This window comes from Roseomonas sp. BN140053 (assembly GCF_047690175.1).
Lineage (GTDB): Bacteria > Pseudomonadota > Alphaproteobacteria > Acetobacterales > Acetobacteraceae > Roseomonas.
In genome coordinates this window covers 221,704-278,982 of sequence record NZ_JBLLEB010000001.1, presented here as the reverse complement: position 1 = coordinate 278,982, position 57,279 = coordinate 221,704, and the positions used below count along the sequence as shown (strand labels likewise).

General features: G+C 71.6%; 42 protein-coding genes and 2 tRNA genes (2 of these 44 cut by a window edge). 20 read left to right on the top strand and 24 right to left on the bottom strand.

Going from position 1 to position 57,279, the window contains the following annotated elements:
* Together argS and ACLIBK_RS01310 are read right to left on the bottom strand one after the other, a co-directional pair.
* Positions 1-1,508 carry the 5' portion of an arginine--tRNA ligase gene (argS, locus tag ACLIBK_RS01315; protein ID WP_415385398.1) on the bottom strand. Its footprint begins 262 nt before the window's first position, so 1,508 of the gene's 1,770 nt are visible here — the first part of the coding sequence; it begins with the start codon at positions 1,506-1,508; its stop codon lies off the left edge, out of view.
* A gap of 8 nt (positions 1,509-1,516) precedes the next feature.
* A complete protein-coding gene (locus tag ACLIBK_RS01310; RefSeq protein WP_415385397.1) occupies positions 1,517-2,713 on the bottom strand; it encodes a deoxyguanosinetriphosphate triphosphohydrolase in 1,197 nt (398 codons plus the stop codon).
* Positions 2,714-2,850: 137 nt separating this feature from the next.
* Between ACLIBK_RS01310 and ACLIBK_RS01305 the strand changes: the two genes are divergently transcribed.
* Together ACLIBK_RS01305 and ACLIBK_RS01300 are read left to right on the top strand one after the other, a co-directional pair.
* Complete coding sequence (locus ACLIBK_RS01305; RefSeq protein ID WP_415385396.1) at positions 2,851-3,204, top strand: HesB/IscA family protein; 354 nt, start codon at positions 2,851-2,853, stop codon at positions 3,202-3,204.
* A gap of 15 nt (positions 3,205-3,219) precedes the next feature.
* Complete coding sequence (locus tag ACLIBK_RS01300) at positions 3,220-3,990, top strand: exodeoxyribonuclease III (RefSeq protein ID WP_415385395.1); 771 nt, start codon at positions 3,220-3,222, stop codon at positions 3,988-3,990.
* Between the two features lie 42 nt (positions 3,991-4,032).
* Here ACLIBK_RS01300 and ACLIBK_RS01295 read toward each other — a convergent pair whose 3' ends face one another.
* From ACLIBK_RS01295 to ACLIBK_RS01280, 4 genes are all read right to left on the bottom strand, one after another.
* Positions 4,033-6,744 (bottom strand): valine--tRNA ligase, encoded by a 2,712-nt coding sequence (locus tag ACLIBK_RS01295; protein ID WP_415385394.1) that lies wholly within the window; start codon positions 6,742-6,744, stop codon positions 4,033-4,035.
* 73 nt (positions 6,745-6,817) lie between these two features.
* Positions 6,818-7,339: a DUF2497 domain-containing protein gene (locus ACLIBK_RS01290; RefSeq protein WP_415385393.1), complete on the bottom strand. Its 522-nt coding sequence runs from the start codon at positions 7,337-7,339 to the stop codon at positions 6,818-6,820.
* Positions 7,340-7,341: 2 nt separating this feature from the next.
* Positions 7,342-8,760: a TolC family outer membrane protein gene (locus ACLIBK_RS01285; RefSeq protein WP_415385392.1), complete on the bottom strand. Its 1,419-nt coding sequence runs from the start codon at positions 8,758-8,760 to the stop codon at positions 7,342-7,344.
* A 136-nt stretch (positions 8,761-8,896) separates the two neighbouring features.
* On the bottom strand, positions 8,897-9,544 hold the full coding sequence (locus ACLIBK_RS01280) for a protein-L-isoaspartate O-methyltransferase family protein (protein ID WP_415385391.1): 648 nt from the start codon (positions 9,542-9,544) through the stop codon (positions 8,897-8,899).
* Between the two features lie 103 nt (positions 9,545-9,647).
* On the opposite strand from ACLIBK_RS01280, the gene ACLIBK_RS01275 reads away from it, so the two are divergent.
* From ACLIBK_RS01275 to ACLIBK_RS01255, 5 genes are all read left to right on the top strand, one after another.
* Positions 9,648-9,721: transfer RNA gene (locus ACLIBK_RS01275), tRNA-Cys, on the top strand.
* Positions 9,722-9,800: 79 nt separating this feature from the next.
* Positions 9,801-9,876, top strand: a tRNA-Asn gene (locus tag ACLIBK_RS01270).
* A gap of 73 nt (positions 9,877-9,949) precedes the next feature.
* Positions 9,950-11,101, top strand: a complete 1,152-nt coding sequence (locus ACLIBK_RS01265; protein ID WP_415385390.1) for an alpha-D-ribose 1-methylphosphonate 5-triphosphate diphosphatase — start codon at positions 9,950-9,952, stop codon at positions 11,099-11,101.
* Positions 11,098-11,781 carry a DUF1045 domain-containing protein gene (locus ACLIBK_RS01260; protein ID WP_415385389.1) on the top strand — a complete coding sequence of 228 codons (684 nt, stop codon included), beginning with the start codon at positions 11,098-11,100 and terminating at the stop codon, positions 11,779-11,781. Before ACLIBK_RS01265 ends, ACLIBK_RS01260 begins: the two co-directional genes overlap by 4 nt.
* Before the next feature lie 32 nt (positions 11,782-11,813).
* Positions 11,814-13,601: a gamma-glutamyltransferase family protein gene (locus ACLIBK_RS01255; protein ID WP_415385388.1), complete on the top strand. Its 1,788-nt coding sequence runs from the start codon at positions 11,814-11,816 to the stop codon at positions 13,599-13,601.
* 81 nt (positions 13,602-13,682) lie between these two features.
* Here the strand turns inward: ACLIBK_RS01255 and ACLIBK_RS01250 are convergent, their stop codons facing one another.
* Entirely contained in the window at positions 13,683-14,843 is a 1,161-nt protein-coding gene (locus ACLIBK_RS01250) for an amidohydrolase (RefSeq protein ID WP_415385387.1), read from the bottom strand.
* Between the two features lie 21 nt (positions 14,844-14,864).
* Between ACLIBK_RS01250 and ACLIBK_RS01245 the strand changes: the two genes are divergently transcribed.
* From ACLIBK_RS01245 to ACLIBK_RS01235, 3 genes are all read left to right on the top strand, one after another.
* Positions 14,865-16,781, top strand: coding sequence for an autotransporter assembly complex protein TamA (locus tag ACLIBK_RS01245; protein WP_415385386.1), 1,917 nt, complete (start codon positions 14,865-14,867; stop codon positions 16,779-16,781).
* Between the two features lie 2 nt (positions 16,782-16,783).
* Entirely contained in the window at positions 16,784-20,809 is a 4,026-nt protein-coding gene (locus tag ACLIBK_RS01240) for a translocation/assembly module TamB domain-containing protein (RefSeq protein WP_415385385.1), read from the top strand.
* A gap of 89 nt (positions 20,810-20,898) precedes the next feature.
* Positions 20,899-21,096, top strand: a complete 198-nt coding sequence (locus tag ACLIBK_RS01235) for a hypothetical protein (protein ID WP_415385384.1) — start codon at positions 20,899-20,901, stop codon at positions 21,094-21,096.
* A gap of 53 nt (positions 21,097-21,149) precedes the next feature.
* On the opposite strand, the gene ACLIBK_RS01230 is transcribed toward ACLIBK_RS01235, so the two are convergent.
* Both ACLIBK_RS01230 and ACLIBK_RS01225 read right to left on the bottom strand, forming a co-directional pair.
* The gene (locus ACLIBK_RS01230; RefSeq protein WP_415385383.1) at positions 21,150-22,541 is read right to left on the bottom strand and encodes a dipeptidase; all 1,392 of its coding nucleotides are present in this window, start codon (positions 22,539-22,541) and stop codon (positions 21,150-21,152) included.
* A gap of 138 nt (positions 22,542-22,679) precedes the next feature.
* Positions 22,680-23,138 (bottom strand): GlcG/HbpS family heme-binding protein, encoded by a 459-nt coding sequence (locus ACLIBK_RS01225; protein WP_415385382.1) that lies wholly within the window; start codon positions 23,136-23,138, stop codon positions 22,680-22,682.
* A gap of 392 nt (positions 23,139-23,530) precedes the next feature.
* On the opposite strand from ACLIBK_RS01225, the gene urtA reads away from it, so the two are divergent.
* The 5 genes from urtA (at position 23,531) to urtE (ending at position 29,207) form a co-directional block, all read left to right on the top strand.
* Positions 23,531-24,874 carry an urea ABC transporter substrate-binding protein gene (urtA, locus tag ACLIBK_RS01220; protein WP_415385381.1) on the top strand — a complete coding sequence of 448 codons (1,344 nt, stop codon included), beginning with the start codon at positions 23,531-23,533 and terminating at the stop codon, positions 24,872-24,874.
* A gap of 116 nt (positions 24,875-24,990) precedes the next feature.
* Positions 24,991-26,568 carry an urea ABC transporter permease subunit UrtB gene (gene urtB / locus ACLIBK_RS01215; protein ID WP_415385380.1) on the top strand — a complete coding sequence of 526 codons (1,578 nt, stop codon included), beginning with the start codon at positions 24,991-24,993 and terminating at the stop codon, positions 26,566-26,568.
* Positions 26,565-27,692, top strand: coding sequence for an urea ABC transporter permease subunit UrtC (gene urtC / locus ACLIBK_RS01210; protein ID WP_415385379.1), 1,128 nt, complete (start codon positions 26,565-26,567; stop codon positions 27,690-27,692). The genes urtB and urtC overlap by 4 nt, the downstream gene beginning before the upstream one ends.
* A complete protein-coding gene (gene urtD, locus ACLIBK_RS01205) occupies positions 27,689-28,438 on the top strand; it encodes an urea ABC transporter ATP-binding protein UrtD (protein ID WP_415385378.1) in 750 nt (249 codons plus the stop codon). Before urtC ends, urtD begins: the two co-directional genes overlap by 4 nt.
* 76 nt (positions 28,439-28,514) lie before the next feature.
* Positions 28,515-29,207, top strand: coding sequence for an urea ABC transporter ATP-binding subunit UrtE (gene urtE / locus ACLIBK_RS01200; RefSeq protein WP_415385560.1), 693 nt, complete (start codon positions 28,515-28,517; stop codon positions 29,205-29,207).
* Positions 29,208-29,350: 143 nt separating this feature from the next.
* Here the strand turns inward: urtE and atzF are convergent, their stop codons facing one another.
* The 3 genes from atzF to ACLIBK_RS01185 form a co-directional block, all read right to left on the bottom strand.
* Complete coding sequence (gene atzF / locus ACLIBK_RS01195) at positions 29,351-31,177, bottom strand: allophanate hydrolase (RefSeq protein ID WP_415385377.1); 1,827 nt, start codon at positions 31,175-31,177, stop codon at positions 29,351-29,353.
* Complete coding sequence (gene uca, locus ACLIBK_RS01190; RefSeq protein ID WP_415385376.1) at positions 31,177-34,773, bottom strand: urea carboxylase; 3,597 nt, start codon at positions 34,771-34,773, stop codon at positions 31,177-31,179. The genes atzF and uca overlap by 1 nt, the downstream gene beginning before the upstream one ends.
* A gap of 391 nt (positions 34,774-35,164) precedes the next feature.
* Positions 35,165-36,955, bottom strand: coding sequence for a glucan ABC transporter ATP-binding protein/ permease (locus ACLIBK_RS01185; protein WP_415385375.1), 1,791 nt, complete (start codon positions 36,953-36,955; stop codon positions 35,165-35,167).
* A gap of 125 nt (positions 36,956-37,080) precedes the next feature.
* Between ACLIBK_RS01185 and ACLIBK_RS01180 the strand changes: the two genes are divergently transcribed.
* Positions 37,081-38,088 (top strand): Bug family tripartite tricarboxylate transporter substrate binding protein, encoded by a 1,008-nt coding sequence (locus ACLIBK_RS01180; protein ID WP_415385374.1) that lies wholly within the window; start codon positions 37,081-37,083, stop codon positions 38,086-38,088.
* Positions 38,089-38,099: 11 nt separating this feature from the next.
* Here ACLIBK_RS01180 and ACLIBK_RS01175 read toward each other — a convergent pair whose 3' ends face one another.
* The 3 genes from ACLIBK_RS01175 to ACLIBK_RS01165 form a co-directional block, all read right to left on the bottom strand.
* Complete coding sequence (locus ACLIBK_RS01175; RefSeq protein ID WP_415385373.1) at positions 38,100-39,881, bottom strand: hypothetical protein; 1,782 nt, start codon at positions 39,879-39,881, stop codon at positions 38,100-38,102.
* A 179-nt stretch (positions 39,882-40,060) separates the two neighbouring features.
* Positions 40,061-40,324 carry a hypothetical protein gene (locus ACLIBK_RS01170; RefSeq protein ID WP_415385372.1) on the bottom strand — a complete coding sequence of 88 codons (264 nt, stop codon included), beginning with the start codon at positions 40,322-40,324 and terminating at the stop codon, positions 40,061-40,063.
* Between the two features lie 625 nt (positions 40,325-40,949).
* Positions 40,950-41,180: a hypothetical protein gene (locus ACLIBK_RS01165; protein ID WP_415385371.1), complete on the bottom strand. Its 231-nt coding sequence runs from the start codon at positions 41,178-41,180 to the stop codon at positions 40,950-40,952.
* A 232-nt stretch (positions 41,181-41,412) separates the two neighbouring features.
* On the opposite strand from ACLIBK_RS01165, the gene ACLIBK_RS01160 reads away from it, so the two are divergent.
* Together ACLIBK_RS01160 and ACLIBK_RS01155 are read left to right on the top strand one after the other, a co-directional pair.
* Positions 41,413-41,670, top strand: coding sequence for a hypothetical protein (locus ACLIBK_RS01160; RefSeq protein ID WP_415385370.1), 258 nt, complete (start codon positions 41,413-41,415; stop codon positions 41,668-41,670).
* Between the two features lie 71 nt (positions 41,671-41,741).
* Positions 41,742-42,557, top strand: a complete 816-nt coding sequence (locus ACLIBK_RS01155) for a DUF6065 family protein (protein WP_415385369.1) — start codon at positions 41,742-41,744, stop codon at positions 42,555-42,557.
* On the opposite strand, the gene infC is transcribed toward ACLIBK_RS01155, so the two are convergent.
* The 4 genes from infC to ACLIBK_RS01135 all read right to left on the bottom strand — a co-directional run bounded on the left by infC (position 42,535) and on the right by ACLIBK_RS01135 (position 47,201).
* Entirely contained in the window at positions 42,535-43,059 is a 525-nt protein-coding gene (gene infC, locus ACLIBK_RS01150; protein WP_415385559.1) for a translation initiation factor IF-3, read from the bottom strand. The genes ACLIBK_RS01155 and infC overlap by 23 nt on opposite strands.
* A gap of 65 nt (positions 43,060-43,124) precedes the next feature.
* A complete protein-coding gene (thrS, locus tag ACLIBK_RS01145) occupies positions 43,125-45,080 on the bottom strand; it encodes a threonine--tRNA ligase (RefSeq protein ID WP_415385368.1) in 1,956 nt (651 codons plus the stop codon).
* Between the two features lie 64 nt (positions 45,081-45,144).
* On the bottom strand, positions 45,145-46,086 hold the full coding sequence (locus ACLIBK_RS01140; RefSeq protein WP_415385367.1) for a glycosyltransferase family 9 protein: 942 nt from the start codon (positions 46,084-46,086) through the stop codon (positions 45,145-45,147).
* On the bottom strand, positions 46,083-47,201 hold the full coding sequence (locus tag ACLIBK_RS01135; RefSeq protein WP_415385366.1) for a glycosyltransferase family 4 protein: 1,119 nt from the start codon (positions 47,199-47,201) through the stop codon (positions 46,083-46,085). Before ACLIBK_RS01135 ends, ACLIBK_RS01140 begins: the two co-directional genes overlap by 4 nt.
* Positions 47,202-47,489: 288 nt before the next feature.
* On the opposite strand from ACLIBK_RS01135, the gene ACLIBK_RS01130 reads away from it, so the two are divergent.
* Positions 47,490-48,251, top strand: coding sequence for an alpha/beta hydrolase (locus ACLIBK_RS01130; RefSeq protein WP_415385365.1), 762 nt, complete (start codon positions 47,490-47,492; stop codon positions 48,249-48,251).
* Here the strand turns inward: ACLIBK_RS01130 and ACLIBK_RS01125 are convergent.
* A complete protein-coding gene (locus ACLIBK_RS01125) occupies positions 48,183-49,073 on the bottom strand; it encodes an SDR family NAD(P)-dependent oxidoreductase (RefSeq protein WP_415385364.1) in 891 nt (296 codons plus the stop codon). The genes ACLIBK_RS01130 and ACLIBK_RS01125 overlap by 69 nt on opposite strands.
* A 49-nt stretch (positions 49,074-49,122) precedes the next feature.
* On the opposite strand from ACLIBK_RS01125, the gene ACLIBK_RS01120 reads away from it, so the two are divergent.
* Positions 49,123-49,968, top strand: coding sequence for a hypothetical protein (locus ACLIBK_RS01120; RefSeq protein WP_415385363.1), 846 nt, complete (start codon positions 49,123-49,125; stop codon positions 49,966-49,968).
* 231 nt (positions 49,969-50,199) lie between these two features.
* Here ACLIBK_RS01120 and ACLIBK_RS01115 read toward each other — a convergent pair whose 3' ends face one another.
* The 4 genes from ACLIBK_RS01115 to ACLIBK_RS01100 form a co-directional block, all read right to left on the bottom strand.
* Entirely contained in the window at positions 50,200-50,868 is a 669-nt protein-coding gene (locus ACLIBK_RS01115) for a glutathione S-transferase family protein (RefSeq protein ID WP_415385362.1), read from the bottom strand.
* A gap of 142 nt (positions 50,869-51,010) precedes the next feature.
* Positions 51,011-55,540: a glutamate synthase large subunit gene (gltB, locus tag ACLIBK_RS01110; RefSeq protein WP_415385361.1), complete on the bottom strand. Its 4,530-nt coding sequence runs from the start codon at positions 55,538-55,540 to the stop codon at positions 51,011-51,013.
* A gap of 14 nt (positions 55,541-55,554) precedes the next feature.
* Positions 55,555-56,019 (bottom strand): hypothetical protein, encoded by a 465-nt coding sequence (locus tag ACLIBK_RS01105; RefSeq protein ID WP_415385360.1) that lies wholly within the window; start codon positions 56,017-56,019, stop codon positions 55,555-55,557.
* Positions 56,019-57,279: the 3' portion of an NAD(P)-dependent oxidoreductase gene (locus tag ACLIBK_RS01100; RefSeq protein WP_415385359.1), read on the bottom strand. Its footprint extends 179 nt past the window's final position; 1,261 of the gene's 1,440 nt are visible here — the last part of the coding sequence; its start codon lies off the right edge, out of view; its stop codon occupies positions 56,019-56,021. Before ACLIBK_RS01100 ends, ACLIBK_RS01105 begins: the two co-directional genes overlap by 1 nt.

Here is a 57,279-nt window from a genome sequence, read left to right as displayed (position 1 = left end):
CGCAGCAGGGCCAGTTCCGCGGGGTCGGTCAGGGTGTCCAGCGGCGCCTCGGCCAAGCCGGCGCTGTCGGGGTCCCCTGCCCCGCGCAGCACGGAGCGGCAACGGGCATGGGCGTACTGGACATAGAAGACCGGGTTGTCGCGCGACTGCTCGACCACCTTGTCCAGGTCGAACTCCATCTGGGCGTCGGCCTTGCGGGTCAGCATGGTGAAGCGCACCGCGTCCCGCCCGACCTCCTCCAGCAGGTCGCGCAGCGTGACGTAGGTGCCGGCGCGCTTGCTCATGCGCACGGGCTCGCCGCCCTTCATCACCTTGACGATCTGGGTGAGCACCACGTCCAGCGGAACCGGCGCCTTCACCGACAGCGCCTTCACCGCCGCCTGCATGCGCCGGACATAGCCGCCATGGTCGGCGCCCCAGACCTGCACCAGCTCGGCGAAGCCGCGGGCGATCTTGTCGGCATGGTTGCCGATGTCGTTGGCGAAGTAGGTGTTGGTGCCGTCGCTCTTGCGTAGCGGGCGGTCCACGTCGTCGCCGAAGCGGGTGGAGGCAAAGAGGGTCTGCGGCCGCGGCTCCCAGTCGTCGGGCGTCTTGCCCTTGGGGGGCTCCAGCACGCCCTCGTAGACCAGCCCCTCCGCCGCGAGTTCGGCGATGGCGCGGTCGGCCACGCCGGCCTTCACCAGTTCGGCCTCGCTGATGAACACATCGTGCCGGACGCCCAGGGCGGCGAGGTCCTCGCGGATCTCGTCCATCATCATCCCCACCGTGCGTTCCCGCACCGTGTCGAACCAGAGCGCGGGATCGGCCGGCAGGGCACCGGGGGCGAGGGTGTCGCCGTATTGCCGGTTCAGCGCCTCGCCCACGGCGATCAGGTACTCGCCGCGGTACTGCAGCCCGCCCGGCACGTTGGCCGAGAACTCCTCCTCCGTGAGGGCGGTGCCGAGGGCCTGGAGGTAGCGCCAGTAGGCGGCCCAAGCGAGCGCCTGCACCTGCGCGCCGGCATCGTTGACGTAGTATTCCTTGGTCACCGACCAGCCCGCCTTTTCCAGCAGGTTGGCCAGGGCATCACCCACCACGGCGCCGCGGCAATGGCCGACATGCATCGGACCGGTCGGGTTGGCGGACACGTACTCGACATCCACGGCGCGCCCGCCGCCCAGGCTGCCGTTGCCGTAATCCTCCCCTTCGCGCAGGACGGTCGGCAACTGGTCCCGCAGCACGGCCTCGCGCAGGCGCAGGTTCACGAAGCCCGGACCGGCCGGCGCCGCTTCCGACACCATGCCGGACCCGGCGAGCCGTTCCGCCAGGGAGGCGGCCAGCTTGGCGGGCGGCAGCCGGGCCGGCTTGGCCACCACCAGCGCGGCGTTGGTGGCCATGTCGCCATGGGAGGAGTCACGCGGCGGTTCCACCAGCACGCGGGCGAAGGCGTCCTCGGGCAGGTCCGGCAGCAGCCCGCGGAGTTGCGCGACCACGGCGTCGCGCATGATCTGGAAAACGTCCTGGGACATGCTCTCTTCTAGCCGGGAATGTTCGGGTCCGTCAGGCGACGGTGTTCCTCGAGGGCGAAGCGGTCCGTCATGCCCGCGATCCAGTCGCATACCACGGCGGCGGCCTGGGCGCTGCCCGCCGCCCCGGCGCGCTGGCACCAATCGGTGGGCAGCATCTCCGGCCCGCCATGCAGCAGGCTGAACACCACCTGCAGCGCCCGCTTGGTTTTCTGCGCCGTGCGGTTGACCCGCCAGTGGCGGTACATGCGGTCATGGAGGAAGTCGCGGGTTTCCTGGTTCAGCGCCGTCATGCGGGTGCTGAACACCACCACCGGGGCGGAGGCGGCCCGGATGTCGTCCACGCTGCTCGGCTTGAGGATGGCGATGCGGCGCTCCGCCTCGGCCACCACGTCGTTGATCATCCGATTGATGACGCGCCGGATGGTTTCGCTGGCTAGGCGTTCCCGGGTGGCGCCGGGATTGGCGCCGCGGGCCGCTTCCAGCGCTTCGCCGAACAGCGGCAGGCTGGCCGCCTCGTCCAGGGTGAAGATGCCGGCGCGCAGGCCGTCGTCCAGGTCGTGGTTGTTGTAGGCGATGTCGTCGGCGATGGCCGCCGCCTGCGCCTCGGCCGAGGCGTGGGTGGTCAGGTCCAGCGGGTGGCGCTTATTGTATTCGGCGATATAGGGCGGTGGCCGGCGCAGCGGGCCGTTGTGCTTGGCCAGCCCTTCCAGGGTTTCCCAGGTCAGGTTCAAACCGTCGAAGCCGGCATAGCGGTGCTCCAGCAGCGTCACGGCCTTGAGGCTCTGGGCATTGTGGTCGAAGCCGCCGAAGGGCCGCATGGCGCCGTTCAACGCTTCCTCCCCGGCATGGCCGAAGGGCGGGTGGCCGAGGTCGTGCGCCAGGGCCAGGGCTTCCGCCAGGTCCTCGTCCAGCCGCAGCTGCCGGGCCAGGGAACGCGCGATCTGGGCGACCTCGATGGAATGGGTCAGCCGGGTCCGGAAGGCATCGCCCTCGTGGTAGATGAAGACCTGGGTCTTGTATTGCAGCCGCCGGAAGGCCGCGCTGTGGATGATGCGGTCGCGGTCGCGCTGGTAGGGCGAGCGGGCGTCGCCGCCCTCCGGCACCAGCCGGCCGCGCGAGGTTTCCGGCCGCACGGCCCAGGCCGCCAGCGGCGACACCGGCGTTGCGGTATCCGGCGCGCCCGGCGCCGGGGACTGCGCGGTCATGGGCGGGGCACGGGCTGCATGGGGCTTTCGGCCCTAGCACCGGGCGAGCGGCGACCGCAACCCCGCCTCATCGGACACCCCGATTGGAATCCCGGCCGGCGACACCCTATCTTCCCGGTGACGGAGTTTCACGCACCATGCCCGACGGTTCGCAGACGGCCCTTCCCGAGTTCCGCGCCACGGAGCGCGCCCAGCAGCAGGTGGTGGAAATCGCCGCCCGCGAGGGCCGCCCCGGCGCCGGGCTGCGCGTCGCGGTGGAGGCGGGCGGCTGTTCCGGCTTCCAGTACAGGTTCGAGCTGGCCGATGCGCCGGACGCCGAGGATTATGTCCAGGAGGGCATCGCCCGCGTTTTCGTGGACCCCGTGTCGCTGGACCTGCTGCGCGGCGCCGAGCTGGACTGGACGGATGAGCTGATCGGCGCCCATTTCGCCGTGCGCAACCCGCAGGCCGTGTCGGGCTGCGGCTGCGGCGTGTCCTTCTCGGTCGGCTGAGCGCGTCCCCTCCCCTTGCGCCTCTGCACCTTCAACGTGAACTCGGTGCGCAAGCGCGCGCCGCATCTGCGCCGGTTGCTGGAACGCCATCGGCCCGACCTCATGTTCCTTCAGGAACTGAAGTGCAGGACGGAGGAGTTCCCCGATCTCGGCCTGGATGAGCTCGGCTATCGCGCGGAAGCCTTCGGGCAGCCCGGCGGGCGCAACGGCGTGGCGGTGATCGGCCGCATCCCCTTCGAGGTGGTGGCGAATACCCTGCCCGGCGCCCCGGACGACACCCATGCCCGCTACGTCGAGGTGCGCGCGGCCGGGGCCCACCTGGCCGGCATTTACCTGCCCAACGGCAACTCCGGCGGTGAGGACGGCTTCGCCTACAAGATTCGCTGGATGGAACGGCTGCGGGCCGTGGCTGCTGCCCGGCTGGACAGGTTCCAGCCCCTGGCCATCCTGGGCGACTTCAACGTGTGCCCGACGGATGCGGACTTCCCGCCCGGCGGCATGCCTCCCACCGACGCGCTGGTGCGCCCGGAAAGCCGTGCCGCCTTCCGGGCGCTGCTCAACCTCGGGCTGACGGATGCGCTGCGGGCGCTGCACCCGGCCGATGCGCCCTATACCTATTGGGACTACGGCCCGGCCTTCGAGGCCAATCGTGGCCTGCGCATCGACCACGGGCTATTCTCGGCCGAGCTGGCCGAGCGGCTGTCCGGCGCGGTCGTCGATCTCGATGCCCGGTCGGAGGAAACACCCTCCGACCACGCCCCGGTTCTGTTCGACCTGGCGGACTGACGCGGCGCGGGGACGGGGCGGCCCGTTCCCGGCATCACACGGTCAGGCCGCGATGCGGCCCAGCGCGGCGGTCAGCCGCGCGACCTCCGCTTCCGCCGCGCTGAGGCGTTCGCGGTTTTCCTCCACCACCTCCGGCTTGGCGCGGGCCACGAACTCCGCGTTGTCCAGCTTTTGGGCGATCTTGCGTGCTTCACCCTCCGCCTTGCCACGCTCCTTGGTCAGCCGGGCACGCTCGGCGTCGAGGTCGATGATGCCGGCGAGCGGCAGCATGATGGTGACATCGCCCAGCACTGCCTGCGCGACGCCCTTGGGCGGCTCCCCGACCAGCGGCTGCAGCTCGCTCAGCTTGGCAATGCGGCGGATCGTGTCCATCCAGCGCGCGCCCCTCTCCAGGGTCGCCGCCGGCGCGTCCTGCAGCAGCAGCGGCACGGCGGTGCCGGGCGGGACATTCATTTCCGCCCGCACGCCACGCACGGTGGAGATCAGCGCCACCAGCCAGTCCAGCTCCTCGCGCGCTTCGGCAGCATCGCGCACCTCGGCGGCGGTGGGCCAGCTGGCGCGAATCAGGCTGCCCTCCTCGCCGTAGCCGAGCTGGTGCCAGAGCTCCTCCGTCATGAAGGGGGCGACGGGGTGCATCAGCCGCAGAAGCACGCCCAGCACGTGCTGGGCGGCACCACGCGCTTCCCGGGCCTCGGGCGTGTCGCCGGAGGCCAGGGCGGGCTTGGAGAACTCCAGGAACCAGTCGCAGAACCCGTCCCAGGCGAAGCGGCGCAGCGCGGCCGCGTATTCGTCGAAGCGGAAGTTCTCCAGCGCCGCGGTGCATTCGGCGACCGCCGAGTTGGCCGCATCCAGCACCCAGCGCGCCAGCGGCGTGGTGCAGGCCGCCGGGTCGAAGCCCCCGTCGGGCGCGATGCCGTTCATCTCGCAGTAGCGCGCGGCGTTCCACAGCTTGGTGATAAAGGAGCGCCCGTTCTCCACCCGCGAGCGGCCCAGCTTCACGTCGCGCCCCGGACCGGCCAGCGAGGCGATGGTGAAGCGCATGGCGTCGGCGCCGAAGCTGTCGATCAGCTCCAGGGGATCGATCACGTTCCCCTTGGACTTCGACATCTTCTGGCCCTTCTCGTCGCGGACCAGGCCGTGGATGTAGACGGTGCGGAAGGGCACGTCGCCCATGAGGTGCAGCCCCATCATCATCATCCGGGCCACCCAGAAGAAGATGATGTCGAAGCCCGTCACCAGCACGTCGGTGGGGTAGTACTTGTGCAGCTCCGCCGTCTTCTCCGGCCATCCCAGGGTGGAGAAGGGCCAGAGGGCGGAGCTGAACCAGGTGTCCAGCACGTCCTCGTCCTGGGTCAGCGCCTCGTCGCGGCCGTAATGCGCCCGTGCCGCCTCCTGCGCGGCGGCGGCGTCGCGGGCGACGAAGTTGTGCCCGTCCGGCCCGTACCAGACGGGGATGCGATGGCCCCACCAGAGCTGGCGCGAGATGCACCAGGGCTCGATGTTGCGCATCCAGGCGAAGAAGGTGTTCTCCCATTGCTTCGGCACGAAGCGGGTGCGGCCGCTCTCCACCGCCGCCACCGCCGGCTTCGCCAGAGTGGCGGCGTCGCAGTACCATTGCAGCGTCAGCCGCGGCTCGATCGGCACGCCGGAACGGTCGCCATGCGGCACGGCGTTGGTGTGCGGCTCCACCTTCTCCAGCAGGCCAAGCCGGTCCAGTTCGGCGACGATGCTCTCGCGCGCCGCGAAGCGGTCCTGCCCCGCCAGGGCGCGCACGAAGCCCGGTTCCGCCACGCCGTCGACGGCGGTGAGGTCGCCCTCGATCTCGTCCAGGGCGACGCGCGCCTCGGCATCCAGCACGTTGGGCATGGGCAGGCCGTGCCGGCGGCCGAGGGCGTTGTCGTTGAAGTCGTGCGCGGGGGTGATCTTCACCGCACCCGTCCCCTTCTCGGGGTCGGAATACTCGTCGGCGATGATGGGGATGCGGCGGCCCACCAGCGGCAGCACGGCGAAGCGGCCCACCAGATCGGCGAAGCGCGGGTCCGTGGGATGCACGGCCACGGCCACGTCGCCCAGCAGGGTTTCCGGCCGGGTGGTGGCCACGGTGATGAAGCGGTCCGGCTCCACCGCGCCGTCCGGCCCGGCCACGGGGTAGCGCAGGTACCAGAGGCTGCCGTTCACCTCGCGGCTCTCCACCTCCAGGTCGGAGATGGCGCTCTGGAACACCGGATCCCAGTTCACCAGACGCCGGTCGCGGTAGATCAGCCCCTGTTCGTGCAGGGTGACGAAGACTTCCCGCACGGCGGCAGACAGGCCCTCGTCCATGGTAAAGCGCTCGCGCGGCCAGTCCAGGCTGGCGCCAAGGCGGCGGAGCTGGCGGGTGATGGTGCCGCCCGACTGCGCCTTCCATTCCCAGACATGCTGCAGGAAGGCCTCGCGGCCGATCTCCCGCCGCTTGACGCCCTGGCCGGCCAGCAGGCGCTCCACCACCATCTGGGTGGCGATGCCGGCATGGTCGCTGCCGGGCTGCCACAGCGTGTCCCGGCCCTGCATCCGGCGCCAGCGGATCAGCAGGTCCTGCACCGTGAAGGTCAGGGCATGGCCGACATGCAGGCTGCCCGTGACGTTGGGCGGCGGGATCATGATGGTGAAGGGCTCGGCCGAGCTTTCCGGCCGCGCCGAAAAGGCGCCGCCGGCTTCCCAGCCTTCGTAGAGCCGCGCCTCGAAGGCGGCGGGCGTCAGGACCTTGTCGAGCATGGCGCATCCCTGTGCCGGGAGGCGCCCGGGCGTCAAGTGCGCCGGTGTCGCGGGCGCCCGAGGGTGCGGCGGCTCAGCTCAGGGCGCGGCCCACCACGCGCTCGATCTCGGCGCGCACCAGCCGCTCCACCAGCCCGGGCAGGTGGGCGTCCAGCCATTCCTTGAGCATCGGCCGCAGCTCCTCCCGCACCACATCCTCGATGGAGGGGCCGCCGCGGTGCACGGGGCTGCCACGTTCCGCCGCCACGGTGCGCGCCAGGTGGCCCAGCGCGGCAGCGGTGGCCGCGGCGGCGACGGAGCCGATCAGCCCCTCCTCGCCCACCACGGGTGGAGGCGGCGGCGGGGCGGGCGGCGGCTCGGGCGCCGGGACCATCATGGCTTCCGTCAGGTCCAGCGGCGGCTCCTCCGCCGGCTGTGCCGGGGGCGGGCCAGGGGGCGCTGCCGCGGCGGGTGCCGCGGGCGCGGCGCCTTCCGGGCCGACCGGCACCGCCTCGTCCTCGTTCAGGATACGGCGGATGGAGGCGAGGATGTCCTCCATGGTCGGGTCCTGGCCGGGCGGGCCGGCATTGTTGCCCGGAGGGGTGTTGCCCGACATGCTCAGGGCGTCGTCGCGGTGGCGGTCGGGGTGGAATAATCGCCCAGGCCCACCCAGCGGTTCCGCACCTCGCGGTAGTACTGGCCCATGTCGTAGAGCTGCACCGGCAGGGCGAGGTCGCGCGCCGTCAGCCGACCGACGGCGGCGGCCACCGCGTGGCTGGTGGTCACCACGTTGGCTAGGGCGCGCACCAGGGTGACGCGGGCGTTCAGCAGCTCCTGCTCGGCGTTCAGCACGTCCAGCGTGGTACGGCTGCCCACGACGGCCTCGCGCTGCACGCCGTCCAGGGCGACCTCGGCCGCGCGGATCTGCGAGCGGGTGGAGTCGACCTGCGCGCGGTTGCTCTGCGCCACCTCCCAGGCGGCCACGGCCTGCTGCACGGCGACGCGGCGCTGGTCGTCCACGATCTGCCGCAGGCGGTTGGCGTCCTGCCGCGCCTGGCGCACCTGCGAATGCTCGCCGCCGCCCTGGTAGAGCGGCACGGACAGCGTGGCGGTGATCGACTCGCCGGTGCCGCGGGTGCCGCGCACGGTGCTGTTGTCGCTGCGGAAGGCCTGGGCCTGCAGGCTGGCCTGCGGCAGCAGCGTGGACTGCTGCACGTCGATGAAGTCGCGCCCGGCGGCCTCGTCGAACAGGGCGGCCACCACGTTGGGATTGTTGATGGCGGCGAGCTGGGCCGCGTCCTGGGCCGAGCGCACCGGCAGGCGCAGCGGCTGCGGCGCCGTCAGCCGCTCCGGCGCGATGCCGGTGGTGCGCAGAAACGTCGCCCGTGCCTGCTGTAGCTGCCCTTCGGCATCGGCGCGGGTGGCGCGGGCGCCGGCGATGCGCGACTCCGCCTGCGCCACGTCCGTGCGGGTGATCTCACCGACCCGGAAGCGCTCGTTGGTGGCGTCGAGCTGGCGCTGCAGCACCTGCACGTTGTTGATATTGAGGCGGACTTCCTCCTGGTACCGGATCAGCCCGACATAGGCGTTCACCGTGTCCTGCAGCACCTGCTGCTCGGTGGCCAGCAGCCGCGCCCGCTGCGCCAGCACCTGGTTCTCCGCCCGGCGAGTGGAGGCCACGGTGCGCCCGCCGCGATAGAGCGGCTGCGTCACCGTGCCGGACAGGTTCAGGGTCTGCCGGTCCAGGTTACGGTAGGCCGAGATGCTCTCGCCTTCCGGGTTGATCGCCTGGGCGCGGGACCGGGCATCGGCGTAGCCGGGCGCCGCGGTCACCACGACGCTGGGTCGCCAGCCGGACAGCGCCTGGGGCACGTTCTCGTCCACCACGCGGAGCTGGGCCCGCGCGGTCTGCAGGGTCGGGTTGTTGGCGTAGGCCTGGGCGAGCGCTTCCTGAAGCGTCTGCGCCCGCGCCGCCGTCCCCCCGCCGAAGCCGGCAAGGGCGACGGACAGGAACAGGGCAGCACGTGGGGAGGTCATGGTCACGGTTATCCTCCGCGGCCATCTGGAACCGGCCGCGACTGCGGAAAAGGGTTGCTCCGACCCTAGCCCGGCCCGGCAGCGCAGCGCCAGGAGCAATCCCGGGGACCCGGCCGCCGCGGGCGGCCGGAACGCGTCAGGCGAAGACGAAGCCCGGCTCGGGCGCGAAGCCCGGCAGCAGCGCCGTCCGGCAGTCGAACACATCGGCCGTGGCGAAGGCGCCGCCGGTCCGGGTGCCCAGCACCGCGGCACCGGGGCGCACGGCATCCTGGAGCACCGTCACCAGGCGGCCACCCTCGGCCAGCTGCTCCGACAGGGCGGCGGGCACGGCGGGGATCGCCCCCTCGATCACGATCACCTCGTAAGGTGCGCCGGCCGGCCAGCCCGCCGCCAGCGGGCCACGCTCCTGCCGCACGCCGCGGGTGCGCGGCGCCGCGGCAGCCAGGGCCAGCAGGCGCTCATCCTCTTCCAGGGCCACCACCTGGGCACCCACCGTGGCCAGCACGGCGGCGCCGTAGCCGCTGCCGCTGCCCACCACCAGCGCCCGGTCGCCCGGCCGCACGGCGGCGAGCTGCAGCAGGCGGGCCAGCATCATCGGCTGCATCAGCACCCGGCCGCCGCCCAGCGGCAGGTCGCCATCCGCCATGGCGCGGGATGCCTGCGCCGCGGGAGCGTAGCTTTCGCGCGGCAAGTGCAGCATGGCATCCACCAGGCGCGGATCGGTGATGCGGTTGGGGCGGAGCTGTCCATCCACCATGTGCCGGCGTGCCTCGGCGAAATCCATGCCGTTTCGGGTCCCTGCGATGGCTGCGGCGCTTATAGGACCGGGGGGACGCAGGGCCAAGCGCACTGGACTTCCCGCCTCCCGATCCGTAAGGAGGCCCGGCGGCTCCGTGCCCGAGTGGTCAGGGAGCGGTCTGCAAAACCGTCTACGGCGGTTCGATTCCGCCCGGAGCCTCCAATCGCTTACCCGGATCGCACTTCATCCGGGACCAGGACTTGTCGGCGTCCCCGCCCTCCGCTATTGGGCCGCCGAGCGTTCCCCGATAGCTCAGCTGGTAGAGCATGCGACTGTTAATCGCCAGGTCGTTGGTTCGAGTCCAACTCGGGGAGCCATCCTTCTCATCATCCGCGGGATAGCACCGGCCGCCGTGCCGGCGCCCTCCCGCGCGTGCCGTGCCGGGACCCGATGATCCGCGAGACCATCCTCACCGACGCGACCCTGGTACTTCCCGACCGCGTCATGCCTGGCACCGTGGTGCTGCGAGACGGCCTGATCGCCGCCGTGGACACCGGGCGCAGCCATGCCCCGGGCGCGACCGAGCTCGGCGGCGACTACCTCCTCCCCGGCATCGTCGATCTGCACACGGACAATCTGGAACGGCAGGCGCAGCCGCGGATCAACGCTCGCTGGCCCTCGCGTTCCGCCATGCTGGTGCACGACGCCCAGACGGCGGCGGCCGGGGTCACCACGGTGCTGGATGCGCTCTGCGTCGGCGACATCAATTCCGGCGGCGGCCGCGACCGCACATTCCGCGAAGGCGTGGCCGACCTGGACGCGCTGGATGCGGTGGGCGCGCTGAAATGCGACCACTTCTTGCACCTGCGCTGCGAGCTGCCGGCGCCGGAGATGCTGGACCTCCTCGCAGGCGTGGCCGAGCACCCACGCCTGCGGCTGGTCAGCCTGATGGACCACTGCCCCGGTGTCGGGCAGTTCACCGACATGGCGCGCTACCGGGCCATGCTGGCGCGAGACGGCTTCTCCCCCGAGGCAGCCGAGCGCCGGATCGAGGAGCTGCTTTCCCTTCGGGAGCGCTTCGCAGCACCTAACCGCGCAGCCCTGCTGGCGCGCCTCTCCGGCCGCCACATCCCGCTGGCCGCGCATGATGACTGGTCGGCCGAGGCGGTGGCGCGCAACGCCGCCGACGGCGTGCGGATCAGCGAGTTCCCCGTGAATCCCGAAGCGGCCCGCGCCGCCCGGGTGCAGGAGATGAGCGTCATCGTGGGCGCGCCCAACCTCGTGCGTGGCGGCAGCCATTCCGGCAATGTTTCGGCCCTGGCGCTGTGGAGGGAGGGCCTCGCCGACGCCATCGCCAGCGACTACGTCCCCGCCGCGATGCTGGAAGCTGCCTGGCGCCTGGCGACCGAACCCGGCACGGATCTCACGGCGGCTGTGCGCAGCATCACCGACACCCCCGCCCGCATGGTGGGGCTGCAGGATCGCGGCCGCATCGCCGCGGGGCTGCGGGCCGACCTGCTGCGCGTCCGGCCGCTGCCCGACTCGGTGGGTGGCCTGCCGGTGGTGCGGGCCGTGTGGCGCGGCGGGGAGCGCATCGCGTGAACGGACCGGCCCGGGTAGCGCTGTACTGGGCACCGAGCCTGGACGACCCGCTGCACGCCCGAGGCTCCGCCTGGCTCGGGCGCGACGCGGAGAGTGGGGCCACCCTGCCCCAACCCGAAATTCCCGGCTTCGACCTGCCGGCTGCAACGGCGGAGGCCCGGGGCTACGGGCTGCACGCCACGCTGAAACCGCCCTTCCGCTTCACCGGCCCCTTTCCCCTGCTGCGGGACGCTACGGCGGCGCTGGCGGCTCGCACGATGCCCTTCGCGCTGCCGCCGCTGGAACTGCACGACCTCGACGGCTTCCTGGCCCTGCGCGAGAGCGAGCCCTGCCCGGCCCTGCAAGGCTGGGCCGACCGTTGCGTCGAGGCGCTGGACCCGTTCCGGGCCCCGCTTACCCCGGCAGAGGTCGCGCGGCGCCGGCCGGAGCGGCTGAGCGAGCGCGAGCGCGAGCACCTGTCGCGCTGGGGCTACCCCTACGTCTTCGACCATTGGCGCTTCCACGTGACCCTGTCGCGCCGTCTCACGCCCGCCGAGAAGGAGGTCGTGCTGCCCGTGCTGCGGGCGCATCTCGGCGATGTGCCGGCCCGGCCGCGCGAGGTGCGGGAGCTGTGCCTCTTCACCCAGCGCGAACCGGGGGCGCCGTTCCTGCTCGCGGAGCGCTTACCGCTCGGCGGCTGACGCCGCGGCCTCGGCGCCCTATGCTGGGCGCCATGTTCACCACGCGCCCCGAGATCGCCGGCACCTTCGGGTGCGTATCCAGCACCCATTGGATCGCCAGCCAGGTCGGCATGGCCGTGCTGGAGCGCGGCGGCAATGCCTTCGACGCCGCCGCCGCCGCGGGCTTCACCCTGCAGGTGGCTGAGCCGCACCTCAACGGCCCGCTGGGCGACTGCCCGATCATCGTGCACGACGCCGCCACCGGGGCGCAGCGGGTGATCTGCGGCCAGGGCGTGGCGCCAGCCGCGCTGACGGTGGAACACGTCCGCGGCTCCCTCGGCCTGGAGCTGATCCCCGGCACCGGGCTGCTGCCGGCGATGGTGCCCGGCGCCTTCGATGCCTGGGCCACGCTGCTGCGCGACGGCGGCACCTGGACGCTGGGCGAGGTGCTGGAATTCGCCATCGGCTACGCCGCCCGCGGCATACACTACGTGCCGCGCATCTGCGCCACGGTGCAGACCATGCGGCCGCTGTTCGAGGCGGAATGGCCCACCAGCGCCGCGCTGTGGCTGCGCGACGGCGGGCCGCAGCCGAACCGGCTCTGGGCCAACCCGGCCCTGGCGGACACTTACCGTAGGGTGGTGCGGGAGGCCGAGGCGGCCGGTTCCGACCGCGTGGCGCAGATCGATGCCGCCCGCCGCGCCTGGTATGGCGGCTTCGTGGCCGAGGCGATCGGCCGCTTCGTCGCCGAAAACGAGGTGATGGACGCCTCCGGCGAGCGGCACCGTGGCGTGCTGACGGCACAGGACATGGCGAACTGGCGGGCGCCGGTGGAGGCGCCGGTGTTCCTGGACTACGGCAACACCCGCATCCTGAAATGCGGCACCTGGAGCCAGGGTCCGGCGATGCTGCAGACCCTGGCGCTGCTGCGCGGCTTCGACCTCGGCGCCCTGGACCCGATGGGCGAGCGCTTCGTGCACTTGGTGGTGGAAGCGATGAAGCTGGCCTTCGCCGATCGCGAAGCCTTCTACGGCGACCCCGACCACGTCGCGGTTCCGCTGCAAACCCTGCTGTCGGACGGCTACACCGACGCGCGGCGCGCGCTGATCGGCGAGGAAGCCTCGCTGGAGTTCCGGCCCGGCAGCCCCGACGGCATCGCCCCCCGCACCGACTACGCCGCCGCGGTGGAACGCGCCCGCGCTGCGCACGAAGCGGCCGGCAGCGGCGAGCCCACCGTGTCGCGGCTGGGCGCTTCCGGTGGCGACACCTGCCACGTGGACGTCGTGGACCGCTGGGGCAACATGGTGTCCGCCACGCCCTCCGGCGGCTGGCTGCAATCCTCCCCCGCCATTCCCGAACTGGGCTTCTGCCTCGGCACCCGCGGGCAGATGTTCTGGCTGGACGAGACGCTGCCCAACGGCCTGCGCCCCGGCCGGCGGCCGCGCACCACGCTGTCCCCCGCCATGGCGCTGCGCGACGGCGTACCCTGGATGGCCTTCGGCACGCCCGGCGGCGAGCAGCAAGACCAGTGGCAGCCGATCATGCTGCTGCGCATGCTGCATCACGGCTTCAACACCCAGCAGGCGATCGACGCGCCGGCCTTCCATACGGAACACTGGGTGTCGTCCTTCTGGCCGCGCGGCGCGCGTCCCGGGAAGGTGGTGCTGGAAGGACGCTACGACCTCGGCGTGGCCAAGGCGCTGCAGGCGCGCGGCCACCTCGTGGAGATGGGCGGCGACTGGACCGAGGGCCGGCTCTGCGCCATCCGGCGCGAAGCGGATGGGCAGATCCTGGCGGGGGCGAACCCCCGCGGCATGCAGGGCTACGCGGTGGGGCGCTGAACCCACCCCGCGGCGGACCGGGCGCCCTGCCCGGCCCCGCGCGGCATGGGCGTCCGGCCCCCGTCGCGCGGTGACTCGGCGTCAGCCCGCGGCGGGACTGCTCAGCGCCCGCTTGGCGGCCTCGACCAGGAAGTTCGCGGCCACCGGCAGGACGCGGTCGTCGAAGTCGTAGTGGGAATTGTGCAGCTCGCGCCCGCCCTCGGTGGCGCCGTTGCCGATCCACACGAAGGCGCCGGGCACCTCGTGCAGGTATCGGCTGAAATCCTCCCCCGTCATTGCCGGGCCGATGTCGCGGCGCAGCGTGCCCACCGCGGCGGCGGCCTCCGCCGCCATGTCGCGTTCCTCCGGGGAATTGCGGGTGGCGTCCACGCCGCTCAGGGTCCGCGCCGCGGCCTGCACCCCGAAGGTGGCCGACACGCCCGCCGCCACCCGGTCCAGCCCGTCGCGGATCTGCTGGCCGACCTCGGGGCGGAAATAACGGTAGGTGCCGTTGATGATGACCTCCCCCGCGATCTGGTTGGTGGCCTCGCCGCCATGCACCGTGGTCAGGCTGACCACGCCGGTGTCCATCGGGTCCAGGCTGCGCGACACGATGGATTGCGCCGCCACGATGGCGTGGCCCGCCGCGACGATGGGGTCGCGCGCCAGGTGCGGCAGGGCGGCATGGCCGGCATGGCCGCGGATCGCCAGCTCGAAGCGGTTGCCAGCCGCCATCACGGCGTGGTCGTGCACGGCCACCGTGCCGATCGGCAGGCCCGGCCAATTGTGCCAGCCGAAGATGCGCTCCATCGGGAAGCGTTGGAACAAGCCGTCCTCGACCATGCGGTTGGCGCCGCCGCCGCCTTCCTCGGCGGGCTGGAACACCAGCTGCACGGTGCCCGACCAGCTGTCGTCCCGCAGCAGCAGGGCGGCGGCGCCGAGCAGCGCGGCGGTGTGGCCGTCATGGCCGCAGGCGTGCATCACGCCGGGCCGGGTGCTGCGCCAGGGCAGGTCAACCGAGCTTTCCTGGATCGGCAGAGCGTCCATGTCCGCCCGCAACCCGACGGAACGGTTACCGCCGCCTCGCCGCAGGGTTGCCACGATTCCGTGCCCCCCTACGCCCTCGACGATCTCTTCCACGCCCAATTCACGCAGACGTGAGGCGACGAATTCCGCCGTCGGGCCTTCTTCCAGTGTCGGTGCGGGGTGGGCGTGCAAGTAACGCCGCCAGCGGGTCAGCGTCTCCGCAAGGTTCTGATCCATGACGAGGGGATAGCCTTTCCTTTGCCCAGGCTCCACAGCAACTTACCGCTCGCTCTCGTCCTCGTCGCGCTTGCCGTCCTTGCCGCTCCCCGCCTTCCCGCCTCGGCGCAGGAAACGCCGCGGAACGCGCCCGAGGGTCCGGCCCTGCCCTCGCCGGCCGACACGCTGGAAGAGGCCGGGCTGCCCTACGAGACCACGCTGCGTCCCACCGGCGACGGCGGGCTCGACACGGCCCTGGGCAACGTGTCCGCCCTGCGCCGGCTGCAGCGGGCGGCCCCCACCACGGCCGAGGGGCTGGTGGCCCGCGCCCTGCAGGACCGCGACCAGCTGGTGCGGGCGCTGCGGGCGGAAGGCTACTACGACGGCACGCCCGTGGTGCTGCTGGCGGACGAGCCGCCGGACGCGCCGCAGCTGGCCCTGCGCCTGGCGCAGCGGGGCGGCACGGTTCCGGTGGTGATCGGGGCGAACCCCGGCACCCGCTACACCATCGGCACCCTGCGCGTGACGCCCGAGGTGCCGGAGGCCGACATCACCTCCGCCGGGACGCTGACCGGCCTGGACCCCGGCGACCCCGCGCGGGCGCAGGGCGTGATCGACGCGGGCGAGCGCCTGCTGACCGGCATGCGCGAGACCGGCCACCCCTTCGCCGCCGTGGCCCGGCGCGAGGTGACGGTGGACCACGACACCCGGCTGATGGACGTCACCTATGTCCTGCAGCCCGGCCCCCGCGCCCGCTTCGCCACGCCGGAGGTGGAGGGCGCCACCCGTGTGGACCCGAAGATGCTGCGCGCCGTGGCGGGGCAGCTGACCGACCGGGAGTACGACCCGCGGCAGCTCGACCGCGTGCGGCGGGACTTCGTGGCGCTGGGCGTCTTTTCCACCGCGCGCACCCGCACGGGCGAGCAGCTGGACGCCAGTGGCCGCCTGCCCGTCACCTTCCTGGTGGCGGAGCGGCCGCGGCGCGCCCTGGGCATCACCGGCGCCTACGAGACCCGCAACGGTCCCACCGTCACCGCCTACTGGGAGCACCGCAACCTGTTCGGCGGCGCCGAGCGGCTGCGGCTAGAGGCCCAGGTCGGCCGCACCAGCCAGAGCAGCGCCGGCAACGACCTCAACGCCCGGGTGTCCGCCAACCTGCGCACCCCCTGGGTGGGCGGCCGCAACCTCACCTTGGTGAACGAGGTGGCGGTGCTGCGTGAGCGGCTGCTGGCCTATGACCGCGACGCGATCACGGCCAATGCCTCGGTGGAAACCAAGCCCGACCCGCGGCTGACGGTGTCCGGCGGGCTGCTGGGCGAGTTCGGGCGCACCCAGGAGTTCGAAACGGCGCGGCAGAACTACCAGCTGGTCGGGCTGCTCGGCACGGCGGTGTGGGACGACACGGACAGCCTGCTGGACGCCACCCGCGGCTACCGCGCCAACGCCCTGGTGTCCCCGATCTATGCCATCGACGGCGGCAGCGTCTTCACCCGGCTGCGGATCGGCGGCAGCGCCTATTACGACGTGACCAGGGACAAGGGCACGGTGCTGGCCGGCCGCGTTTCCGTGGGCAGCATCGTCGGCGCCAGCACGCTGGAGGTGCCGCCCCATCTGCGCTTCTTCGCCGGCGGCGGCGGCTCCGTGCGCGGCTACGACTTCCAGCGCATCGGGCCGCGGCGGGCCAACGACACGCCGCGCGGCGGGCGGTCGCTGGTGGAGGCCAGCGTGGAACTACGCCAGCGCATTTCCGGCCCGATCGGCATGGTGGCCTTCGTGGACGGCGGCAGCGTGGAGGACAGCCCCACCCCCGGCTTCAGCGAGCTGCACTTCGGCGCCGGCCTGGGCGTGCGCTACGCCACCGCCATCGGGCCGATCCGCGCCGACGTGGCGCTGCCGCTGAGCAAGGTGCCCGGGAATTCCGGCTACGGGCTGTATATCGGCATCGGCCAGGCGTTCTGAGGGTGCGCCGCTGGATCGTCGGGGGGCTGCTGGTCCTCCTGCTGTTGCCGGTGCTGCTGGTGGGCGGCGCGCTGGTGTTTCTCAATGTCGGGCCGGGGCAGGCGGTGCTGGTGCGGCTGGCCGCGTCCTTCATGCCGGGGCTGACGATCGAGGGGCTGCACGGCCGCCTGCCGGACGGGCCGCGGATTTCCCGCATCGTGCTGTCGGACGCCCAGGGCCCCTACTTGGTCGCCGAGGACGCGGCGCTGGATCTGGACCTCGGCGCGCTGCTGCACCGGGAGGTCCGGGTGCGGCGGCTCTCGGCCGGCCACGTCGTGCTGAGCCGCCTGCCAGTCTCCGAGCCGGAGCCGGAGCCCGCGCCGCGCGAGCCCGGCAGCCTGCTGCCCTCCCTGCCCCAGCTGCCGGTCGGGCTGGCGCTGGAAGCGCTGGAGGCCGAGCGGCTGGAGATCGGCGAGGCCGTGGCTGGCCGCGCCGCCGTGCTGAACGTCCAGGGCGGCGGGCGCCTGGGGCAGGACGGTGCCTTCGTGGGCCTGCGGGCGCGCCGCCTGGACGCCCCGGGGTCCCTCGATGCCGACCTGGCCCTGGCACCGGGGCAGCGGGTGAAGCTGGCCCTGTCCTACGATGAGCCCGCGGGCGGCATGGTGGCCGGGCTGCTGGGCGTGCCGCCCGGACCGGGTCAGGCCCGCATCGCGTTGGACGGCCCCGCGGAAGGCGCGGCCCTGACGCTGTCCTTCCAGGTCGGCGACGGGCTCTCGGCCGAGGCCAACGGCACTCTCGCCCTGCCCGCCGATGGCGGACTCGGCCTGCAGGCGCGCGGCACGGTGCGCGCCCCGGCCTTGCTGCCCGCCCCGCTGACCGGTGGCGACTTCGCCGTGGACCTCCGGCCGGAGGGCAGCGGGCACCGCCTCAACGCCCTGACCGTCACGGCCGCGCCCGGACAGGTGGACGCTTCCGGGCTGGTGGGCGACGCTCTGGACCTGCGCCTGCGCGCCCGGCTCGGCGATGCCGCGGCCCTGGGGGCGCTGCTGCCGGCGGGGCTGGGCTGGTCGGCGCTGGAACTGGACGGCAGCGTGACGGGCAGCACGAGCGCCCCGGCGGTGGACGCGCGCGCGGTGGTCCGCGCGCCCCGCATTCCCAACGCCCCGCCCAACCTGGTGGGCGAGGCCCTGACCGTCAGCCTGCGCGGCGACCTGCAACGGATCGAGGCGCTGGAGCTGAGCGGCGCCGGCATCAGCCTCAGCGCCTCCGGCCAGTACCGCGATCCGCTGGACCTGCGCCTGCGAGCACGCATGGGCGATGCGGCGGCGCTGGGGGACCTGCTTCCGGACGGGATCGGCTGGGCCGGGCTGGAGGTGGAAGGCACCGTTTCCGGCACCACGGCCGCGCCGGCGGTGGATGCCCGCGCCACGCTGCGCGGCCCCCGCCTGCCCGGTCCCTTGCCCGGCCTGCTGGGCGAGGCGCCGACCCTGGCGTTGCGCGGCGACCTGAACCGGATCGAGCACCTGGAACTGACCGGGGCGGGCATCACCGCCACGGCCTCGGGCAGCTTTCGCGACCCGCTGGATCTTTCGGCCCGACTGACACTGGCCAACACGGAGTCCCTGGGCCAACCCGTGCGCGGCCAGTTGCAGGCCGAGCTGCGCGTCGCGGGCACGATGGCCAATCCCTCCGTGCAGGCCACGGTGACCAGCCCGGTGCTGGAGGTGCAGGGCCGCAAGCTGGAACAGGCACGGCTGGAAGCCGCCCTGTCGCAGGTCAACCCGCCCACCGGCCGCGCCACCCTGCGCGGGCGCCTGGAAGGGCAGCCGCTGAGTCTGGATGCCGCCTCGGCCCTGGACGGTACGACGCTGCGGATCGAAACGCTGACGGCAGCCCTGGGCCCGGTGGCCCTGCGCGGCAACGGCGCCTTCGACACTGCCCGCACGGTGTTCGACGGCGAGGCGACGCTGGAAGCGCGCGACCTCGCGCCGCTCTCCTCCCTCGCCGGCACGCCGCTGGGCGGCGGGCTGCGCCTGGAAGCCCGGATGGCGCCGGATGCGCGCGGCGTGCAGGGGCTTCGGGCCAACCTGCGCCTGAACCGGCTCAGCGCCGCCGGCACGCCGGTGGACGGCACGGTGCAGGCGGAGGGCACGCTGGCCGCGCTGAACCTGCAGGCCCAGGTCACGGCGGCCGAGGCGCGGCTCAACACCCGCGCCCGGCTGGCCCTGCTGGGGCCGGAGCGCCGGGTGGAACTGGCGGCGCTGGACGTGACGCGGGGCCAGCTCGGGGTCCGGTTGACCGCGCCGGCCGCGGTGGTGCTGGGCGCCGATGGTGGCATCCGCCTGCCCGGCCTGTCCCTGGCCACCCGTCCCGGCGGCAGCCTGCGCCTCGCCGGCCAGTGGGGGCCCGAGCGGGCCGACCTGCGTGCCACGATCGCCAGCCTGCCTGCGTCCATCGTCAACATCTTCGCGCCCGACCCGCCGCTGGCCGGCAGCATTTCCGGCGACGTGCGCGTGGCCGGCACCACCGCCGCACCGGCCGTGGAGGGCGAGTTGCGCGCGACCGGGCTGCGGGCCCAGGCACCCTGGGCGCAGGGCCTGCCGGCCGCCAACCTCACCGTGAACGCCCGCACGCGCGGCCAGGCCATCGAGGCGCAGGCCGAGCTGCGCGCCGGCACCGCCGTGTCCGCCACACTGGCGGCGCAGCTGCCGCGCGGTGCCGCGGCGGATGCCCCGTTGCAGGCGACGCTGCGCGGCAATGCCGATCTCGGCGTGCTGGCCAGCCCCTTCCTGGCCGCCGGGGCCAACCGCGCCACGGGGCGGCTGAGCATCGACGCCCAGGCGAGCGGCACGGTGTCGGCACCGCGGCTGTCGGGCGGCGCCACCCTGGCGGGGGGCAGCTTCCGCAACCTGGAATACGGCATCGCCCTGCGCGACATCGCCGCCCGGCTGCGGGCCGAGGGCGACCGCGTGGTGTTGGAAAGCCTGACCGCCCGCGGCGGCCAGGGCACGCTGAGCGGCCAGGGGCAGTTCCAGCCCTTCGCCGCCGGGCAACCGGTGGACCTGACGGTCACCGCGCGCGGCCTGCAGCCGGCGGCCAGCGACCTGTTCACCGGCGTGCTGGATGCCGGGCTGCGCCTGGATGGCGGGCTGGGTTCGGGCATGCGCCTGTCCGGGCAGGTGGAGGTGCAGAGCGCCACCCTCGGCATCCCCGAGAACCTGCCGGGCAGCGTCGCCGACCTGGGCGAGGTGCGCGAGCGCGGCCGCGGCGTCACCCCCGCCCGGCGCAACACGCGCGCCGCAGCGGCGCGAGGCAACGCCGCGCCGCCGGCCGCCGCACCGCCGATGAACCTGGACCTGTCGCTGAACGTGCCGGGCCGCTTCTATGTCCGCGGTCGCGGCCTGGATGCGGAGATGGCCGGACGGCTGCGGGTGGGCGGCACCATCTCCGCCCCGGATATCGAGGGCGCGCTGCGCATGGTGCGCGGCACCTTCACCGTGCTGGACCGGCGGCTGACCTTTGGGCGCGGCAACCTGACCTTTTCCGGCCCGGTGCTGCCAGAGCTGGACTTCCTGGCCAGCAGCAATGTCAGCAACACCACGGTCAGCATCGCCATCACGGGGTCGCCAACCGCCCCGAAGATTGAGTTCACCTCCTCGCCCGAGTTGCCGCAGGACGAGGTGCTGGCGCGGCTGCTGTTCCGCCGCTCCACCAGCCAGCTCTCGCCCTTCCAGATCGCGCAGATCGCTCAGGTGCTGGCGGGGGCGACGGGGCTGCTCAGCGCCGATCCCGGCGGCGGGCTGGTCAGCCGCGTGGCGCGCAGCCTGGGGCTGGACCGGCTGGGCGTCGGCACCGGCAGCACCGGAGCGCTGGGCGTCGAGGCGGGCGGCTATCTCGGCAGCGGCATCTACCTGAACGTCGATCCCGGTGCGACCACGGGCCAGCCCCGGGTAGGGGTGGAGGTGGAGCTGACGCCGCGGCTGAAGCTGGAAAGCAGCACCGGCACCGATGGCCAGAGCGCCGGCCTGTCCTACGAGTACGAGTACTGACCCGCGGGGACTTCCCCGCGCGGCCCGAGGCGGCCTATGCCGGTCCCGACCGGCGGACTAGCTTCTCCGCCGGGAGAAGGGGATGAACCATGCGTTCCTATGACGGCCAGTTCAGCGACAACAAGCCGATCCATCGCACCCGCGACGAGAAGCGCAAGCTGCTGCGTGAATTGGAGGAAACCCTGGCCGGGCTGAAGTCGCACGCTTCGCCCAGCCTGCGCGAAAGCCTGAAGACGCGGATCGCCGGCCTGAAGGCCGACCTGGCGCCGCCCCGCCCGGGCAGCTGAACCTCGGCCCCCGGCGACGCGCGGATCGCGCGTCGCCGGGGCACGGCCGCGTTTCAGCTCACGCGGCCGAGGGCGCCCAGCAGGCGCGCATGCGACCGGGCGCCGTGGACGAGGCAGTTCCAGTCGAACTTCTCGTTGGGGCTGTGCACCTGGTCGTCGTTCAGGCCGAAGCCCATCAGCAGCGCGTCCATGCCCAGGATGCGGCGGAAGCTTTCCACCACCGGGATGGAGCCGCCGCAGCCGATCAGCGCCGGGGCGCGGCCGAACTCCTCCGACAGCACCGTGGTCGCCGCGGCGACGTAGGGGCTGTCGCTGGACACCTCGATCGGCGAGGCGGTGCTGAAGATCTGCACCTCGGCCGTCACATCCTTGGGCAGCCGCTCCGCCACGAAGCGGCGCAGCCCTTCCGCCACGGCCTGCGGGTCCTGCTGGCCCACCAGGCGGCAGCTCAGCTTGGCGTGCGCCTCGGCAGCGATCACCGTCTTGCTGCCCTCCCCCGTGTAGCCGCCCCAAATGCCGTTCACGTCGCAGGTCGGCCGGGCCCAGAGGCGTTCCAGCGCGCCCAGCCCGCGCTCGCCGGCGGGAACGGACAGGCCGACATCGCCCAGGAAGGCGGCCTCATCGAAGCGCAGCGCGTCCCATTGCGCGGCCTGCGCGTTGGAGACCAGCGTCACGCCGTCGTAGAAGCCGGGGATCTGCACGCGGCCGTCATCATCGTGCAGGTCGGCCAGGATGCGCGACAGCAGGTTCAGCGGGTTGCGCGCCGCGCCGCCATACATGCCGGAATGCAGGTCGCGCGAGGCGGCGCGCAGGTCGATCTGGGCGTAGACCATGCCGCGCAGCCGGGTAGAAACGGCGGGGGTCTGTGGGTCCCACTGGTTGGTGTCGCTGACGATGGCGATCGCCGCGCGCAGTTCCTCCGCATTCGCCTGCAGAAAGGCGTCGAGGCTGGGGCTGCCGACCTCTTCCTCGCCTTCGATCAGCGCGGTGATCCGGGCGGGCGGGCCGCCCGCCACGGCCTGCCAGGCGCGCAGGGCGGCCAGCCAGGTCATCACCTGCCCCTTGTCGTCCACCGCGCCGCGCGCCACCACGCGCTCGCCGTTCGGGCCCGGCACCACCGTCGGCTCGAAGGGCGGGCTGGTCCAGAGCTCCAGCGGCTCAGCCGGCTGCACGTCGTAGTGGCCGTAGTAGAGCAGGTGCGGCGCGTCGCCGCCCGGCCCAGGGTGATGCGCCACCACCACGGGATGGCCGGCCGTATCGCGCACCGAGGCCTGGAAGCCGAGTTCCGTAAGTTCCCGCACCAGCCAGTCCGCCGCCAGGCGGCAATCCGCGGCGTGGCGGGGCTGGGCGCTGACGCTGGGGATGCGCAGGAAGTCGAAGTAGCGGGCGCGCGTCGCGGGCTCCTGCTCGTCGAGGTGGCGCAGGACGTCGTCGATGGCGGTCATCGGGAAACTCCGGCAGGCGAAGGGTGAAGGGCGCAAGGTCGGCAGCGGGACGCGGCGCAGGGTGGCCAGCACCGCGGCGCGGCGAAACGGGCGGCGGCGGGACGCGGCGGTCCGGCGGGGTCGCGTCCCGCACCCGGGTCAGTCGCCGGTGTCGGGGCTCAGCCCGGCGGCGTTGATGCCGGCCACGGCCGCCGCCTCATCCTTGTCGGAAGCGTCCCCCGACACGCCCACAGCGCCGAGGATGCCGCCCTTGCTGTCGCGCACCAGCACGCCGCCGGGCACCGGCACGGCGGAACCGCCGGCGAGATCGGAAAAGGCGTTCATGAAGCCCGGCATGGTCTGGGAACGCCGTGCCAGTTCGCGCCCACCGAAGCCCAGCCCGATGGCACCGAAGGCTTTGCCGTGGGCGATGGTGGGCCGCATCAGGGAGCAGCCATCCTCCCGCAGCACGGCCTTGAGCTGGGCGGCCTGGTCCAGCACCACCACGGTCAGCGGCGCCAGCCCGAGGCGTCGGCCCTCCGCCAGGGTTTCCCGCGCGATGGTGTGCGCGGCGTCCAGGGTCAGGCCATGGTCGAAGCCGGTGGGCGGGTTGGGCATGGGTTCAGCTCCAGCGCGTGATCGCCGCGGTAAACCACGGCCTGCGGGCCGCGGCCAGTGTTCCGGCCACAGTGCTGCTCAAGGGGAGTGGTGGCGGCAAGGCCGGGCAGGTTATCGGCCGTTGGAGCGCACCAAACGGCCACCCGGAGCCTACTTTCCGGATTCTGCTTTATTCGTATGCAGAAAGTCGCTGCAGGCCGCCAGTTGCATACAATCCGCTCACGGCCTTGGCACCGGTTTGGGGGCCAGCCTCGTTCCGTCGGCGCGGAACACCGTTCCGGCCGCGTGGCACCGGCATTGCAACGCTCCGCCGCGAAGGCCGCCCGCGCGGCCATCCGTCGCGTCGGACCTTCCTGCCGCACGACCCGCCCCGTTTCCGGAAAGGACCTCCCATGTCCGACACCCCTTCCAACCTGGGCCGGCGTCGGCTCGGCCTGCTCGGCGCCGCCCTGGCCACCACCGCGGGGCTGCGCGGTTTCCCCGCCATCATCGGCTCCGCCCGGGCGCAGGGTGCGCCGGCCGGTGCGCCGATCAAGATCGGCGTCCTGCATTCCCTGTCCGGCACCATGGCGATCAGCGAGACCACGCTGAAGGATGTCATGCTCATGCTGGTCGAGGAGCAGAACAAGAAGGGCGGCGTGCTCGGCCGCAAGCTGGAAGCGGTGGTGGTGGACCCCGCTTCCAACTGGCCGCTCTTCGCCGAGAAGGCGCGGCAGCTGATCTCGCAGGACAAGGTGGCGGCGAGCTTCGGTTGCTGGACCTCCGTGTCGCGCAAGTCCGTGCTGCCGGTGTTCGAGGAGCTGAACAGCATCCTCTTCTACCCCGTCCAGTACGAGGGCGAGGAGAGCAGCAAGAACGTCTTCTACACCGGCGCCGCCCCGAACCAGCAGGCGGTTCCCGCCGTCGACTACCTGGCCAAGGAGGAAGGCGTGCAGCGCTGGGTGCTGGCGGGCACGGACTACGTGTATCCCCGCACCACCAACCGCATCCTGGAAGCCTACCTGAAGTCCAAGGGCGTCGCCGAGAGCGACATCCTGATCAACTACACGCCCTTCGGCCACAGCGACTGGCAGAACATCGTCAGCCAGATCAAGCAGTTCGGCTCCTCCGGCAAGAAGACCGCCGTGGTGTCCACCATCAACGGCGACGCCAACGTGCCCTTCTACAAGGAGCTCGGGAACCAGGGCATCAAGTCCACCGACATTCCCGTGGTCGCCTTCTCGGTGGGCGAGGAAGAGCTGGCCGGGCTGGATACCGCACCGCTGGTCGGGCACCTCGCGGCCTGGAACTACTTCATGTCCGTCGATGACCCGTCCAACAAGGCGTTCATCGAGAAGTGGCAGGCCTTCACCCGGAACCCCCGCCGCGTCACCAACGACCCGATGGAGGCCCATTACATTGGCTTCAACATGTGGGTGCAGGCGGTGGAAAAGGCCGGCACCACCCACGCCGACCCGGTGATCGACGCGATGATCGGCGTGTCCGCACCCAACCTGTCCGGCAGCACCTCGACCATGATGCCCAATCACCACATCACCAAGCCCGTGCTGATCGGTGAGATCCAGAACAACGGCCAGTTCAACATCGTGTCGCAGACGCCGACCATCGTGGCACAGGAATGGTCGCCCTACCTGGAAGGCTCGCGCGACCTGATCGCGGATTGGCGCAAGCCGATGAGCTGCGGGAACTTCAACGTCCGCACCGGCAAGTGCGGTGGCGCCAGCAGCACGAACTGATCCGAGCGGCGGGGCCTGTTCCGGCCTCGCCCGCCGTGTTCCCACGGGCAGGTTCCGCTTCCCCGGCCCTTTCCTGGCCGGGAGAGCCCTGCCCCTTCCGGACGTGAAGGAACGGCATGGTCCGGCTCGCTGGCTTCCTGCTTCTTGTTCTGCTGGCACTCTCGCCGGCCGCGCTGCGGGCGCAGCCGGCCGGCACGGAGCTGCTCGCCTCCAGCTCCTTCGACGATGTCCGGCGCGGGGTGGAATCCCTGGCCGCCTCGGGCGATGGGCGGGCCATCCCCATCCTGGCGGCCTATGCGGAAGGCCGGCTCTTCGTGCGGCCCGACCGGACCCTGCTGATCCGGGACGGTGCCGCCTATCGCGACGCGATCACCGGCGAGCCGGCGGCTGCCTCCGGTAATCCTCGCGCCGTGCGGGTCAACAACGCGCTCCGCCGCAGCGTCGAGGCGGCATTGGGGGCGCTGCGCCTGTTCGCCAGTGACCCCGCAGCGCGCGGCGCGGCGGCGGCGGCCGTGTTTCGCGCCCGCGATCCCGCCATGCTGCCGGCACTCGACCGCGCCATCGCCGCCGAGCGCGACGCCGGCGTGAGGCGCGCCATGGCGGAAGCGCGCGCCGCGGCGCTGCTGTCCTCCACCGAGGCGGCCGAACCCGACCGCCTGGCCGCGGTGGGCGTGCTGCGGGCGCGGGGCGATATCGATGCACGGGCGCTGCTGTCCTCCCTTTCGGCGCAGCCCCCGGCGGTGGCTGCGGCGGCTGCGGCGGCGGTGGAGGGAATCGACTTCAACCTGCAGCTCTGGTCGGCGGCGCAGAATGTTTATTACGGCCTCAGCCTCGGCTCGGTGCTGCTGCTGGCGGCGGCCGGCCTCGCCATCACCTTCGGGGTGATGGGCGTGATCAACATGGCCCATGGCGAGCTGGTGATGCTGGGCGCCTATGCCACCTTCCTGGTGCAGGAGGTGATCCGCAGCCATGCGCCGGAGCTCTTCGGCGCCAGCCTGTTCATCGCCATTCCCGTGGCCTTCCTGGTGACGGGTGCGGCGGGCGTGCTGATCGAGCGCTGCATGATCCGCTTCCTGTATGGCCGGCCACTGGAAACATTGCTGGCGACCTTCGGCCTGTCGCTGGTGCTGCAGCAGGCCGTGCGCTCCGTCTTCGGCCCCACCAACCGCGAGGTCGGCACCCCCGCCTGGATGAGCGGCGCGACGCAGTTGGGCGGGCTGACGCTCACCTGGAACCGGCTGACCATCATCGTCTTCGCGGCGCTGGTGCTGGCGGCGCTGATGCTGGCGTTGCGCTACACGGCGCTGGGCCTACAGATGCGGGCGGTGACGCAGAACCGGCGCATGGCGTCCGCCATGGGCATCCGCACGCCCTGGGTGGACGCGCTGACCTTCGGCCTGGGCTCCGGCGTGGCGGGTCTGGCCGGGGTGGCGCTGAGCCAGATCGACAATGTCAGCCCCAATCTCGGCCAGGGCTACATCATCGACAGCTTCATGGTCGTGGTGTTCGGCGGCGTCGGCAACCTGTGGGGGACGATCATCAGCGCGATGACGCTGGGGGTCGTGAACAAGTTCCTGGAACCTTTGGCGGGCGCGGTGCTGGGCAAGATCGTGGTGCTGGTGCTTCTGATCCTGTTCATCCAGCGCCGGCCGCGCGGCCTGTTCCCGGTCAAGGGAAGGTTCATCGACGCATGAGCAACCGTGCCGCCACCCTCACCCTGGTGCTCGTCCTCGGCGGCGTGCTGCTGCTGGCCGCGCTGAACCAGCTGATGCCGCCGGGCAGTGCCCTGCACGTACCGACCTTCGTGGTCTCCATCGCCGGCAAGTACCTGTGCTTCGCCATGCTGGCCCTGGCGGTGGACCTGGTCTGGGGCTTCGCGGGCATCCTGACGCTGGGCCATGCCGCCTTCTTCGCGCTGGGCGGCTACGCCATGGGCATGTACCTCATGCGGCAGATCGGCGCCCGCGGGGTCTACGCCAATCCGGTGCTGCCGGACTTCATGGTATTCCTGAACTGGCGGGAACTGCCCTGGTACTGGTGGGGCTTCGACCATTTCCCCTTCGCGCTGGTGATGGCACTGGTCGTGCCCGGCGTGCTGGCGCTGGTGTTCGGCTGGCTGGCCTTCCGCTCGCGCGTGACGGGCGTCTACCTGAGCATCATCACCCAGGCGCTGACCTACGCGCTACTACTGGCCTTTTTCCGCAACGACATGGGCTTCGGCGGCAACAACGGCCTCACCGACTTCAAGGAGCTGCTGGGCTTTCCCCTGCAGAGCGACGCGACGCGCTGCGCCCTGCTGGTCGCCACGGGCGTGGCGCTCTGCGGCTGTTTCCTGCTGGCCCGCGCCCTGGTGCTGTCGCGCTTCGGCAAGGTGCTGGTCGCCGTGCGCGACACGGAGAGCCGGACCCGGTTCCTCGGCTACCGGCCCGAGCACTACAAGCTAGTGGCCTGGGTGGTGTCGGCGCTAATGGCCGGGCTGGGCGGCGCGCTCTACGTGCCGCAGGTCGGCATCATCAACCCCGGCGAGTTTTCCCCCGCCAACTCCATCGAGGCCGTGGTCTGGGCCGCGGTGGGCGGGCGCGGCACCCTGGCCGGGCCCATCCTGGGCGCGGTGCTGGTGAACCTTCTCAAGACGGTGTTCACCGGCGCCCTGCCGGAACTGTGGCTCTTCGCGCTGGGCGGGTTGTTTATCGGCGTGACCCTGTTCCTGCCCAAGGGACTGGTGGGCAGCCTGCCCTCGCTCGCCTCGCGCCGCATGCCGGCGCCGGTGCCGCCGCCGAGCCCCGCCGACGCCGCGGCCCGGGAGGCCACCTCGTGACCGGCACGGCGGGAACCCTGCTCTACGTGGACGGCGTCACCGTCACCTTCGATGGCTTCCGGGCGCTGAACGAGCTTTCCCTGGTGCTGGAGCCCGGCGAGATGCGGGCGGTGATCGGTCCCAATGGCGCGGGCAAGACCACGATGATGGACGTGATCACCGGCAAGACCCGCCCCGACAAGGGCCAGGTGGTGTTCGGCGCCGATGTCGACCTGACCCGGCTGGACGAGCCGGCGATCGCGCGCCTCGGCATCGGGCGGAAGTTCCAGAAGCCCACGGTGTTCGAGCCGCACACCGTGCGCGACAACCTGCTGCTGTCGCTGGCCGGCAACCGCCGCGCCCGCTTCGCGCTGTTCGCGCGGGAAAGCGTGGCCGAGGGGCGGCGGATCGAGGAAATCCTGACCACGATCCGCTTGGTCGAGCACGCGCATCGCCGCGCCGGCGACCTCAGCCACGGGCAGAAGCAATGGCTGGAGATCGGCATGCTGCTGGCGCAGGACCCGCAGCTCCTGCTGGTGGACGAGCCCGTGGCCGGCATGACCGATGCCGAAACGGCGCAAACGGCGGAACTGCTGCGCGAGATCAACCGCACCCGCTCCGTGGTGGTGGTGGAGCATGACATGGAGTTCGTCCGCGCCCTGGGCGTGAAGGTGACCGTGCTGCACGAGGGCAGCGTCCTGTCGGAAGGGCAGCTGTCGCATGTCAGCGCCGATCCCCGGGTGGTCGAGGTGTATCTTGGCCGCTGAAGCCGCGGGCAGCGTGCTGCCGGACGCTACGGCGCGGCCGGCGGGCGTGGCGCCGGCCACCGCGGCGGCCGCGGCCCTGGAGGTGTCCGGCGTGGAGCTGCACTACGGCGCCGCGGTCGCCCTGCGCGGCGTGTCCCTGCAGGCCAGGATGGGTGAGGTGACCTGCCTGCTCGGGCGCAACGGCGTCGGCAAGACCTCCCTGCTGCGGGCGGTCACCGGGGCGCATCCGGTGACCCGCGGCACGGTGCGGTGGGAAGGCCAGGACATCACGCGCCTGCCGCTCTATGAGCGGGCGCGGCGCGGCATCGCCTGGGTGCCGCAGGGGCGCGACATCTTTCCGCTGCTGACCGTGCGCGAGAACCTGGAAACCGGCTTCGCCGTCCTGCCGCGCAAGCAGCGACGCGTGTCGGATGAGATCTTCGAGTTGTTTCCCGTGCTGAAGACCATGCTGCACCGGCGCGGCGGCGACCTGTCCGGCGGACAGCAGCAGCAGCTTTCGCTCGCCCGCGCCCTGGTGATGAAGCCGCGGCTGCTGGTGCTGGACGAGCCCACCGAGGGCATCCAGCCCTCCATCATCAAGGATATCGGCCGCGTCATCGCCCTGCTGCGGGCGCGAGGCGAGATGGCGATCCTGCTGGTGGAACAGTATTTCGACTTCGCCTTCGAACTCGGCCAGAGCCTGGCCGTGATGGAGCGCGGCGAGGTGGTGATCGCCGGGCGCAAGGAAGCGCTGGACCGGGCGGAGGTGCTGCGTCGCGTGTCCGTGTGATCGGCGAGTTCTGCCCTAACCGCTCACCATCGCATGTCCTTTTCGCCAGCCCCGGCGCAGGCCGAGGCCGGGCGGGGAAGGCGCGCCGAACCGAGCACTTGCGCGGCTGGTAGCGGGCGCACCCACTCCTGGTCGGCCGCGCCTCAGCCCCTCAGCGACGCCACGTAGTTCCGCCAGCCGCCGAAGCGCGACACGTCCTCCGCCCCGCCCAGCCCTTCCGGCTCCACGATGAAGCCCTTGGGCCGGGTGCCGTCGGCCAGCACCGCCGTGCCGATGCCCAGCGGCGCCGGAATGCCGGCCACGAAGCTGCCGAAGCCCTCGGGCGAGATCGCCCAGACCTCCGTGGCGATGCGGTGCCCCTGCCCCGGCGCCACCCGCAACAGGCCGGGGCGGGCCGGCGGGCCGCCGGGAAGGGCGAAGAGCCGGTAGTCCGGCGCGGTGTCCACGGCCCGCAGGAAGCGTGCGCCACGGCTGGTCAGCTCGTCGTTCAACGGCATCCCCGACAGGTGGGCGCCGACCACCACCAGCTCGATCTCGCCCGGTAGGGCCGCGGCGGCGGCGGAGGGTGCGGGCGGCACCGGGGCGGTGCTGGCGCCGAGCCGCTCGCCCGCGGCGGCGTGCAGGGCCGCGCCCGCGGCCGCCAGCAGCGCGTCCCGGCCGGATGGCGCGATCAGGGTGATGCCGGCGGGCAGGCCGTCCGGCCGGAAAGCACCCGGAACCGCCAGGGCGCAAAGGTCCAGCAGGTTCACGAAGTTGGTGTAGGTGCCCAGTTCGCTGTTGGGGCCGATCGGATCGGCGGCGAGGTCGGCGGTGGTGCGCGGTCGGGGGATGGTCGGCACCACCAGGATGTCGGTTCCCGTCCATAACGTCTCCGTGGCGCGGCGCAGTTCGGCCAGCCGGTACAGACCGGCAAAGGCATCGGCGGCGGAGAAACGGGTGGCACCCTCGATGATGCCGCGGGTGGTGGGGTGCAGGACCTCCGGGCAGGTCTCGATCAGCTCGCGGACGGCCTGGTAGCGCTCGGCCACCCAGGGACCGCTGTAGAGCAGCTCGGCCACCGCGAAGAACTCCGCGAGCGAGGTTTCGGCCACCGTCGCGCCCGGCAGGGCGGCGGGCAGGCCCTCGACGGCCGCCGCGAAGGCAGCCTCGGCCAGTGGGTCGCCGCCGAAGCGGCGGCCAGCGGCGTCCGGCACGGCCAGGCGCAGCCCCGTCGGCAGCGCCGCCGCGCGGCCCGGCACGGGCAGGCGGCGCGACCAGGGATCGGCCGCGTCAAAGCCCGCCGCCGCGGCATAGGCGGCGTAGGCATCCTCCACCGTGCCGGCGAAGACGGAGATGGTGTCCAGCGTGCGGCAGGCCGGCACCATCCCGGTGCCGGACACCATGCCCAGGCTGGGCTTGAGGCCGACGATGTTGTTCAGCGCCGCCGGCACCCGTCCGGAGCCGGCGGTATCCGTGCCCAGGGCGAAGCTGGCGATGCCGTGCGCCACCGCCACCGCGGAGCCGGAGGAGGACCCACCCGGCACGATGGCGGGATTGATGGCGTTGCGCGGCACGGCATAGGGGGTCCGTACGCCCACCAGCCCGGTCGCGAACTGGTCCAGGTTGGTCTTGCCGAGCAGCACCGCCCCGGCATCGAGCAGCCGCTGCACGGCGGGGGCGGTGCGCTCGGGCAGGTAGGTGAAGTCCGGGCAGCCCGCGGTGGTGGGCATGCCGGCGACGTCGATGTTGTCCTTCACCGCGAAGGGCACGCCCCAGAGCGGCTTGGCGATGGGATCGAACGGGCCCAGGGCGGCGGCCGCAGCCTGGGTGTCCTCCTCCGGCAGCAGGAACAGGAAGATGCCGGGGTCGTCGGCCAGCATGATGCGGCCATAGGCCGCGGCCAGCACCTCGGCGGGGGTCAGGTCGCCCGTGGCGTAGCCAGCGTGCAGGGCCGCGATGGTGGGGAATTCGGGCAAGGGCTGCGACGCCATCAGGCGGGCTCAATCATCAGCAGCGTGTCGCCGGCGGCGACCTGGCGGCCGGGTCGGCAGCGCAGGGCGGCCACGGTGCCGGACACGGGGGCGCGCACGGTCAGTTCCATCTTCATGGCTTCCAGGATCACGATCGGCTCTCCAGCCTCGACGGACTGGCCGGATTCCACCAGCACTTTCCACACGCTGCCCTGGATGTCGGAGGCGACGGGATGCCCCTCCCCGGCCTCGTCCTCGGGCGGCGGTTCGGCGGCCGGTTCGGCCGTGATCAGTGAGTCGGCCTGCCACAGCGCGACCTCCTCCGTGAAGGCGGCCTGCTGGCGGGCGCGGAAGGCGGCGATGCTGTCCGCCTCGCGGTCCAGGAAGGCCTCGTACTCGCCGAGGTCGAAGACCTCCTCCTCGATGCGGATGCCGGCCCGGCCCTCGCGGAAGGCGTCGCGCTGCGCGGAGAGTTCCTCCTCCGACACCGGGAAGAAACGGACCTGGTCGAAGAAGCGCAGCAGCCAGGGCTCGCCGGGTGCGAAGACCGGGTTGCGGTTGAACTTGTTCCAGATCGGCAGGGTGCGGCCGACCAGCTGATAACCGCCGGGCGAATCCATGCCGTAAATGCACATGTAGACGCCGCCGATCCCCACCGTGCCCTCGGCGGTGAAGGTACGGGCGGGGTTGTACTTGGAGGTCAGCAGCCGGTGCCGGGGGTCCACCGGCACGGCGCAGGGGGCGCCCAGGTACACGTCGCCCAGGCCGAGTACCATGTAGGAGGTGCGGAACACGATGTCCCGCACGGCCTCGCGGCTTTCCAGCCCGTTGATGCGCTGAATGAAGTCGACGTTGTTGGGCAGCCAGGGAGCGCTGCTCTTCACCGTTTCGCGGTAGCGCGTCACGGCGTCGAGGGTCGCGCTGTCCTCGAAGGCCATGGGCAGGTGGACGACGCGGGTGGTGACACGCATGCGGTCCACCGGCGGCAGGCGCTCCTCGGCGGCCAGCAGGGCGGCCAGCAGGTCGCGCTGGTGGATCACGCGGCCATCGAAGTTGACCTGCAGCGAGCGGACCCCGGGCGAGAGTTCCAGGATGCCGGGGATCGGGTTGGCCTTCAGCTCCTCCATCAGGGCGTGGATGCGGAAGCGGAAGCGCAGGTCCAGAAGGTTCGGCCCGTATTCGATCAGCAGGTAGCGGTCCCCAGCCTGGCGGTAGGCGACCTGCGGCCGGTCCGGGCGCGCGGGAAGTTCGGCCAGCACGGTGGCGGAAACGGTGGTGCCCGGCTCCAGCGCGGGCGGCGTGGCCTGCGCGAGCGGCGCCATCGGGGCGAGTGCCGCGATGGCGGCGTCCTGGGCGCGTTCCAACGCCAGCGCATCGTCGAAGCCCATGGGACGGAAGCGGATGCGGTCACCGGGCTTCACCTGGCCGATCTTCCACAGTTCGGCCTTGGCGATGGTCACGGGGCAGACGAAGCCCCCCAGGCTCGGGCCGTCGCGGGTGAGGATCACCGGCAGGTCGCCGGTGAAGTTCACGCTGCCCACCGCGTATTCGCAGTCATGGATGTTGGAGGGGTGCAGCCCGGCCTCGCCGCCGTCGGTGCGGGTCCAGCTGGGCTTGGGGCCGAGCAGCCGGATGCCGAGGCGGTTGGAGTTGTAGTGCACCTCCCAGGCCGTATCGAAGAAGCTGGCGATGGCGTCGGGGGTGAAGAAGTCCGGGGCACCGTGCGGGCCGTAAAGGACGCCGACTTCCCACGCCCCCTTCGGGTATTCGGGCACCAGCGCGGCGGGCGCGGGAGCGGGCGAGGTGTCGCCGGGGGTGCCGAGGGGCAGCATGTCGCCGGGGCGCAGGGTACGGCCGGCATGGCCACCGAACTGGCCGAGCACGAAGGTCGCGCGGCTGCCGAGATAGAGCGGCACGTCGAAGCCGCCGCGCACGGCGAGATAGGCCCGGCAGCCGGCGGTGGCGCGGCCGATGGCCAGCACCTGCCCCGCACGGACGGCCACGGGTTCCCAGCCCGGCACGAGGATGCCGTCCAGCGTGGCGCCGCTGGGAGCGCCGGTCAGGGCAATGGTGGTATCCGCGTGGAAGCGCAGGGTCGGGCCCAGCAGCGTGCATTCCAGCCCGGCCGCTTCTGCGCCATTGCCGACGATCCGGTTGCCCAGGCGGAAGGCGTAGTCGTCCATCGGCCCCGAGGGCGGCACGCCGATGTGCCACAGGCCGGTGCGGCCGGGTTCATCCTGCACGGTGGTGAAGGTGCCGGGCTCCAGCACCTCCACGGCGGAGGGCTGGTAATGGAGGTGCGACAGGGCCTGGGTGGACACCTTGCCGGCCGCGAAGTCCGGCGAGGCGAGCACCTGCCGGAGGTAGTCGAGATTGGTCGCGATGCCGCCCAGCCGTGTTTCGTCCAGCGCGCGGCGCATCGCGGCGATGGCGGCGCCGCGCGTGTCCGCATGGACGATCAGCTTGGCCAGCATCGGATCGTAGAAGGGCGAGACTTCGGTGCCGGTGGACACCCAGCCGTCCACCCGCACTCCTTCGGGGAAGCGCACCTCCGTCAGCACGCCGGGCGAGGGCTGGAAGTTGCGGGCCGGGTCCTCGGCGTAGAGGCGGACCTCGATGGCGTGGCCCTCGGGCGCGGGAAGGTCGCGCAGCGCCGGCGGATCGCCGGCAGCGGTGCGAATCATCCATTCCACGAGGTCGAGACCGGTGACGCATTCGGTGACGGGGTGCTCGACCTGCAGCCGGCTGTTCACCTCCAGGAAGTAGAATTCGTCGCGGGCCTGGTCATAGATAAACTCCACCGTGCCGGCGGAGCGGTAGCCGACCGCCTCACCCAGGCGGCGCGCGGCGTCGAGCAGCTTCATGCGGGTCGTTGCGGGGAGAAGGGGCGCGGGGGTTTCCTCCACGACCTTCTGGTTGCGGCGCTGGAGCGAACAGTCGCGCTCGCCCAGGGCGGCCACGGTGCCCCGGCCGTCGCCGAAAATCTGCACCTCCACGTGGCGGCCGTTGTCGACGTAGCGTTCCAGGAAGACGCCACTGTCCTTGAAGAAGCTGCCCGCGAGGCGCTGCACCGCCTCGAAGGCAGCCACCAGCCCGGCTTCCTCGTCGCAGCGAGTCAGGCCGATGCCGCCGCCGCCGGCCGTGCTCTTGAGCATCACGGGGTAGCCGAGGTGGGCGGCCGCGGCGCGCGCCTCTTCCAGGCTGCCGAGCAGGCCGGTGCCGGGCACCAGCGGCACGCCCGCCGCCGCGGCGATCTCGCGCGAAGCGTGCTTCAGGCCGAACTGCCGGATCTGCTCGGAAGTTGGGCCGACAAAGGCGAGACCCGCAGCCTCGCAGGCTGCGGCGAAATCGGCGTTCTCCGACAGGAAGCCGTAGCCGGGAATGACCGCCTGGGCGCCGTGCTCGAGCGCTGCGGCAATAATGCGGTCGCCGCGCAGGTAGGTGTCCGCGGCAGCATCGCCGGGCAGTGCGACCGCGACGTCGGCGGCGGAAACGTGGGCGCTGTTGCGGTCGGCGTCGGAATGCACGGCAACGCTGCGGATGCCCATGCTGCGCAGGGTGCGCGCGATGCGCAGGGCAATCTCGCCACGGTTGGCGATCAGGACGGTGGTGAACACGGCAGCCGCTATCCCCCTCGGCAATCCGGGAGGCCTTCCGTGTTTCGAGGCGCCCTGGTGGACGCTCGAATCAGGTGCTGATCCGGAGCTTAGGCGAGGTGAGACGCAACAAGCATGCCTACGCCGGGGGAGCTTTCAGAGTGGCCGCTGGATGGAGTGAAAAGACCCCGTGCGGGGGCTGTGAAGATACGACCGGGTCGTCGCGGTGCCGTCCTCCGCTACAGGACATCGAACCACGAAATGATTACGAATTAGGCACTCTACCCTGCCATGTATGCAATGGTGCCCGACGCTGGTGGCCCGCCAAGCCTGGGCAACGTCATCAAGGTCTTCCACTAACCCCCGAACCTGCTTCGCTCCGGACAATCCGGAGTACGAACGTTCCGTTGCCCTACTCGGCCGCCTGGGCAGTTGGGGCGTGGTGCGTCTGCTGGGTGCCCGCGAGCTGGGTGTGCACCAGCTCGGCAAAGCGACCACCCTGGGCCACCAACTCTTCGAAGCTGCCGCGCTCCGCCACCACGCCGGACTCGAACACCATGATCTCGTCAGCGTCGCGAACCGTGCTGAGTCGGTGGGCGATGATGAAGGTGGTGCGGCCAGCCATCAGGGCCTTCAGTGCCTTTTGCACCCGGGCCTCGGTGGCGGTGTCCAGGGCGCTGGTGGCCTCGTCCAAGATCAGCACCGGCGGGTCCTTCAACAGGGCGCGCGCGATGCTCAGGCGCTGCTTCTGCCCGCCCGAGAGCGTGCTGCCGCGCTCGCCGATCAGGGTGTCGTAGCCACTGGGCTGGCGGACGATGAAGTCGTGCGCCTCGGCCATGCGGCAGGCGTACTCGATCTGCTCCTGCGTGGCGTCGGGGCGACCCACCAGCAGGTTCTCGCGAATGGTGCGGCGGAACAGCATGGAGTCCTGGAACACCACGCCGATGTTGGACCGCAGGCTGTCCAGGGTCACGTCGCGCAGGTCATGCCCGTCCAGGGTGACGCGCCCTTCCACCGGGTCCCAGAGGCGCTGGAGCAGCGACATGGCCGTGGACTTGCCCGCGCCGGTCTGCCCCACCAGCGCCAGGGAGCGGCCGGGGGCGGCGGTGAAGGACACGTCGCGCAGGATGCGCGGGCCGCCCGGATAGCCGAAGGCCACGTTCTCGAACCGCACCTCGCCGCGGGCGCGGCCGAGATCCACCGCATCGGGCTTCTCCGGCACGTTGGAGCGGACGTCCAGGACCTCGAACATCTCCTTCAACGCCGGCATCTGCAGCACGAGCTGGGAAGAAAAGGCGACCGCCCCTTCCATCTTGGCGATCAGCATCCCCGCGAAACCCATGAAGGACACGATCTCACCCACCGTGGCCTGGCCGCGCATATGCAGCCAGGTACCGAGCACGAAGATAGAAATGACGCAGATGGTCGAGGAGCCGCGCGTCAGCACGGACACCACGGCCCACCAGTTCAGCACGGGGAACTGGTGGTCCAGCACCTGCCGGATGACGTTGCCGAACATGCGCGACTCCGCGCTCATGCGGGTGAAGGCCTGCACCACCACCACGTTGCTCAGCGCATCCTGGACGTTGCCGGCCAGTTCCGACTGCAGCCCTTCCACCGAGCGCTGGGCGTCCTGTGTCTTGCCGATCACGAAGGTCGCTACCGCGGCGAACACGATCACGAGCGCGATCAGCAGCATCGACAGGCGCCAGTTCAGCAGCACCGTCAGCGGCAGCAGCACCAGGGCGGAGATCAGCGTCACCAGGTGTTCGCGGAAAAAGGACAGCCATACGGAGAAGAGGTGGTCCGTGCCCACCAGCATCACCTTCATCACCCGCCCCGACTGGGTGTCGCCGTGAAAGCTCAGCGGCAGGGCCAGGACGTGTTGGAAGAAGCGGTGCATCGAGGTCAGGCGGTTGCGGTGCGCCATGCGGTCCGCGAGCAGCGAGGTCGCCACGTTGGCGGCGATGCCCGTCAGCCCCACCGCGCCCCAGACGGTCAGCAGCGCCACCGCCTGGCGCCAGATTTCGCTGTCCGGCAGGCGGCCGGTGGAAGACAGCACGTCCACGACGCGCCCGAACAGCACGGGTTCCAGGAATTGCAGACCGGCCAGGGCCAGCGATGCCAAGGCGAGGCCGATGGCGACCCAGCGATCCGGCGCCAGCAGCCCCAGCACCCGGGAATAAAGGCGGACGAAACCCATGCGGCTATCGTGTCCCGCGACCATGAGATGAGGGAGGAGGTGGCTCTTGCAGAAGGCGACTTCTCTGCGGCAGGACTAAGGCAACCGGCGCCTTCGCGCCACGACGCCGGAACCGGAGGATCGTCATGCCTGTTCCACGCCGTCTGCTTCCCAGCTTGCTGGCCGGGCTCGCCGCCCTGCCGGACACCCGAACCGCCTGGGCGCAGCAGCCTGCATCCTGGCCGACGCGCCCCGTGCGGATGGTGGTGCCCTTCCCGCCGGCGGGCACGACCGACCTCGTAGCGCGCGTCCTGGCAGAACGGTTGCAGCAGCGGCTGGGCCATCCCTTCCCGGTCGAGAACCGCGCCGGCGCCGGTGGCAATATCGGCTCCGACCTGGTGGCCAAGGGCGAGGCCGATGGGAGCGCGCTGCTGCTGACCACCATCGGCACGGGCGCGATCAACTACGCGCTCTACGGCGCCCGGATGCCCTACAAGCCGGAGGAGCTGACCAACGTCGCCCTGGCGACGCGGGTGCCCAACGTGATCTTCGTGACCCCTTCCCTGCCCGTGCGGTCGCTGCCCGAATTCGTGGCCTATGCCAGGGAGCGGCCGGGCAAGCTGAACATCGGCTCCGCCGGCGCCGGCACCTCGCTGCATCTGACAGGGGAACTGCTGAAGCTGCGCGCCGGGCTGGACATGACGCACGTACCCTTCCGCGGCGCCGGGCCGATGCTGGCCGAGGTGATGGCGGGGCGGGTGGAATGCGGCGTGGACAACCTCCCTTCCGCCATCGGCCACATCAAGGACGGGCGGCTACGGGCGCTGGCGGTGACCACGGCGACGCGCAGCCCCGCGCTGCCGGAGGTGCCCACGACCGCGGAGGGCGGGCAGCCCGGGGTGGAGGCCACGGCCTGGTTCGGCATCCAGGTGTCCGCGCGCACGCCGGCGCCGCTGGTGGCGCGCATCGCCGAGGCGGTATCGACGGTGCTGCGGGAGCCGGAAACGGCGGCGAAGCTGGCCGATCTCGGCGGCCTGCCGCCGGGGCTGACGCCGGATGGCGGCACCAGCCCGGACAGTTTCGACGCATTCGTGAAAACCGAGATCACCCGCTGGGCGGAGATCGTCCGGCAATCCGGCGCCACGGCGGAATAGGCCGCCGCGCGTCAATCCTCCGGCAGGCCGGCGCGGCGCAGGCCCTCGGCGTAAAGCTCCAGGTCGTCCGGGCGCAGTGGCGCCCGGCGCAGGGCGGCGCGGATGGACAGGCCCGGCTCCAGCGCCAGCAGGTGGTTCCGCACGGCCTCGGCTTCTGCGGCCCGGCCCAGCCAGCCCAGGCAGGCCAGCCAGGGTCGCAGCGGAAAGGAGAAGGCAGGGTTCAGCGCCGATACCGCCCGCGCGGCGGCGATCGCCTCGTCGTAGCGGCCCAGCAGCATCAGCGGCACCAGCCGGGCGCCGTCGAAGAAGAAGGCCATGGGGTGCAGCGGCGCCAGCCGGGCGTAGCGCTCCAGCCGGGCCAGCGCTTCCTCGTGCCGGCCGCAATAGCTCTGGGCCAGACCGGAAAAGACCCAGGCCATGGCGAGGTTGGGGTTCAGCGCCAGCGCCCGGTCGTGCAGGGCAGAGCCTTCTTCCGGCCGGTGGTGCAGATAGGCCAGCACGTGGCCGCGCACGGTGAGCGCCAGCGCATCGGCCGGGTCCAGCAGCGCGGCGCGGGCGGCGAGGCTCTCCGCCTGGCTCAGCGCCGCTTCCCGGTCGGCCGCCCAGCCCTGGCCCACGGCGAAGACGTGCCAGCAGGCCGCCCAGGCATGCGCCGCCGCGAATCCGGGATCGCGCCGCACGGCTTCCGCCAGGGTGGCGCCCGCTGCCTCGAAGCTGTCGCGCTGCAGGCCGTGCAGCGCCGACATGCCGCGCAGCAGGAGTTCGTGCGCGGTGGGATCGGTGGGCGGGCGGGCGGAAACGCGCCGCGCCTCGATCAGCAGCAACTCCGGGTCCAGCCGGGCCACCACGGCGGCGGCGACCTCGTCCTGCAGGGTGAAGGTGTCGCCCTCCCCGTCGAAGCGGGCGGACCACAGCACGTCGCCGCCAGGCGTGCGCGGGTCCACCAGCCGTAGCCCCACCCGGACCCGGGTGCCGGCCCGCTGCACGGAACCCAGCAGTACCCCGTCCAGTCCCATGGCGGCGGCGGTGGCCACCGGGTCCGCGGCGACGGCGAGGGTGGCGGGATCGGCCAGGAACAGCCAGCGGAACCGCGCCAGCCCGGCGGTGATCTCCTCCGCCAGTCCCACCGCGAGATGCGCGTCGTCGCCGCTGCCCAGCACGGCCAGCGGCGGCACGCCGAGGCGGCAGCCGCGCCGCGCCGCAACGATCGGCGGTGCCCCTGGCGGGTCGGTGTCGCTTTTCGGTGGTGCTTCGACCGTCCCCACGGCGTCCGGGTCCGCGGGGGCCAGCCGGCGCAGCCGTGCCGCCGCCGCGTCCCGCTCCGCCTCGGGCGCTTCGCGCAACAGTCGCCGCGCCAGCGCCACCGCGGCATCGAGCACGCGCCGCCGCTGCACTGCCAGCCAGCCGTCGAAGCTGGGCGACAATCCATCGAGGTCGCGCATCAGCGGTTCGGCCGCGAGGTCGAGCGCTTCCGGACGGTCCGCCTCGGCATCCAGCACGGCCAGGGCATCCACCCAGGTGCGGGCAGCATCCAGCGCCACTCCTTCCCGCTCGGCCAGCACCAACCTGGTGCCGGCGGGCGCGAGGTCCAGCGCCAGCTCGTGCAACGCTTGGCGCAGGCTGCCGCGCGCCTGTTCCGCGGCGGAGCGTGGCCACAACAGCGTGGCCAGCTGCGTGCGCGATACCGGCTGCCCCGCCGCCATGGCCAGCACGCCCAGCAACGCGCGCCCCTTGCGGCTGCGCGGCAGCACCCGGTCACTGGTCAGGCTCCAGGCGTCAACCGATCCCAGCAAGGTGAGGCGGAGTCGCAGGTCAGTAGGGGTTGCAAGCATTCGCGCGCAGCCTAGGGCAGCGTGTGCAGGAGGGTAGCCCCCATGCATCCGCCCCTGGGCAGGGCGGGCATCCCTGCGTCATGCCAGCGGCGGCGCGACCCGGACCCGGAAGGGAACCCCGCGAAACTCGGCCGCGCCTTCTAGTCCTGCATTTCCATGACCCTCACCCTGTCAGGGGTGGCAGCGGTCGCGGGCGGCTCAGGGGCCCGGATGAGAACCTGCAGCGCGTACCGGGCGTCGTACCACTCGAAGAGCAGATCGAAGCGCTCCATGGCTTCCGCCCTGGTCGCGGGAAACTGCAGCGCCGCCATGCGGTCTTCCACCTCGCCCAAGCGGCGAAATGCTGCAGCGAGCATACCGGCCGAGAAGAAGGCTTCGCCGGACTCGTCAGCACGAATCGACATACAGTTCTCCTTGAACACCTGAAGTGTGTTGGAGACGCCCTGCCGATGCGCGTCAGAAGTCACGCGGGCACTGTGAAAAGGATGTCAAGGACAAGTTTCCGTCGCTAGGTCTAAGTTCTTCCGGAGAAGCGCAAATCTTGGACTCTCGCGCTCTGACATCCATCTCCGTGGCCGGTTCCGGTGACCGCAACTGTTGCGTTCAACGGGACAAAGGCATCGACACCGGTTCGTAGCGCTCGTCGAGGATGCTTTCGCCAGTTCCCAGGAGGGCGAGGCTTCAATTCCGCCGTCGGAGATGGGGGAGCCCGCCAATCCACAACGGACAACCGTCCTAAGCACACTACCAAGAGATCGCGGCTCGGGAGGCACAAGGGTCGTCGGAACAACTCGCGGAGGTTTGGCGCTCCGGATTTCACAGCGGACGGTCGTAGCGACGGTGAGCGGATCACCGGTGATGCAGCAGGCTTCCGTTCGGGTTCACCGTTTGAGGTGCCACGCAGGCACGACCTAACCCCAAGGAGTGACTCCTTGGTCGAACTGTAAGCGGATGCCGAGTCCATCACGCCAGGCCGAAACCGGCCCGAAGGGCAGCCAGGAGCCCGGATGGTCGCCCGGTCTCCGTCAGCTACCTGGGCGGAAGCTCGGCGGAGATTTCGGGAGCGTGCATCGCCGCGCGCAGCGCGCGCCGGGCATCGTGCAAGTCGAACAGGAGAAAGTCGCGTTCGATGGCCTCGGCCAGCGTGGCGGGGGCGGTCAGCGCCGCCATGCGCTCCTGCACCCGATTCAGCCGCTGCGCCGCCGCGAGGACGTCGGGCGGGAAGGATTCGTTGACGGACCGGGCGGCACGAGACGGCATGGCGACTCTCCTCGAACACGGGGAGTGTGCCGGTGCCGCCGGCTCGGTACGCGTCAGAAGCTGCACCGAATCCGTGAAAAGACTGTCAAGGACAACTTCCTTCACAATAGGCAGACATTCTGATTGACCGGATCAAAATCCTAATACTACGCTCTGTTCCGTTGAGGCCGAGTCATCAAGGCCCCGACGGTTGCAACGGCCGCATCCCGCGCCCCCATCCGGAGTTCCGATCATGCAGCGTTCTTCCCTCCTCCGCTCCACCGCCTCCGTCGCTGATGCCGGCCGTGTCCGCGTCGGTGCCGGGCTGAAGCGTGCGCCGTCCACCGTGGCGGATCCGAGCCGCGTGCGCGTCGGGGCCGGCCTGCGGCTCGCCCCTGCTTTCGTGGCGGACAAGGGTGCGGTGCGCGTCGGCGCCGGGCTGAAGCTGATGCCGGCCAGCGTGTCCGACAGCGGGCGCGTGCGCGTCGGTGCCGGCCTGAAGCGCCGCTGAGCCTCACTGCCGGGCGCGCCGCCTCCCCCGCCGCGCCCGGCCCCCGTGTGCCCGACCGAGGACCTGCCACCATGAACGCCACGCCGCCCGTCCGCTTCCGAGCCCTGATCGAGGGCATGCCGCAACCGGTCCGCGCCGGCCGGGACGCGATGGGAACGCTGCCCGTGCGCGCCGCGCGATGGTGCGACGCCGTGGCTACGGCGAGCGGCTACGGCTGGTGGCTCTACCCGCCCACGGATTTCGAGCTGCTGTTCGACGGCCAACGGATCTGGTGGTCCTGTGCCGAGGCCTTCGAGGGCTGGCTGCCGCTGGAAGCCGCGCAGTTCCCGCACTTCGCCACCGCTTTCGACGCCGCCGCCCCGGAAAGCGCGCAGGGCTACTCGCCGCCCTTCCTCACCGTGCTGCCGGAGCCGGGCATGGTGCAGGTCTGGACCGGGCTGCTCGCCCGCACCGCGCCGGGCTGGGGGCTGCTGCTGCGGCCGCCGGCAAACCTGCCCGTCCCCGCAGGCTTGGCCGGGTTCGAGGGCGTGGTGGAAGCGGATCTCTGGGGCGGCCCGATCTTCGCCAATTTCCGCCTGACCCGGACGGACGAGCCCGTATCCTTCCGCCGCCACCTGCCCTTCGTGCAGGCCGTGCCAGTGCCGCAGGCGGCCTATGCCGACGCCGTGCTGGACGCGGTCACGGTGGAAAGTGGGCTCGGCGGCATGGAGGAGGAGGAATGGCAGGGCTGGATGCGCGACGTGGTCGCGCCCAGCCAGGACCCGGAGCACCGCCCCGGGCGCTATGCCGCCGCGGTGCGACGCCGGCGCAAGGCCGGCGGTTGCCCCTACGCGGCGATGGCGGCAGCAGGCGCCGCCACAGGCGTCACTTCGGCGCCAACACCATGATCATCTGGCGGTTTTCCAGCCGCGGCATGGACTCCACCTTGACGGTCTCGCCCAGCTCGTTGCGGATCCGCTCCAGCACCTTGGCGCCGAGATCCTGGTGCGCCATCTCGCGGCCACGGAAGCGCAGGGTCACCTTGACCTTGTCGCCTTCCTCGATGAAGGACCGCGCGGCGCGCATCTTCACGTCGTAGTCGTGGTCGTCGATATTGGGACGAACCTTGATTTCCTTGATCTCGACGACCTTCTGGCGCTTGCGCGCCTCGTTGGCCTTCTTCTGCTGCTCGTACTTGAACTTCCCGAAATCCGTGATCTTGCAGACGGGCGGCTCGGCGTTGGGGCTGATTTCCAGCAGGTCCATGCCGGCCTCGTAGGCCCGCAGCATCGCGTCGCGCGTGCTCATCACGCCGATCATCTCGCCGGCCTCGTCGATCAGACGGACCTGCGGCACGCGGATGTCCTCGTTCACCCGGGGGCCGTCGCGGGTGGGGAGCTGGTTCGGGATAGGGCCTCGGGCCAGGGGTCTCTCCTGTTTCGGTTTCGATAGTTTGGGAAGTTATGGTGCGCGGCTCAGGCCGCTGCAACCACGATCTGCTGCCGGATATCGGGTGGCGCGGCCTCGTTTGCCAGACGCGACACGGCTTCGGCGAGGGTCACGGTTTCCTGCTCGCGTCCGGGAAGGCGGCGCAGGACCAGGCTGCCCTCCTCGGCCTCGCGCCGGCCGACCACGGCCAGCACGGGGACCCGGGCGGCAATGTGGTCGGCCACCTTGCGGTTGATCTTCTCGTTGCGCAGGTCGAGCTCGGCGCGGATGCCGGCGGCGCGCAGGGCTTCCACCGCCTTCCGGGCGAAATCGTCGGCATCGCCCACGATGGTGGCCACCACCACCTGCACGGGCGCCAGCCAGAGCGGGAAGCGGCCGGCGTGTTCCTCGATCAGGATACCCAGAAAGCGTTCGAAGCTGCCGAGGATGGCGCGGTGCAGCATGACCGGGCGCTTGCGGGACCCGTCCTCGGCCACGTACTCGGCATCCAGCCGCTCGGGCAGGACATAGTCCACCTGCAGGGTGCCGCACTGCCAATCGCGGCCGATGGCGTCGCGCAGCACGAATTCCAGCTTGGGGCCGTAAAAGGCGCCCTCCCCCGCGTTCCACTCGTATTCCACCCCGGCGAGGCGGCAGGCTTCCTTCAGCGCTTCCTCCGCCTTGTCCCAGGATTCGTCCGTGCCGGCCCGGCTGGCGGGACGGTCGGCGAACTTCACCCGAAAGCTCTCGAAACCGAGGTCGCGGTACACCGAGGCCAGCAGCGCCACGAAGCGCGCCGTTTCGGGGGCGACCTGCTCCTCCGTGCAGAAGATGTGCGCGTCGTCCTGGGTGAAGGCGCGCACCCGCATGATGCCGTGCAACGCGCCCGAGGGCTCGTAGCGGTGGCAGGCGCCGAACTCGGCCATCCGCAGCGGCAGCTCGCGGTAGGAACGCAGGCCGTGGTTGAAGATCTGCACGTGGCAGGGGCAGTTCATCGGCTTCAACGCCAGGACGCGGTCCTTCTCGGACTCGTCCTCGACGGTGGCGATGAACATGTGCTCCCGGTACTTGTCCCAGTGGCCGGATTCGACCCAGAGCTTCCGGTCCACGAGCTGCGGGGTGCGGACCTCCTGGTAGTCGGCCGAGTCCAGCCGGCGACGCATGTAGTCCTGCACGGTCTGGTAGAGCTTCCAGCCCTTCGGATGCCAGAAGATGGAGCCGGCCGCCTCCTCCTGGAGGTGGAACAGGTCCATCTCCTTTCCGATGCGGCGGTGGTCGCGGCGCTCCGCCTCCTCCAGGCGATGGAGATAGGCTTCCAGTTCCTTCCCGTCGCGCCAAGCGGTGCCGTAGATGCGGGAGAGCATGGCGTTGCGGTGGTCGCCGCGCCAATAGGCGCCGGCCACCTTCATCAGCTTGAAGGCGGTCCCGACGTCGCCGGTGCCGCGCATATGCGGGCCGCGGCACAGGTCCAGCCACTCGCCCTGCCGGTAGATCGAGATCGGCACGTCTTCCGGCAGGTCGCGGATCAGCTCGGCCTTGTAGCGCTCGCCCCGCTCCTCGAAGAAGCGGATCGCCTCGGCGCGCGGCCAGACCTCACGCACGAAACCGCTGTTGCGCGCCACGATCTCGCGCATCCGCGCCTCGATGGCGGCGAAGTCCTCGGGGGTGAAGGGCTCGTTGCGGGCGAAGTCGTAGTAGAAGCCGTCCTCGATCGGCGGGCCGATGGTGACCTGGGTGCCGGGAAACAGGTCCTGCACCGCCTCGGCCAGCACGTGGGCCGTGTCGTGGCGGATCATCTCCAGCGCCTCGGGGTCGCGGCGGGTGACGAAGCGCACGGCGGCGTCGCGGTCGATGCGGGTGGACAGGTCCACCAGCTCGCCGTCCAGGCGCATGGCCAGCGCGGCCTTGGCGAGGCCGGGGCCGATCGCGGCCGCGACTTCGGTGCCCGTCACCGTCCCGGGAAACGACCGGGAGGAACCGTCGGGCAGGGAAATCGCGGGCATCGGGCGGGGTGCAGTCCTGTTCGGGAAACGGGGTCGCGACCTTTGCGGCCGGGCGCCGGGGGCGTCAACCGCGAGATGGGGATTCGGCCGGCAGGGCGTCCATGCCGCGCAGGGCTGTCATGACCTCCGCGGGTTGCAGCGCGTCGATGGGGACGCGCCGCAGGATGGCGGTACGGGGGCCGCGCGGCGCCGCCAGGGCGGGATCGCTGTCCGCGCCGAAGATCGCCAGGGTCGGGCGGCCCACCGCGGCGGCCAGGTGGGTGGGGCCGGTGTCGTTGCCCACCACCAGGGCGGCACGGCGGGCCAGGGCGCCCAGTTCGAACAGGGTGGTGCGGCCGGCGAGGTCGAGCGCGTCCGGCCGGGCCGCCTGGATCGCCCGGACCAGCGGTGCCTCTGCCGGCCCGCCGGCCACCGCCACGGGAATCGGCAGGACGGCGGCGAGTTCCGGGAAATGCGGCCAGCGCTTGCCGGGACGGCCGGGGCTGGCACCGGGGATCAGCAGGGCGAAGCGGTCCGGCAGGTCGAGGCGGTGCAGGTCGGCATCCAGCCAGCCCAGCTCCGGCGCGGGGAAGTGGTGCAGCCCCGCCATTTCCAGCTGCTCGCGCTGCCGTTCCACCGTGTGCAGCCGGTCACGGCCCGGGTTGCTGTGCGGGTGGCTGGCACCCGGCGCAATGCCGGACCATTCCGCGCCGCGTCCCACCAGCCAGCGGTAGCGCGAGGACCGTCCGGAGGTTTGCAGGTCGTAGACCCGGCGGAAGCGCCCGCCGCGCAGCTGCCGCGCCAGGTGCAGCAGGCCGCGCCAGTCGGCACCGTGCGGGCGGCCGAACCCCCAGACCGCGTCGAACCAGGGGGCCCGACGGGCCAGTTCCGCGAAGGGCGGCGTGGTCAGCAGCGTGATCCGGGCGTCGGGATGGTGGGCGCGGATGGCGGCGAAGGGGCCGAAGGCCTGCACGACGTCACCCAGCGCCGCCAGCTTGATCACCAGGATCCGGTCGGGGTCGGTCACAGCAACTCCCGGTACACGTCCAGCGTGGCGGCCTGCATGGCAGCGGTGGTGTAGCGCCGCAGCACGGCATCCCGGGCCTGCCGACCCAGGGCCGCGCGGGCGTCTGGCGGCAGGTCGAGGGCGCGGCGAATGGCGGCGGCCAGCGCGGCGGCATCGCCGGGCGGCACGCGCCAGCCGGTGACGCCCTCCTCCACGGTTTCGCGTGGGGCGCCGAGGTCGGAGGCGATCACCGGCCGCAGCATCGCCTGGGCCTCGATCACCGTGCGGCCGAACGGTTCCGGCTTGGTGCTGGCATGCACCACGAGGTCGGCCAGCAGCAGCGCGGCGGGCATGTCGCGACACACGCCCGGCAGCGCCACGTCGGCCTCCAGCCCAAGTGCCGCGACTTCCGATTCCAGCTCGGCCCGGAAACCGCCCTCCCCCAGCAGCACGGCGAAAGGCGGGGTGGGCCGCAGCTGGGCCAGGGCCTGCAGCAGCACGGCGGCGCCTTTCCAGCGGGTCAGCCGGGCCGGCAGCATCACCACCGGGCGTCCGGACGGCAGCTTCCAGTCGGTGCGCAGATCCTCCAGGCGTTCGGGCGACACGGCGTCGGGGTCGAAGGCCACCGTGTCCACGCCGCGCGGAATGATGCGCAGCCGGTCCAGGCCCAGCGCGTAGCGATCCCGGATCACCGCAGCGACGTGCTCGCTGATGGCGATCACCCGGTCGCCACGCACCATCACCGAGTTGTACAGGCGCTTGCCCGGCAGGTCCTCGCTGTACACGCCGTGAAAGGTGGTGACGAAGCGGGCGCCGCTGCGGCGCGCGGCGCGCAGGGCGGACCAGCCCGGAAAGCGCGAGCGGGCGTGCAGGATGGCGATCCCCTCGGCGGCCACCAGCCCGGCCAGGGCACGGCTGTTGCGCCACAGCGCCAGCGGCGACTTGCGGTCCAGCGGCAGGGTGACGTGGCGCGCGCCGACGGCTTCCAGCTCCGCCACCATGGGGCCGCCGGCGGAGGCCACCAGGGCGCGGAAGCCCGCCTCGTGCAGGGCCTGGGCGATCTCGATGGTGCCGCGCTCCACGCCGCCGGAGATCAGCGCGGGCAACACCTGCAGCACGGCGGGGGGCTGGGGCATGGGTGGGGCGGGGATAGCCGCCACGCGGGGCGGCGTCACCTGCGCGCGTCGGGACGGAGCCGGGTTGGCCGCGGGAGGCAGCCCATCCGGCATTCAAGCCCTGGCGGAACACCGCTAGCATCGGCCCGGAGCCGGGGAGACAGGGTGGATGACGGTTGTGCTGCCAGGGACCGCCGAGGGCACCACCCCGCCCGCACGGTGTGCGGCCGGGGAGGATGACGCGCGCCGCCGGCGCGGGGGCAGGACGGGAACCGCCACCCACGCCGCGGCGACCGCGGGAGGCCGGGCGTGAACGAGGAGCGCGGCGTCCTTGACCGCGGCGACGGCGCGCCGCTGGCCTGGGCAGCGCTGTCCGGACGCGGGCCGAGGGTGGTGTTCCTGGGCGGCTTCCGTTCGGACATGGAAGGCAGCAAGGCGCTGTTCCTGCGCGACCGCTGCGCGGAGTCCGGCCACGCTTTCCTGCGGCTCGACTATTCCGGCCACGGCGTCAGCGGCGGCATGTTCGAGGACGGCACGGTCGGCCGCTGGGCCGAGGACGCGGCGGCCATCATCGAGGCGCGGGCCCCCGGGCCGGTGGTGCTGGTGGGCTCCTCCATGGGCGGCTGGATCGCGCTGCTGCTGGCGCGGCGCTGGGGCGAGAGCCGCGTGCGCGCGGTGGTGGGGCTGGCCGCGGCGCCCGACTTCACCGAGGACCTGATGCCGGCCGATCTGTCCGCTGCCGAGCGCGAGGCCCTGGCGCGGGACGGGGTGGTGCGGCGCCCTTCCCCCTACGGCGAGCCGCTGCCCATCACCGCCCGGCTGCTGGAGGAAGGGCGCAACCACCTGCTGCTGCGCGGCCCCATCCCCTTCACCAACCCGGTGCGGCTGCTGCAGGGCATGGCGGACCCGGACGTGCCCTGGCGCCATGCGTTGCGGATCGTGGAAGCCCTGGCCGGGGCAGATGTGGCGCTGACCCTGATCAAGGATGGCGACCACCGGCTGTCACGGCCGGAGGACCTCACCCTGCTGTGGCGCAAATTGCTGCCGCTCCTCGGCCAGGATGGCGGCTAGGCCCTCGCGGAACGAGGGATAGCGCCAGCGCAGGCCCAGCGCTGCCTTGGTACGGGCATTGTCCACCCGTCGGTTCTCCGCCCAGAAGGAGCGGGCCATGGGCGACATGGCGCGCTCGGCTTCGGCGAAGGGTATGGCAGGGGGCGGGGTGATCCCCAACAGTGCCGCGGCGTATTCGGTGACGGCGGCGCTTTCCGCAGGCTCGTCGTCCACCAAGTGCAGCACGCGGGTGCCGGACGGCGGCGGGGCCAGGGCAGCGGCCAGGACGGCCTGCGCGATGTCGTCGCGGTAGATGCGGGAGAAGGCGTGGCCGGGGCGCGACACCCGGCGGGCGGTCCCGGCGCGCAGGTCGTCCAGCGCGGAGCGGCCGGGGCCGTAGATGCCGCCGGCGCGCAGGAGGTCCAGCGCAGCGCGGCCGGCCAGGACCGCTTCCCAGGCCAGTTCGGCGTCGCGCCGCCGGCGGGAGCGGGGTTGGCCAGGGGTGGGCGGGGTGGTCTCGTCGACCGCGGCGCCGCCGTGGTCGCCGTAGACGCCCGTGGTGGAGATGTAGCCGACCCAGCGCAGCGATGTCGCATCCCGGACAGCCGCCGCATGGGCGAGCAGAACGGGATCGCCCGCCTCGCCCGGCGGGGCGGTGACCACGAGGTGGGTGGCAGCCGCGATCGCCTCGCCCGCCGCGTCGAAGGGAACCACGGAAGGGCCCGGCCGCGGCGGGCCGGGATCGCGCGACGTGGCGGTCACGGCGACGCCGTGGCGCAACGCCTCGGCCGCGATGGCCCCGCCGCTGAACCCCAGGCCGATCACCAGCATCCGCATCGTCATGGCCGCGCATGTGGCATCGCCCGCCGGGCGCCGCTAGATTGCGGATTCGATGCGGCTCACCACCCGACACGCGCTGATGGGCGCCTTTGCGGCCGTGCTGCTGGCCGCGGTGGCCGGCGGTGCCTTGCACACGCTGCGGGCGCCAACCGTGCCGGAGATGCCGGGAGCCGCGGAGGAAGCCCTGCCGCTGCCACCGGAGTCGCCGCGCGTGGCGGATAGCCCGGACTACGCCCGCTGCCTGGACCAGCTGCGCGACGACGCCGCCGGCGCCCTGGCCTTCGCCGAGAGCTGGCGCAACACCAACGGTGGCGATGGCGCCCGCCACTGCGAGGCGCTGGCCATGCTGGCCCTGGGCGATGCCGAGCGTGCCGCGCCGCGGCTCCAGGCCCTGGGGGCGGAGGAGCGCATCGGCATCGCCGCCCGTGCTGCCGTGTTCGGCCAGGCCGGGCAGGCCTGGATGGCGGCCGGGCAGCCCGCCCGCGCCTATGCCGCCGTGACGCTGGGGCTCGGGCTGGCACCCGCCGACCCCGACCTGCTGGTAGACCGCGCCGCCATTGCCGGTGCGCTGGGCCGCTTCAACGAGGCCCTGGCCGATGCCGCCCGGGCCGCCGAACTGGACCCGGACCGTCCGGATGCCTGGGTGTTCCGCGCTGCGGCGCTGCGGCATCTCGACCGCGCGCAGGAAGCGATGCGCGACGTGGAGCGGGCCCTGGCGGTGGAAGCGGATAATCCCGAGGCGCTGCTGGAACGCGGCATCCTGCGACAGCTCAACGGCGACCTGGACGGGGCGCGCAAGGATTGGGAGCGGGCTGTGGAGGTTGCGCCCGAGAGTGCCGCGGGCGACCTGGCGCAGCAGAACCTGGAACTGAGCGACGCCGGCGCCGCCGGGCGGTAAGCCTTCGGTGAGGGAACGGGGCGCCGTTCCGCGCGTTGCCTGCTGGCCGGCTCGCCCGCATCGGAGGACCCGCGCGACCCGTCCTTTGCAGGTCCATCCCTTCCGGTCCGCGCTGCTGGCGGTACTTCTTCGACTCGTCAGGCAACGAGGTCGGTGGCAACATCAGGCCGCAACTACCTGCGGCGCGATCCGGGCAAGCAGCACGGGGCACCCTGCCCCGAGCACGGCGCGTCAGAAGTCGAGGTCGTCGTAATGCGCGGGCGGCGTGACGCCGCTGATGCGCTCGTTCAGCAAGGGACGGAAGGAGGGGCGCGACTTGATGCGGGCATACCAGTCCTTGGCGCCCTCGCTCTGCGACCAGTCCACGTCGCCGATATAGTCCAGCGACGATAGGTGGGCGGCGGCGGCGAGGTCAGCCAGGGACAAGGAATTGCCGGCGAGCCAGGAGCGCGTTTCTGCCAGCCAGCCCAGGTATTCCAGGTGCGACTTGATGTTGGCGTAGCCGGCCCGCAGCGCGCTGCCGTCCGGGTTGCCGCGGTTGAGCATGCGCTTGAACTGCTTCTCGTGCAGCAGGTTGCGCGTCACCTCGTCGTTGAACTTGCCGTCGAACCAGGCCACGAGGCGGCGCACCTCGGCCCGCTCGGCATGGGTGCGGCCCAGCAGCGGGGTGTCGGGATAGGCCTCGTCCAGGTATTCGCAGATCACGTAGGAATCGGCGAGCACGAGGCCGCTTTCCTCCGTCAGCACGGGCACCGTGCCGGCCGGGTTCAGGGCCAGGAACTCCTGCCGGCGCTCCCAGATCCGCTCCGCCCGCAGGTCGAAGGGGATGCGTTTCTCCTGCAGCGCCAGGCGGACCTTGCGGCAGTGAGGGGAAAGGGGATGGTGATACAGGACGCGCACGGCGGTGGATTACAGGGTGGCCGGGCGCGCGCCAACCACCCTCGGTGAGAGTTGCGCGACCTTAACGCGCCAGGGAAAATCTTCCGGCAGCCGGGCGGGAAAGCGCCGGCGAAACCGCCCCTTCCCGCCCTCGTCCAGGACCTTATTCCGCTGCGACGGCCATGTCCTGCATCGGCCGCGGCAGCAGCTTGGCGTAGTCCTTGGGCACGACGTGCCAGAAGGCGCCGCGCTCGCCCTCCCAGTCGTTCAGCAGCCGGGCCGCGAGTTGTGAGCCCGTCTCCTTGGCGTGACGCGCGACGAGGCCGCGCAGCACCCCTTCCCAGTGCGCCGAGGCCAAGCGCGACCACAGCAGCGTGTCGGGGTTCAGGCGGCGCTCGAAGGTGCCGTCCGCATCCCAGACGAAGGCCATGCCGCCGGTGAAGCCGGCGCCGAAATTGTCGCCCACGCTGCCCAGGATCACCACCGTGCCGCCGGTCATGTATTCGCAGCCATTGGCGCCGACGCCCTCCACCACGGAGATGGCGCCGGAGTTGCGGACGGCGAAGCGCTCCCCGGCCTGGCCCGCGGCGAAGAGCTCGCCGGAGGTCGCGCCGTAGAGGCAGGTGTTTCCGACGATGGTGTTCTCGCTCCAGGTGATGGCTGCGTTGTTGGCCGGTCGCACCACGATGGAACCGCCCGACAATCCCTTGCCGACGTAGTCGTTGGCGTCGCCGCGCACTTCCAGCTTCATGCCCTGCACGGTGAAGGCGCCCAGCGACTGGCCGGCGCTGCCGCGCAGCCGGACATTGAGGTGCCCGGGCTGCAATCCGGTCATGCCGAACTGTCGCACGATGCGCGAGGCGGTCTTGGTGCCGATGGCGCGGTGCGTGTTCCGGATGTTGTATTGCAGCTGCATCTTCTCGCCGCGCTCGAAGAGCGGGGCACCGTCGCGCAGCATGTCCGCGTCCAGCGTCTCGGGGACTTCGTTGCGGCCCTCGATGGTACAGTAGGGCTTCTGGCCGCCACTGTCGGCCTGCACCAGCAGCGGATTCAGGTCGAGGTCGTCCAAATCCTCCGAGCCGCGGCCGACCTGCTTGAGCAGGTCGGTGCGGCCGATGGCGTCGGCCAGCCGGCGGATGCCGAGGGAGGCGAGGATTTCCCGCACCTCCTCCGCCACAAAGGAGAAGAGGTTGATCACCTTCTCCGGCGTGCCGACGAACTTCTCGCGCAGCGCCTCGTCCTGGGTGCAGACGCCCACCGGGCAGGTGTTGGAATGGCACTGCCGCACCATGATGCAGCCCATCGCCACCAGCGACGCCGTGCCGATGCCGAACTCCTCGGCGCCCAACATGGCGGCGATCACCACGTCGCGCCCGGTCTTCAGCCCGCCATCGGTGCGTAGCCGCACGCGGTGCCGCAGGCGGTTGAGCTGGAGGACTTGGTGCGTTTCGGTCAGCCCCATTTCCCAGGGCAGGCCGGCATACTTGATGGAGGTTTGCGGGCTGGCGCCGGTGCCGCCGGAATGCCCGGAAACCAGGATGGCATCGGCCTTGGCCTTGGCCACCCCCGCCGCGATGGTGCCGATGCCCGAGCGCGCCACCAGCTTCACGCAGACCGTGGCGTCCGGGTTGATCTGCTTCAGGTCGTAGATGAGCTGCGCCAGATCCTCGATCGAGTAGATGTCGTGGTGCGGCGGCGGCGAGATCAGCGTCACCCCCGGGGTGGAATGCCGCAGCTTGGCGATCAGCCCGGTGACCTTGAAGCCCGGCAGCTGCCCGCCCTCGCCGGGCTTGGCGCCCTGGGCGACCTTGATCTCGATCTCCCGGCAGTCGTTCAGGTACTGCGCCGTGACGCCGAAGCGACCGGAGGCCACCTGCTTGATCGCGGAGGAAGCGTTGTCGCCGTTGGGGCGCGGCTTGGCGCGTTCCGGGTCCTCGCCGCCCTCGCCGCTGTCGGAACGGGCGCCGATGCGGTTCATGGCGATGGACAGCGTCTCATGCGCTTCGGGGCTGAGTGCACCGAGCGAGATGCCGGGCGCGATCAGGCGCTTGCGGATTTCCGTGACGCTCTCGACCTCCTCCAGGGAAATCTCCTTGGCGGCTTCGAAGCGGAAATCCAGCAGGTCGCGCAGCGCCACGGGGGGCTGGCGGCGTACGGCCTCGGAGTAGCGCTTGAAAGTCTGATAGCTCTCCGTGTCCACCGCCTTCTGCAGCGTGTGGATCAGCGTGCCCTCGAAGGCGTGCGCCTCGCCGCGACGGCGCAGCTTGTAGAGGCCACCCACGGGCAGGGTCACGGCATCGGCATCCCAGGCCTTGGCGTGCAGCGCCAGCAGGCGCCGGGCGATGCCCTGCAACCCAATGCCCGAAATGCGCGAGGGCGTACCGGGAAAGAATTCCGCCATCAGGGCGCGGCTGAGGCCGATCGCCTCGAAGTTCATGCCGCCGCGATAGGAAGACAGCACGCCGATGCCCATCTTGGACATGATCTTCAGCAGACCCTTGTCCACGGCCTTGCGGAAGCGGTCCACGCACTGCCCAATGGACAGGTCACCGAACAACCCGCGGCGGTGGCGATCGGCGATGCTGTCCTGCGCCAGGTAGGCGTTCACCGTGGTCGCACCCGCGCCAATCAGCACGGCGAAGGTGTGCGTGTCCACGCATTCCGAAGCGCGGATGTTCAGGCTGGTGAAGGTGCGCAGCGAGTGCTTGGTCAGGTGCGTGTGCACCGCGCCCACCGCCAGGATGGCGGGGATCACGCAGCGGTCGGGACCCTGCGCCTCGTCGGTCAGGATAACGTGGGCGCAGCCGGAGCGCACGCCCTCCTCCGCCTCGCGCCGGATGCGGTCCAGGCCGCGGCGCAGCCCGGCCTCGCCTTCCGACACCGGGAAGGTGCAGTCCACCTCGCAGGCGGTGGCGCCCATATAGGCGCGCATGGCCGCGAACTCGCCGTTGCTCAGCACGGGGCTGTCCAGCATCAGCATGTCGCACTGGGTCGGGTCCTCGTCGAGGATGTTCCCGAGATTGCCCAGGCGGGTCTTGATGGTCATCACCCGCGTTTCGCGCAGGGAGTCGATCGGCGGGTTGGTGACCTGGGAGAAGGTCTGCCGGAAATAGTGGTGCAGCCCGCGATAATGTTCGGAGAGCACGGCCACCGGCGTGTCGTCGCCCATGGAACCGATGGCCTCGGCCGCATCCTCCACCATCGGGTGCAGGATCTGCTCCAGCTCCTCCAGCGTCATGCCGACCGAGAGCTGGCGGCGGCGGAGGGATTCTACATCCGGCGCCGCGGGCTCGGCATGGTCGGCGCGCACGATGCCATCGATGCGGGTGGTGCGGCGGATCCACTGGCCGAAGGGCTTACGCGCCGCCAACTCGTCCTTCAACGCCTCGTCGGTCAGGAAGCGTGCCTCGTCGAGGTCGACGCCGATGCACTGGCCGGGGCCGACGCGGCCCTTGGCGATCACGTCCTCCTCGTTGGTCTTCACCATACCCGTCTCGGAGCCGACGAAGAGCAGCTTGTCGGCGGTGACGGTGTAGCGCAGCGGGCGCAGGCCGTTGCGGTCCAGCCCGGCTACCACCCAGCGGCCGTCGGTGGCGGCAATGGCGGCGGGGCCGTCCCAGGGCTCCATCACCGCGTTACAGTAGAGGAAGAGGTCGCGATGCGCCTCGGGCATGGTGGCGTTGCTGCCCACGCTCTCGGGGATCAGCATGGCCTTGGCCATAGGGGCGTCGCGGTCGGCCCGCACCAGCAGCTCGAAAACGTTGTCCAGCGTGGCAGTGTCGGAACCGCCCGCCTGCACGATCGGCTTCACGTCCTCCATGAAAGGATCGAGCAGCGGATGCGCGAGACGCGTCTCGTGGCTCTTCATCCAGTTGATGTTGCCGTGGACGGTGTTGATCTCGCCGTTATGGGCGAGCATCCGGAAGGGCTGCGCCAGGCGCCAGGTCGGGAAGGTGTTGGTGGAATAGCGCTGGTGGAAGATGGCGAAGCGCGAGATGAATCGCTCGTCCAGCAAGTCCGGATAGAACTCGGTCAGGCTCTCCGCCAGGAACATGCCCTTGTAGATGATCGAGCGGCAGCTCAGCGAGCAGAGGTACAGCTCCGGCACCTGGGCGGCGATGGCCTCTTTCTCGATCCGGCGGCGGATCACAAAGAGGTCGCGCTCGAAGGTGGCGGCGTCGTGCTGCTCGGGGTCCCAGATCAGGATCTGCTCGATCTCGGGGCGGGTGGCATTGGCCTTCTCGCCGATGCAGGACACGTCGATCGGCACCTGTCGCCAGCCGTAGATGTTGTAGCCGGCGTTGAGGATTTCCGTCTCGACGATCTGGCGGCAGCGTTCCTGCGCGCCGAGGTCGGTCTTCGGCAGGAACACCATGCCCACCGCGATGCGGCCGGGGCGCAGGCGGTCGCCGCCGCGCTCCACGGTGGCGGCGAAGAAATCCTGCGGAATTTCCACGTGGATGCCGGCGCCATCGCCGGTCTTGCCGTCGGCATCCACCGCACCGCGGTGCCACACCGCCTTGAGCGCGTCGATGCCGGCCTGCACCACCGCGCGCCGCGCCACGCCGTCCAGCGCGGCGACGAGGCCGACGCCGCAGGCATCATGTTCGGTCAGGTCGAGATGCGCTTCGCGCGCCAGGCGATCGGCCTCGGCGCGGAAGGAGGCGGCGAATTCGGAACCGGTCTCGGGCATGGGGGCGGTTCTCCTCAGTTCGTGCCGCGGCGGGGGCCGCTGGTGACGCAGGGGTGGCGCCACATGTTCTGTCCGCCGATCCAGGCGACGTTGCCGACGTTCCAGGACTCGTCGGAACGGTAGAAGGACATCTCGATCAGCAGCGGGGCGTTGCGGAACTTGGCGAAGTAGCAAAGCACTCGAACGGAGGGTGCGCCTTCCAGATAGCCGCCGTATTCCCAGCCGGTGGCCGTGCCAGGCGCATTGAGCTGGCGGGCCCAGGCCGGACGGTTGTCGCGCAGTGCCTGCACGCCGGGCCCCTCGCCCAGGGCGGAGTCCTTCTCCAGCATATCCAGGAAGGCTTCGCCGCGTCCATCCACCAGGGTCTGCAGCAGCTTGTCGCCGAATTCCCGCGGCTCGCGCACGTTCTGCGCCCGGGCAGGCCCAGACAGGAGCGACGCGGCGGTCAGCAAGCCCAGCGCCAGGAGGGCAGCGCGCATCACTCGGCCGCCGCGGGCAGCGCCTCGCGCGCCTCGACCCAGCGCTCGATGCGGTCGGCGGCGTCGCGGCCGTCGCGGATGCCCCAGACCACCAGCGAGGCGCCGCGCACGATGTCACCCGCGGCGAAGACACCGGGCAGGTTGGTCATCATGGTGCGGTGGTCCACCTTCAGCGTGCCCCAGCGGGTGACGCCCAGGGCGGGCTCGCCGAACAGGCCGGGCAGGTCCTCGGGATCGAAGCCCAGCGCCTTGATCACCAGGTCGGCGCGCGCGACGTGCTCGCTGCCGGGGACGCGCTCCACCTGCTGGCGGCCGGTGGCATCCGGCAGGCCGAGATGCATCCGCACCGCGCGAACGCCGGTGACGGCGCCGTTCTCGCCCTCGAAGGCGTCGGGGGCGGAGAGCCAAGCGAAATGGACGCCCTCCTCCTCCGCGTTCTTCACCTCGCGCATGGAGCCGGGCATGTTGTTCTTGTCGCGCCGGTACAGGCAGGTGACGGAAGCGGCGCCCTGGCGGACGGAGGTGCGGACGCAGTCCATGGCGGTGTCGCCGCCGCCCACCACCACCACGTGCTTGCCGGCGGCGTTCATGGCACCGCTGTCGAATTCCGGCACCTCGTCGCCCAGCCCCTTGCGGTTGGAGGCGATCAGGAAGTCCAGCGCCGGCACCACGCCGTTCAGCTCGTTGCCGGGAACTTCCACGTCGCGGGCGCGGTACACGCCGGTGGCCACCAGCACGGCGTCGTGGCGGGCGCGGAGATCCGCGAAACTGAGGTCGCGCCCGATCTCCACGCCCATCTCGAAGCGGATGCCGCCCTCCTCGAACTGCTGGCGGCGGCGGAGCACGATGTCCTTTTCCAGCTTGAAGCTGGGAATGCCGTAGATCAGCAACCCGCCGGCGCGGTCGTGGCGGTCATAGATCGTGACCTGCCAGCCGCGGCGGCGCAGGCGCTCGCCCGCGGCCATGCCGGCCGGCCCGGCGCCGATGATGCCGATGGAGCGGTCGACCTCGCGCGCGGGGGTGGGCGGCTTGACCCAGCCGCGCTCCCAGGCGGTGTCGGTGATGTACTTCTCGACCGCACCGATGGTGACGGAATCGAAGCCCGCCTCGATCACGCAGTTGCCTTCGCAGAGGCGGTCCTGCGGGCAGATGCGGCCGCAGACCTCGGGAAAGGTGTTGTTGGCGGCGGCGACCTCGTAGGCCTCTTCCAGCCGGTTCTCCGCGGTCAGCTTCAGCCAGTCCGGGATGTTGTGGTTCACC

What these genes read in the sequence shown, in the direction of transcription:
- ACLIBK_RS01310 (WP_415385397.1), bottom strand. Translation starts at nt 2,713, where the DNA reads ATGACCGCGCAGTCCCCGGCGCCGGGCGCGCCGGATACCGCAACGCCG.
- ACLIBK_RS01305 (WP_415385396.1), top strand. Translation starts at nt 2,851, where the DNA reads ATGCCCGACGGTTCGCAGACGGCCCTTCCCGAGTTCCGCGCCACGGAG.
- ACLIBK_RS01295 (WP_415385394.1), bottom strand. Translation starts at nt 6,744, where the DNA reads ATGCTCGACAAGGTCCTGACGCCCGCCGCCTTCGAGGCGCGGCTCTAC.
- ACLIBK_RS01290 (WP_415385393.1), bottom strand. Translation starts at nt 7,339, where the DNA reads ATGTCGGGCAACACCCCTCCGGGCAACAATGCCGGCCCGCCCGGCCAG.
- ACLIBK_RS01285 (WP_415385392.1), bottom strand. Translation starts at nt 8,760, where the DNA reads ATGACCTCCCCACGTGCTGCCCTGTTCCTGTCCGTCGCCCTTGCCGGC.
- ACLIBK_RS01280 (WP_415385391.1), bottom strand. Translation starts at nt 9,544, where the DNA reads ATGGATTTCGCCGAGGCACGCCGGCACATGGTGGATGGACAGCTCCGC.
- ACLIBK_RS01265 (WP_415385390.1), top strand. Translation starts at nt 9,950, where the DNA reads ATGATCCGCGAGACCATCCTCACCGACGCGACCCTGGTACTTCCCGAC.
- ACLIBK_RS01255 (WP_415385388.1), top strand. Translation starts at nt 11,814, where the DNA reads ATGTTCACCACGCGCCCCGAGATCGCCGGCACCTTCGGGTGCGTATCC.
- ACLIBK_RS01250 (WP_415385387.1), bottom strand. Translation starts at nt 14,843, where the DNA reads ATGGATCAGAACCTTGCGGAGACGCTGACCCGCTGGCGGCGTTACTTG.
- ACLIBK_RS01235 (WP_415385384.1), top strand. Translation starts at nt 20,899, where the DNA reads ATGCGTTCCTATGACGGCCAGTTCAGCGACAACAAGCCGATCCATCGC.
- ACLIBK_RS01230 (WP_415385383.1), bottom strand. Translation starts at nt 22,541, where the DNA reads ATGACCGCCATCGACGACGTCCTGCGCCACCTCGACGAGCAGGAGCCC.
- ACLIBK_RS01225 (WP_415385382.1), bottom strand. Translation starts at nt 23,138, where the DNA reads ATGCCCAACCCGCCCACCGGCTTCGACCATGGCCTGACCCTGGACGCC.
- urtA (WP_415385381.1), top strand. Translation starts at nt 23,531, where the DNA reads ATGTCCGACACCCCTTCCAACCTGGGCCGGCGTCGGCTCGGCCTGCTC.
- urtB (WP_415385380.1), top strand. Translation starts at nt 24,991, where the DNA reads ATGGTCCGGCTCGCTGGCTTCCTGCTTCTTGTTCTGCTGGCACTCTCG.
- urtC (WP_415385379.1), top strand. Translation starts at nt 26,565, where the DNA reads ATGAGCAACCGTGCCGCCACCCTCACCCTGGTGCTCGTCCTCGGCGGC.
- atzF (WP_415385377.1), bottom strand. Translation starts at nt 31,177, where the DNA reads ATGGCGTCGCAGCCCTTGCCCGAATTCCCCACCATCGCGGCCCTGCAC.
- ACLIBK_RS01185 (WP_415385375.1), bottom strand. Translation starts at nt 36,955, where the DNA reads ATGGGTTTCGTCCGCCTTTATTCCCGGGTGCTGGGGCTGCTGGCGCCG.
- ACLIBK_RS01180 (WP_415385374.1), top strand. Translation starts at nt 37,081, where the DNA reads ATGCCTGTTCCACGCCGTCTGCTTCCCAGCTTGCTGGCCGGGCTCGCC.
- ACLIBK_RS01170 (WP_415385372.1), bottom strand. Translation starts at nt 40,324, where the DNA reads ATGTCGATTCGTGCTGACGAGTCCGGCGAAGCCTTCTTCTCGGCCGGT.
- ACLIBK_RS01165 (WP_415385371.1), bottom strand. Translation starts at nt 41,180, where the DNA reads ATGCCGTCTCGTGCCGCCCGGTCCGTCAACGAATCCTTCCCGCCCGAC.
- ACLIBK_RS01160 (WP_415385370.1), top strand. Translation starts at nt 41,413, where the DNA reads ATGCAGCGTTCTTCCCTCCTCCGCTCCACCGCCTCCGTCGCTGATGCC.
- ACLIBK_RS01155 (WP_415385369.1), top strand. Translation starts at nt 41,742, where the DNA reads ATGAACGCCACGCCGCCCGTCCGCTTCCGAGCCCTGATCGAGGGCATG.
- thrS (WP_415385368.1), bottom strand. Translation starts at nt 45,080, where the DNA reads ATGCCCGCGATTTCCCTGCCCGACGGTTCCTCCCGGTCGTTTCCCGGG.
- ACLIBK_RS01135 (WP_415385366.1), bottom strand. Translation starts at nt 47,201, where the DNA reads ATGCCCCAGCCCCCCGCCGTGCTGCAGGTGTTGCCCGCGCTGATCTCC.
- ACLIBK_RS01125 (WP_415385364.1), bottom strand. Translation starts at nt 49,073, where the DNA reads ATGACGATGCGGATGCTGGTGATCGGCCTGGGGTTCAGCGGCGGGGCC.
- ACLIBK_RS01120 (WP_415385363.1), top strand. Translation starts at nt 49,123, where the DNA reads ATGCGGCTCACCACCCGACACGCGCTGATGGGCGCCTTTGCGGCCGTG.
- gltB (WP_415385361.1), bottom strand. Translation starts at nt 55,540, where the DNA reads ATGCCCGAGACCGGTTCCGAATTCGCCGCCTCCTTCCGCGCCGAGGCC.
- ACLIBK_RS01105 (WP_415385360.1), bottom strand. Translation starts at nt 56,019, where the DNA reads ATGCGCGCTGCCCTCCTGGCGCTGGGCTTGCTGACCGCCGCGTCGCTC.